Here is a 57,671-nt window from a genome sequence, read left to right as displayed (position 1 = left end):
TGCAAGGGAAGATGGCGGGCCTTGTCTACAAGATTATTCATGGGTTCTCCTTTGCGCCTCTGGCAAAATGTTTCAGGGGGCGCTATCTGACACGGAACGGCGTTCCGATTATCGTCATATACGGAACGATGTTCCGTTTATCAAGTGTCGTGAGCATTTTCATGGCACCAGTCCATGTGCGGGCGTGCGAAGATGCCGGGTTTCCGCTCCGGCGCGGAGCGTTTGATGGAGTTTATTTCTATGGCCAATCAGGACCGTGCCCTCAGGGCAGACGCGATACGCAGCGAAGAGGCGCTTTTGGAGGCGGCGAAGATTGTATTTTCGACAGACGGCGTCGATGCGCCTGCACGTCAGATTGCGACGGCCGCCGGTGTCGGCGTCGGCACGCTGTATCGCCGGTTCCCGAAGCGCTCCGATCTGGTCGCCGCCGTCTTCCGCCGCGAGGTGGATGCCTGCGTGCTTGAAGCAGAGACCTTGCGTGCGCAATATCCCGCTGACGAGGCCCTGGAGCGCTGGCTTAAACGCTATACAGCCTTCATTGCTACCAAGAAGGGACTTGCCGGGGCCCTCCACTCCGGCGATCCGGCCTTTGCTGACCTTCCCGACTATTTTCGGCTCCGCTTCGAGCCGACTTTGGCAGCGCTGCTTGCGGCTGCGTCCGAACAGGGCGCGGTGCGCGGCGATATTGCCGCCTACGATCTTCTGAGGGCCGTCGGCAATCTGTCGTCTGCCGGTGGAGAGGATGGAAATGCCCATGTTGCGCGCATGGTTGACCTTCTGATCGATGGATTGAGACGGCGCGGCTGATCTTCATTCCGGCATTTGCATAAAAAAAGAGCATTTTCCCAAAAATGCACATGGAATCGCCGCAAAGTTAAGGCGGCGGATGCCGCATGCGCACATCCTTAAAAATAGATGATTGAAATCAGCAGCTTGTCTCTGCAAATCCAAACTGGCACGGAGTTTGTATGTCAAAGAGAGGCCGCTGAAGAATGTTCCTTTGGAAGCGGTAAGGAGAACCGGCTTTTCGAAGCCGTGGGCAACAAAGGATGGGAAACCAGATGAAAATTGTGATGGCCATCATAAAGCCGTTCAAGCTGGATGAGGTGCGTGAGGCCCTCACCGCCGTCGGCATTCAGGGCCTGACCGTGACCGAGGTGAAGGGTTACGGACGGCAGAAGGGGCATACCGAGATCTATCGCGGCACGGAATACGCCGTCAGCTTCCTTCCCAAGCTGAAGATCGAAGTGGCAGTTGCCGCCGACGTGGTTGAAAAAGCCGTCGAGGCGATCGCCTCCTCCGCCAAGACCGGTCAGATCGGTGACGGCAAGATCTTTGTCTATTCCATCGAACAGGCCGTGCGCATCCGCACCGGCGAAACCGATTCCGAAGCGCTGTAAGTCAGCAGGGGGTAATCCGTCTATGTCTTCCAAACTCAAACTTTTTGCAGGCATCACTGCGCTGACGGCTGTGTCGTTGGCCGTGCCGGCATTCGCGCAGGACGCGGCCGTGGAAGTGGTTGAAGAAACTGCCGGCATGTCCGCAGCCGCCACCGAAGTGTTCAACACCCTGCTTTTCCTGGTGATGGGCTTCCTGGTCATGTGGATGGCCGCAGGCTTCGCCATGCTGGAAATGGGTCTGGTGCGCAAGAAGAACGCATCGATGCAGGGTCTCAAGAACGTCGCGATCTATGCGATCGGCGGCCTGATGTTCTGGCTCACCGGCTATAACCTGATGTACACCGGCGTCGATGGTGGCTTCCTTGGCTCCTTCGGCCCCTATGTTTTCCCGGGACCGGGCATGGATGACGGCTCTGCCGGCTATTCGGTCGCTTCCGACTGGTTCTTCCAGATGGTGTTCTGCGCCACGACCGCCTCGATCGTGTCGGGTACCGTTGCCGAGCGCATCAAGCTCTGGCCGTTCCTGTTCTTCACCGTCATCCTGACCGGCATCATCTATCCGATCACCGGTTCCTGGCAGTGGGGCGGCGGCTGGCTGTCCGAAATGGGCTTCTCCGACTTCGCCGGCTCGACGCTGGTTCACTCGGTCGGTGGCTGGGCCGCCCTTTCCGGCGCACTCGTGCTCGGCGCACGCCGCGGCAAGTACGGCGCCGATGGCTCGGTTCATCCGATGCCGGGCTCCAACATCCCGCTCGCCGTTCTCGGTACCTTCATCCTCTGGCTCGGCTGGTTCGGCTTCAACGGCGGTTCGCAGCTTGCGCTGGGCTCGATCGCTGATGCCGGCGACGTTTCCAAGATCTTCGTCAACACCAACATGGCTGCCGTTGCCGGTGCGCTCGTCGTGCTCGTCCTGCTGCAGGTCATCTACAAGAAGGTCGACGTTACCATGGTCCTCAACGGTGCGCTGGCCGGTCTGGTCTCGATCACCGCTGAGCCGCTGACGCCTTCCGTCCCGGCAGCGCTGTTCATCGGCGGTATCGGCGGCGTCATCGTCATTGCCGTTGTTCCGCTGCTCGACAGGCTCAAGATCGACGACGTTGTCGGCGCGATCCCGGTTCACCTTGTCTGCGGTATCTGGGGCACCTTCATCGTTCCGCTCACCAATGACGGCACGAGCTTCGTGACACAGATCATCGGTATCGTCGCGATCGGTGTCTTCACCTTCGTCATCTCGCTGGTGCTCTGGCTGATCCTCAAGGCCGTCGTTGGCATCCGGGTTTCGCCGGAAGACGAAGAGGCCGGTCTCGACAAGTCCGAAGTCGGCGTCGAAGCCTATCCGGAATTCATGTAAGCCAGACAGGGCAAGTCTTTGCCCTGCCTTCCCGATCACAAAGAACCCGCCGGCTTCCCGGCGGGTTTTTTTGTCCGGATACGCACGTTGGTTGTGGACGCAGTTCGAATTCAGAGACGAAATCGCGGTTGACTTGCTAGATTTCCGTTTTTATAGATCGGTTGATTAGAGCGTAGATGAGGTTTTTCAAACGAAAGTCTTCAGTTACATAAGTTGAATACCGGCATCGTCATATTTTTTTCTATTAGTACTTCATTACGGAAGTCGGGATCATCTTGAAAACAACGAGACTAACGGCTTTCGGAATTCCGGAACAAACCAGCGGGCATGGCGTTTTCATTTCATGACGCCTGATAGAGTCCATGTAATGTTTGCGTTCGGGGAGGCCGGCATGCAGAATGCGCGTTCTATGAGAATCCAGAAGAGTGCCGGGCTAAAGGGTGGTGCGCAGCCTGAGTTCGCAAACACAAGAAGACTCGGACTACAAGTGAAGAATATCAGACTGTTTCAATGCTCATGCCACCACCCGCTGCGTTTTGGAGCCAAATCCTGCTCCTACTGTTTCAAGCCGGCCCCATTCTACAATCGGATACCCTTCTGGGTGGTTGTCCTGCTGCTGGTCCTGTTTCTGGGGCTTGAGATCTCTGGCTTCGGAATAAACGAAACGCTGCAAGCCATCGAAGGCGCTTCCAAATAGGACTTCGTCAATCGATTGATCTGCTGACGTTGAGGTCAAGGTGGCGGATAGACGATCTGTCTTTGCCGCCGCTGATCTGCCGGGGCGATGCGTATATTTCGGCTTATGTCTGTTCAGTGGCGGTTTCTGCGGGTGCGCAGGCCAGGCGAATGCCATCGAAACTCGCGCAAGAGGTTCTGAGAGCAGGCCGTGAACCGGCTGAGAGATGCAGCGATCTTTTCACGTCAGTCGCCGGCATTCGTCTCGCCGTTATCCGAAATCACGACGTATCATGAAGCAAGAGCGGGCGTGGGGACCGGAATCGGTTCTCTCCGATCGCAGACGAGCCGGAGGGGTTTCATTCAGGAAAACATCCGGTGAGCCCGATCCAAAAGGCCGGGACACGAAGCGCGAGCCAACGGGCGCGACACGTTCATCGCCGCCGAGTGTTAAATGCACCATAAAAAGCACATTTATACGCGCTATGTGATTGTTTTTATTGCATTCGAGTACGACTGAAGCTTTGGTAAACATCATCCGATTCACCGGATGAAAGCATCTGATTCACCAAATTCGGCCCTTCGCAGCTTTCTGGTCGAGCGATCACCGATTTGGCCACTCGCGGGCAACGCGTTTTAGCTCCGAGATAGGGAAAGCTTTTTCATCCAGATTGTCGATGAGGCGCAACAGGTCCTTTCGCTGATAAAACCACGCGCCCATCCAAACAGGATCAGCAATCGGAAGAATTCCCGAATCCGCCATCAGTTTCTTGACCTCGACGTGTGAGATGCCAAGCAGCCTGCCGATAGCCGCTGCCCTAATGTAGCGCTCTTGGAACCTCTGAAGTTCGATGCGTGAAAAACGGAGCTTGCCTTTCCGTTGCCGATACTCAGCTTGATCAACCTCATGCATCCAGGGGCCACCATGCTCTGGAGAAGCCAGCCGGCGCGGCGTAGAGGGCACAACTCCTAGTATAAGTGCCGCTTCGCTCGCTGAAATCGTATGATCCGGGTCGAGCGTCTCTAATACAGCTTTCACCTCAGATGTATTAAAGCGCAGGTGATCAATTCTATTTATGCCTTTTATGATCTTGGTGTCCTTGAGTTCCCCCTTCAATTGAAATTTCAGGATTTTCTCTGTAGATGACCTTCCGCAAGTTACGCCCGACAGCGAGAGATAACCTTCAACTTCGTCATCAATTTTGCCGCAGCTATTGCATATATTCGCGAGGAATTGCTCCAGTTCCTCCTTCACGTAGCCTCCTGCGCGGATCCCATGCTGTCCCTCTGTTACAGGAATGATCGGACTGATAAGTCCCGAATGCGCCAATCTTTCAGCCTGCGTTTCGCTGCTTCCGAGAATAATTTGGACCTGCCGCAAGCTTACTGCCTCCTGAGTTCTCGCGATCACCTTTTCCGCTGCATCTGCCGGGAATGCCCAGCGGTTGAGAGAGGCACCTTTAGCTGTGGCCGGGAGCATGCCGGCTTTGCGCATCAGCATGGAAATCCTGCTTTTCGATATACCGGTTGCGCTCGCAAGCGAGTTGGCAGAGTGCATCCGCCGGACTGGTAATGTCTCTCCGAGCACGACCTCACCTGCTTCAAGGGCGAAGTTTTCCACAATGGCGGTCCTGAGGATACTTCGCAGTGGCTCCATGCCGTCGACCATGTTTCGCTTCTTCAGCCACCTGAAGAGATAGCCGTATGCTGCTTGAGGACCCGCGCGGCCGCTACTGCATCCGGATAGTCGCTTGAACTCGGTCAGAATGGCGTCGGTTCCTGCCGAATAAGTCTTGAAGCCGACGTCCCCAACCCGTGCCCAATCGGAAGCCCCATACTCCTTGATTGGCGCAGTAGGACCGTCCGCCAAAAGAGATCCGAGCATTTCGGATGCCTTGACAACACCGGAGACAGTCTGAGAGCCTAGCCAATCTTCGCGCTTTTCAGTCGCGGAGAACCGCCTAGAGACGTACTGTTGCAGAAGGCCGGGACTTCTGTCGCCGGGCGTCGCAACGTCGCCGGGCTCAATGTCATTTAGCGCGAGCAGCTGCTCGATATCGAAGAGATCAATGCTGTCTACACGGCGGAACTCAACGAGCTGATTTTGGTGCAGCGCACAGCACACAAAGGGTCTCAGCAGCCATTGCCACCGAAACCTTAAAGAGCCCGGGTTCCAGCCTGCCTGTGCATGGTCGTCAGCCAGACACTCAAGACAAACGGTTACCGACCCACGTCGAACAAAAGGACGGTTGAAGGTTTCCCCGCGCAACGTGAAATTGCCATCAGGTTTTGCGACCAAAGTGTTATACCGAATATGCTCGGCTTCAACGCCGGACAATGCCGATAGGGCTTGTACGAAATCTTCCGTTCCGTCGCGGATATCCTTTACCCCAATATCCCAGTAGCCGCGAAATTGCGACAAACTGGCGCCAGTATGAAACTGGCCGGTCCGCGCAAGATAGCCTTGCGCGAGCTCGTCGTCATAAAAGGGAAGTTGCGGTTCCAACAGGGGGAGCGTCATTTCTTGACCCTCCGCTTCCTGCCCGGCGTTTTGGGAGGACTGCTGCCATCATCGATGTCTCCGGACAACTGCGTTAAATCTGAAACGGAACTGGAAGTCACCGAGCTTGGTTGATAGTCGGTCCTGAAAGGGTTTTCTGAGTTGAAATGCAGGAATTGAAGATCGAAGACCGCTTCGAAGTCGGCAAGTTCCAGCGAGGAAGCCCCTTGTTCGAACGCCTGGATTACCGACGTTGCGATCAGGCGCATGCAACGACCATAGCTGCCTCGACATCCGTCATAAATCCGATCATGAAAATAGACGTCACGGGTAATGCTGCGCGCAAGCTTCAGCTTGGCGTTTTCTGCATATTTGCTTACTGCAAGAGCTATCAGGTCAATGGCCTGTTTCCGCGAAAACGGATCCAGCCGAAAGTCAAGAAGCCGGCCGGCCAGCTCTTCATTTTCCGGCATATCATAAATGAAATCCCGCAGTTTTTCCGTGCCGATGACGATCAGGCATACGCCGCCCCCGTCCTGCAACAGGGTCTTCAGGAACAGATTTACCGGCTCGGACTTGCTTCTCAGAAGGTTGTGGACTTCGTCCAGAACCACAATTCTAACGCCTGCTAGCTTAAGACGATGCATTGCCAGATCATTGGCAGCCGCTCGCGTTATTTTCGGGCTGTTGCCTTCAAACCCGGTGGAGCGGCATATATCCATATACGCGCTTTTGACGGTCGCATCGGTTCTCAAACGGCAATAGGCAATTTGCTTGCTGCTACTTATGACATCAATCGCCTCGCCGAAAAGCCGTTCCAGAACCTGCTGCACCAAGAAGGTTTTGCCTTCTCGTCCGGGGGCAGTGACCGCAATGCCCATTGATTCATTTTGAAAGCGCTTCGGCTCCGGCAAAAGTTTACCGGTTTCGTCCCTTTTTAGAACGAAGCCGAGCCTCTCGTAGAAGCTATTGTCCCAAGGGCTCATCATGTAGCGCTGAAGGATCCAGTCGGCAGTTACGGGCGCTTTGCTGGTGTGAAGTTCAGCCATTGTTTTACTCCATTGTTCCAGATTGCCAGTTGGGCTTGGTGCGCCTTCCTGGTTGTTTCCGCGTCGGCTTCCGTTGCGGCTGATCATCCTCAGGCTCCACCGCACTTTCTTGTGTCGCGGGACGAACGGGTGCTCCATAAAGGCCATGTGACTGATCGCTGCTGATCTCGGTGCTGGGAGTGGCGTAGTACCTGAGGGTCTCCTCTTCCCAGCGGGCGACCTCCTCGGCGGTCAGGGCTTTGCGCGCCACTTTTCGACTGGTGGCGATCTTCTCCTCAAGCATCGCATCGATCCTGCTTTGGGCCCTTTGACGGACCTCGTCGTCCGCAGGATTTCTCTTCAGATATTCATGGCGGCGCAGAAGGTCCCATTCGTAGACAGAGATCCCGCGCGCGCGCCGGTCCATAACTTCGAGCGGCATCCACTCATTCGGCCGGATTTCGACCTGTATCTGGCTGATATCTTCTTCCCACCAGCGGATCCTGAAATCGCGATTGGGCTTCCGCAGGTACTCCTTCATGAAATCCTTCGAGGAATAGTCTGCATGCATGACCCGGATGCCGGTTTGCCGAGCTTTCCGCTTTAGTGTCGTGCCGAAAACATGGGTCATGGTTTTCAGGTCGGGGACAGGGCGGCATCCCATCCCGTGAGCCATTTCATGCCGCCACAAATCGTTCGGCGTTAACCCGTCGCGACCAAAGCCGCTGCTGTTATGGTATATGTCGACCACCCAAATTGTGATTACCTGGATCAGGTCATCCAGGGTCAGAATAGCCTCAGCTTCGGCATCGTAATCGCCGCGCTTGACCGTGTCGGAGAAAGCCTTGCCGGGGATTTTGGCGAGCAGCGTTTCGTGCAGAGTGCGGAATACACGCTCCATCAAACCGCGAATGAAGGCCTTTGCCTTGGGTGCGGTCATGTTTTCGATACGCAATGACGCGCACAACATATCGGTGCTACACGCTACGTAGGCACTTCCGGCATCGTGCAGAATCTTTTCTGGACGAAGCAGGTGATCCCAAGCACCTTCAGCCCCGCAGGCAGCCGCAATCTTCGTCTTGTCCATCAAGGACATCATGATGGTGCGTTTGGCGAGATCGGGATCCGCCGTGGCGCGGATCTGTAGCCCCAGAATGCAGCCCGTATAGGCATCAATCATGATAGACACGACCACACGCAGGGGTTTGCTGCCGTCAATGCCGAGTTCCGCGACCTTTTGCTCGCCTAGCCAATATATGAGGAATGCAAACGGAATAATCGCGAAGACATCCGCCGTGTATTCATCGATCATGGTGATCTGGCCGGCGCGTTCGACCTGCATGCCTAAACCAACTGAAAGGCAATTGCTTAGCAGCCAGTCTGGGCCACGACCTCGAAGCATTGCCTCCAGCGGCGCCATTGATGCAACCCATTTACTGACAGTACCGACCGATGGGGGACGTAACTTCTGCAACGCCTCCCACTCTGCCTCGGAAATATCCTCTCCCTCGGCCTCACGCCGAGATAGAGCATCTTCCTGATCTTGCCTTTCTTGCTTGACGGCGTCTGATATGCCGCTGTGAACCGCCGCAATGGGAATTTGCTCAAGCGTAACCAGCTCATCAATCTTCTGCCTGACGATGCGAGCGACAACAGGATGAAGCTTGCACAGTCTGTTTCCCGACAAATAACGATTGTCAGCAAGGCCGGAAAAGCCCTGGCCACGAAGCTTCTTGTCCCATTCGAGCAATGTCTGGGCGGTTGTCGAGTATTGCGGTGTCTTTCGGCGGCGAAACGGATGGCGCCTGCGGCCGTCGACCTTGGCGTTAAGCTCATCGATACGATGCGGCAACCGCGTCAGAATCTCCGCTTCGATCTTGCGAATTTCGCGTCTGGTCTTCGTGATTATGCCCTTCTCATCGCAGATTTCGCGCATGAGCATCACGCTGGCGTACCGCAGGATTAGATCTTGCGCCGGCCGTTCCGCCAGCGATGCCACAAGCTCAGGCTTGAAACTCTGAGAATGGTCGATAAAGACATGGTCGTCCTCATCGATCTCCAGAGACCCATCGAGGAGCCCGCCATACAGTTCGGAATGCGGCAGGATTTTTTTGCCGATAAACTCGATATCAGGACGCGTTCCGCGTAATGTTTCCGGGACGTTCCGCGCTTCCGGGTCAGGGAGAAATTCAACCAGGTAGCCGGTGTTTGCAGCACGGAGAAATTTGATCTTCCTGTGCCCGAACCGTCCGAGCGTGCCGGACTCAAAGCGAAAGACGGTTCCGTTCTGCGGGTCACTCATCTCCGACACCTCCTGTCACTACAGAGGTATCGAGCGTGATCTTTTCCTTCTTGATTTGCTTGAGTTGCCCCGAGTGAAGGCGCCGAACCAACGCTCGAAACCCACGTGGCCCCCGGTCAATCTCACGGACCAGGTCACGCATAGTGCGGGGCGCCGTCATATTCAGGATGACGTCCAGGGCAATTTCGTCGACCTCAGGCTCATCATCCCGGCAGCCTCGCATGAGATCTGCATTGTGAAGGTCGATCGGATCACGAGCATATTCGGTGACGAGATAGAGTTCATCGATGATGCCCCGTCGCTTGGCCTCGGCACAAACCTGGGAAATCTCATATTCGAAATCCGGACGCACCCGGCGGTACGGCTTGTCCGTAAATCCCAGGCGCCGCCCGTCCCTCTTGATCGCCACATGGTCGAGGAAATGGGAATGCGTCTTCCCTTTCCTGTCTTGCCAGACGATCGGGCCGACCTGCTCGAGCACATCAACCGTATCCGGATCCGCGAGCATGAGCAGTCGTGTGCGATATTCCCCCAGACTGCCGCAGCGGGTAATCCGCCCGGGGTCCGCATCGCTGTCATTGATAACCAGTCCAACCACGAAATGTCCGTGAGATGCGGAGGGGATCGGTTTGCATGCGCGTGATGGTCGCGGTTCATTCCATTCGTATGTCGTTGTCATTTTTCAAGCCAAAGCTTCCCTGCTCGAAGGCGCACTTCGAGTGATAAACGTTGACCGGTGGGCGGAAATCGACTAGAAAGATATCGGAAACAATTGGTCGGCCCAGCCGGCTATTTAGATCGGGCCCGGATATTTGCAGTATCCGGGCTTTTTCTATTCTTCCTACATGGCAGCCCCCATTTCCCAAGGGGAAATACCCTCGTTCGTTGCGGAACGAGCGCCCCAAAGGTCTCGGAAAACACTGCCAATGCGCACGACTGCCTGCGAGAGGCAGATGTACGGGACACGGCTGGTCAATCGTCTATTAGGATAGTTTCGGGACATCGTTACCTATAAAGCTAGCACGACCGCCAAGTTGCCTTGACAGTCTGGAACCCTCGCGTTCTGATTGCACGTATCTAGCGAAAGTTGTGGCGGCTTTTCAGGTGGTGCCCAATAACATAATGATGGTGTCCCCCACTAGGACCAACAATGAAACGTCCTAGCTTCGTGGAGCCGTGCAAGCTCCGTGACGGCAACAATCTTACTAAGTGATTGATTTCGAGTCGAATCATTTTTGAATTTTTCGTGTTAGTTACGACCTGAGTTGAGTTTTCGTGGCCAGCCGGCAGGCAGCAAGTCGCAGGAATGTCCTTAAGATCCTGACCGATCTCCGTTTCAGACGGCACCTTGCAATCGCGCCATCAATGCAGCATCGGTTGGTTTTCAAGCCTGTCCGCTCGTTCAAGCATACGGATGACTGACCTGAGGCTCAGCGCCGGTTTTCTGTCGACAGACTTTTCGATGACTTCGGTGATGATCTCGATCGAATTCTCCGACAGTCCACGCCGCCGCCCTTCCTGTCTGGAGAAGGCGGTGAGAGCCGGTGTGCTGAGCTCAGTCAGGTTGATGGTAACGAGCCGGCTCAACAGCGGTTCCGACACTCCGTCGAGGCTGTTTGCCGTCAGGATCCAGCCAATCCAGCGCATGTCGAAACGGAGTTGATAGAAGGGGCACTCCCATCGTCGCGATGTCTCCGGCTCCAGCAAGGGCAGCAGACTATCAGCAATGCTGTGCCGCTCTCCCCGGGTGGATACGGCCGCAGTTGCCTTCTCAATCTCATCAAGGACAATGATTGGGTTGGCGACCAAGTGCCTTATGATTGTCGCCACCGGCTTTCCTGCATGAGCGGAACTCCAACCACGCTGTACGCCGCCGACTGAAAACGAAGACTGTTCCACGGTGGCATCGATCGTGCGCAGCGGCACATCGAGCGCGGCACTGGTCCGGCGCGCCCAGGTACTTTTGCCGATCCCAGGTGGACCGACCAGCAACATCGGGGGAAGCCGGAAACCAGGTTCACCCCGGCGGACTTGCGTTCGCATTGCGTGCCAGACGTGCTCTGTAGCAGGGGCCATCCAAGGCATTTCCGTATGCAGTGCGGATGCTATCTCGTCGGCCTGTGTTTCGGTTTCGATGCGGCGCAATTCAACACCGCCCGAAAGCGTCTCGATCTGCTTTCGGTCATCGGTCTTGAGATGCGAAAATCCGGAAGCTCTGTGGCGGTTCTGTTCAATTCTGTTGACCCGGCGCCTGATGCGCGCGTGATCCTCACGGGTGACTGTATCAGCGGCTCTCTGCCAGTCCTCCTTTGCCTGTTCTTCCGGCGAGAGCTTTGCCTCCCGGAGTTTTCGAAGGTGCTCTTCGAAACGGCGTGTGACCTCGATGGTGTTGAGGGGCTCGAAGAACCGGGCTTCGACAAAGGGTATGCGGGTCATGGGTACTCAAACTGACGGTGCTAGGCGGGACGAATATTGAGGAGCAGTGATGTGGAGGGCGGATATTCGGGGCCAGGGTGTGGCCGCCTTCAATCAGGAGGCGGAGATAGCACCGATATCGATCGCTTTGAAAGTCCCGATTTGTCCACATAAATAATTGAATACGTTGAATTAATGCGAAAAATGAAACGCCATCTTGTTGGCAGCCAAAGGCCCGGGCGGCGTGCATGTGAAACAGCCCTGCGAGTATCCGAAACGGGTTCGAAATTTCTCATCGCATGGCCAGACGTAAGCCCTGAAAGAGCGGCCATCTGAGGTTTTCACATTTCGTTTGGTTGGCCGACCGACCGGGCGACACCGTCGCCGCGATACTGAGAAGCAACGCGAAAATCAGAATGCCATTCGCATCGTCAGCGGCCGTTTGGAACCCACGGCAGCGGTCACGCAAACCAGGTTCTTTGAGCCGTGGTTAACGGCACGTTGACCGTCATTGGTTTCGGTGTGACATGCAGCAGAAATGATCTGCCTGCCTATCCACTCGATCTCACCTATCGCTTTGCAAATGTGAACATCATGACCGTTCTGATCACCGCCGACCTGCATCTCGACCAATGGCTTGGAGAAGGACGTGACCCCTTCGCCGCGCTGCCTGGTGAGATCCTCGGTACATTGGATGCACTGATCATCGCAGGAGATCTGGCGGACAAGCCGAAGATCAGATGGCCAAGATTGCTCCGGTATCTCGCGCGTCATATCGACCCGGCACGTATTCACGTGTTCCCAGGAAACCACGACTATTATCACCACGTCATTGATGGCGATGACCGTCTTGCCGAATTGACAGCTCAGGCTGGCGCCAACTTTGTTCAGAAAGCAGCAATCACGATCGGCAATACGCGGTTCCTGTGTTGCACGCTCTGGACTGACTTCACGCTTCACGGCGCGCCTGCGGCTGCCATGGCGTTCGCCAGAACACGGATGAATGATTACCGCTATATCCGTAAAACACCCCGCTACGGCAAGATCCAGCCATCAGACACGGTGCTCGTTCACGGTGATCATCGGCGCTGGTTGGAAGACCAGTTGGCGACGCCGTTTGCTGGCAAGACGGTGGTGGTCACGCATCATTGCCCACACCCGGAGCTGCTGTCAGAAGCGCCAAGCGATTTTGATCCGATCTACGGATCGGACCTTCGGGAAATGATAACGAAGCACAATCCTGACGCCTGGTTATTCGGGCATACGCACCGGCAGCGCGAAACCGTTGAAGGCGACACGATCATTCGCAATGTTTCGCTTGGTTATCCGTCGGAAGTGGAGGCTGGGCAGGAAGCTGAAGTCTTGATGCGGGGAATGATTGAAGCCTAGATGTAGCTGCAGGTCGCCCTGACACTGTCGCGTGGTTTACTCCTCCGGAAATCGCTGAAACTGAACTTCGCTGGAAACAAGTATGATGTTGATTGAGCATATTTAATTCAATTAACTGAATGCCAGAAGTATTTAGATTTGTTATCCTTCGCTGATGAATCAGAGCTCGCCTAGCCAATCGCCTTCAGTAGTGCCGCTTCCTAATCAACCTCGGGAAGACACGCTTCCTTGTCATTCTATTCCTGAAGACCGCTTTGAAGCGGCGTGCCGAGAATTGGCGCGTTTTGCTTTTCCAGAACTTAAGCGATTTGAGCTAAAAAATGCGAAGGGAGACAAGCAATACGAAGTGGATGTTGAGTGCTTCAATGACAATCAGCAGCCTGAGGTTGTTATACAATGTAAACGGTATAAAGAAATTAGCCCGAGCAAAATCACAGATTGGACAAAGGGTTTCATTGATGAATTATCGGGACACTGGCATGGAAAAGGCGTTAAGCACTATATTTTAGCCATTACTGTAGATGGAAATAGTGACAACATAAACAAAAAAGTAAAGGCGGCATGCGATTTAATTAAAGCTAAGGGCCTTGAATTTTCTATATGGTTTAATGCCGATCTTACCAATTTTTTTCGAAAAGATCCGAGTTTTGTCAGGCATTTTTTCCATGAGGCCTGGGTTGACGCAATTTCTGCTGGCCCCGTTCAGCGTAGTTCAGGCAATCAAATGTCTGGATTGGCAACCGGAGGTGAAAGCGCATCTCTGAGCAAGATCGCCCAGTTGGGCTCTGCAGTTACGGCAGAGGTAGAAGGGCGAATTGATCTGCTTGAAAAGGGCGCTAAGGCTGGTAAGCCAGCTGAACTGAGAGAGTATCTCCAGGACCTTTATGAAGTGAAGGCTAAGTGGGAGCCGTTGGGTGATACAACCAAGTCGCGTATTCTTCGACGCCTGAGCCTGTTCCTCGTAAACGAGGGTGATGCGAAGAAGGCTCGCGATTGTTTCGAACTTGCGAACGAGTTTGGAAAAGCGAAGGATAAGACCGCAGAAGCTCATCTCACTAATATTGAGAGCGGCCTAGATGCAGCAATTAAGTTCCTGAAGGGATGCGATCTGCCCTCCGAGAAGGAAGTTCTATCTAGTTTCTTGATTTTTTCTGATAAACTCAGACATGCCGAGCAGCAGCTAAAGCAGTGCCCAAAATCCGCTGAACGTGAGAGACTTTTCGCATTGCTCTCGTTGAAGAAAGGAGACGGGGAGAAAGCGGCAAAATATGCTAAAGAAGCTGTGGAATTAAGTCCCACTACTTATGGGGCCAAGCTTTCATTGCTCTTGGCGCACATCTCTGCCGCCATGGTGAAGGGACAAAAGGTCGAACTGACACCTGCCCCTAATCCTTTTAATATCTATGTTTTTCGTGAAGATGATGAGGCGATCAGGCATATTGAGCAAGCCGAGGTATGTGCCGACCAAATAATACAGACTACAGAGCCTTCGATAGCAAACCAGGTAAAAGTTTGGAAACTCGTATGTTTGCTTGCCCATCCACTAAAGCGGATCGAGGCGAACTCCTATTTCCAGCGGCAGGCTGACGATCAGAATATAGACGCTCTGCTTATTGCGTGGGCAATATCAGCACCTCTTCGCGTCAACCATAGCAAGCTCAGGAAACTCCTGGAAGATAGGGTTCGGGCAGGCAGTGGTACTTCAACAGACGTTGTAGTTTCTGCATTGCTCGTCAATGACAAGTCTAATGGCGATTCGAAAAAGGCTGCAGCGGTAATTAGGAAGCTCAAAAATAGGTTTGAAACGGAGATTGATTTTCTTAATGAATGGCAAGCAATGTTCGATGGCACGAGCCCGTCTCAAACAATTGCCGATATTGCCGCCGAAAAGTCAGATGATTTCGATGAACTTGTGGAGCAAGCAAACTCAGTTGTAAATTCTAATCCCGATTTTGTTGTCTCAGCTGCTGAAGTTCTTGCACGCAGGAGCGCCTTCCGTCAGCTACATGGCCTGACAGAGGCATTGCTTTCGATCGGCAATGCGAAAAGTATTGAGCTAGCCTCAGTGGGGCTGATCGAGACCGGTGCGCCGGAACAAGCAATAGAAATTGTTGACGGTCATGAAGCTGCTTTTTTCCGAAATCAATTGCCGACGCACATGTTGCGGTTGCGCGCGATCGCTGCCGAGAGGGCGGGCAAAAGAGGGGAAGCCCTAAAGTCGCTAGAACTGCTCGATGAACAAGATCCCACTCTCGAAAGCAAGATAAACCTCATTCGAAGTGCTTATATGCTCAGCGATGAAAAGCGCTTGGTGAGGTATTCGCGTGATTTGTTAAGTCTGGACGACGATGCCGGACAACTCTATGTGCAAGTGGCTGGCGTCGTTGGGCCGCATGACCCTCAGCTCGCCAAGTCGCTACTGCAGCGATATTCGCAAACAAACGAACTTAGGGTTGAGGACGTTCCGTTTCTTATAGAGCTCTCACAACATGTAGAACTGGGAGAAGTTATCTCCGAGGAACGCTATCGTGAAGCGTTCGGCGCTTTTGTCGAAAATGGTAAGGGCATCATTACATTTGAGAACGTTGAGGATCTTCTTTCCTATATTGCTAAGCAAGCAGATCAGAAGCGCCAGTTCAGAAAGGGTTGGCTGAAAGGTGGGATGCCGGTCCACCAAGCATTTGCAGATGACAGCAGAGCAGTCGCGAAGCTGTATTTAGGCAAGATAGAGCACATATATTCCAGCTCCGACGAAAAATATCCACCTCTGATACGCGCACCAGGATTCGACGTCGTTCCGATTGCTAGACCAGACAATGACCGTAGACCGGAAATTTTGCTCGACGTAACTGCGTTGTTGTACGCGATTAGGTTCGACCTTCTCGATCATATCGAGCAAGCATTCTCGATCTCAATAGCTCATCTAACGCTTGCTGTTTTGGAGAATATGGAGCGTGAACTGAGTGTTGCCGCCCGCCAGATTTCTTCATCAGATATTGCTTTGTTCGACGATTTCAAAAGACAGAATATAGCCTATGTGGTCATCGCTGATGAGCAGCAAGTCGCAGATATGAAGCAGGTGGAGCGTCAGTTCGAGGTTCCTCCCGATTCGGACGCGATGATTGCGATTTTGCGACAAGTGCAGATAGAGGGTGCCCTGACACTTGGAGAATTCAGAAGCCTCCTGGATGATCTCTTCATTTCGGAACTACCAGCGACGTCCCAGATAGATACACCTCAAAATTTGCTCGTGGGAAGTGGTTTGCTCCTAACCTTAGTTCGCCACCGAGCTATTGATGCCTTTAGTCAGCATACAAGATTGTTTGTTCGAAAGAGTGAATTTGAACACCTGGACAAAACGATAGAAAGAACGCGGGACGAGCAGTTCGTTTATGAGCAAGTGCGCGCTTTAAGAAGCCATGTTTTAGGGCGCGTGCGTGAAAACACGTACCGTACTATCGAGAATTTGGATCCAAGCAAACAGACGGAAAGCGGAAATATCCCCGTAACACTTGAATCTGTTCGCACAGCCTTGAAGGCGCTGGACGAGCAGCCGAACTTGTTAGTCTGGATTGAAGATCGGTTTGTTTCGAGGCATCAGTTACCCCGGATAGTGACCCTTGATCATGTTATTCAGTATCTGTTTGAGGCCGGAATTATCGACGCTCAACAGCTGAGCACCATAGAGAGAACAAGAGCTGAAAGTGGCCACGGTTTTTTGAAGTTTGATGCGGACACAGTTTTCTCTGAGCTCAAGATGCTGGTCCAGGGGCAAGAAGCTTTTCGCGAAAACACTTCGATTCGACGGCAACGTTCGTTCTTCTCGAACCAAATCGAACTTCTGACGTTTTTGGACTGGGGTGAACACAGAACGATAGACGGTCACTTTATCGGCGATCCCCGCCACGCGCTTGATGCTCTTTATTTTGTAACCGACCTGTTTTCGCAGATTTGGTGCAGTCGGGATATCGATATCAACGATAAACGGAAACTGAGTCACTGGGTGTGGGCGAACTGCAGGGTTGAGTTAGCCAATCGGAATCATAGTGAAGACGCGCAAGAAAGATACGAGACGAACCTTTCTTTGCTTCTATTGCACAATCTAACCTGGCCCTTCACTGAAAAACTCCAATCAGAAGGAGCGGAATGGGAGCACTATAAGGACTATCTGGATTGGTATTGCGATAATATTTTGATGCCACGCTTAGCGTTCGATCAACGTTTACGGCGTCGATTTGTTGCAAGCATAGCGAACTTGTTGTCTGCCCGGATCAGTACGTCAGATGATAATAATAGCGATATTGCCCCTGAAATTGTGAGTAGGTTCTATTGTAAGGAGGTATACGCATTTCTTCAGATGATTGATGTTGATTTGCGTCTTGAAATATTAAATTTTGATGATTTCGCGAAAAAAATCTATGTGTCAATTGATAACTCGATATCAACCTCGGTGGGCCGTTATATGGCGACATCTGTATGTGAGAGTATCGAAAAAGCTCTTTTAGAGAAAACAGAAAGAGGTGAATTAGAGGCTGACATAACGACGGCCGAAGGTGAAACACATAGTTTGATCGTTCAGGACATAGAGAGAGAAATACCGACTGTTAGTATTAAAAGGAATAGTGATCTAATTTATCTGCAAGATATAGCAGTGGCGATTTCATTACCAAATCGTGAAGCGCGAAAACGCGCTGCCTTTTCGATTAAAGATAGCCTCCACACTACGCGCGAAGTTGCTGAGAGTATCTGCAAGGCAATTTCCGAAGCGAATGAAGTGTCAAAGCGCCTTCACGCGTTGAAAGTTGCACATTTGCTCGATTTCTCATTCGCTGAGGAGCGGCTGAAAGAAACTTTGGTTGATAGGGAAGATGTCTCAATTGAGCTTTTTTCGTTGCCTGCAGTTGCAGCTCTGGAGAACTATCTGCGGATTGATTTGACTGGGGAGCAGCCGCTGGAGGTGGTGCTTAAGGGCGGGTTCGACGTATTGAGTCGTGACATGGGCATGGAGACGGCTAGAGAGAGATTCTCTGCTTGTCCTCTCGATGTGACTTTTTTCGGTTCGGTTGAGCCAAAATTTCCTGTTCGGGCGGATACCATGTTCCAGCTAGCCAACGTGGTGCGAGACGCGGATTTGGACAGCATCGAGAGCGATAAGAATCTCGTGCAGATTTTTGAATTTGTCTGTGAGTCTGTGAAAGATCAGTCGGACTTTTTCGCAGCTCTTGTACGAAGAGGAGCGAAATATGCCGCGGTTACAAGTGATTGGCAGCAAGTTTCAGCTCCCGCGCGGATAACACTTCTGTGGATTTGGGCGGAGCGAATATGCGCAGCTTTTGCGTTTGCTGGGATCGACGTTAAGCGACTAAAAGTTTGGCTCGATAGGCAGCGTGTCCCAGGCTTTTTCATGCCTTTAGTGTGCGCCAAATCAGATAGAGACGTCGATCTGCGGTGGGGAAGCGAATTGAGTGCTGATGAAGTTCGTCATTTTATTTTTGGCGATATTCGGCATGGCATCTCACGGATAACTGACGATGGGCTGCGGCGGACGGTTGGTGAACTTGTGGGTATGCATGTTGAGGGTGCCTGGTACCCTAATTCATCTTTGCTTCTGGCAAGCGGTGATTCCGCAGAAGGTCTTAGGCGATTGCCGACAGTTGAAGAAGTTATTGAAACTGATTGTTGCGCAGAGCGGGATCGACTTCGAGATCTTAACAAAAAAGTATTCATCGAGAAGATAATGGATTTTCTGAATTCAGATGCCGATCTCAGCGAATATTGTGTTTTCTTGTTAATGTGTCGTGCCTCTGATTTTTCTGAAGAGCAGCAGAAACTCGTAACAACTCACGTATCGTCGTTGCTTTTGGCAAAAATCAATAAGATGGATGCGCGGGAGTGTACTGGATTTTTCAAATTGCTTGGAGAGCTATGTGGGAGCATCAATCGAGAAGACATTCTAGAGGAAACCATCAGTTCAACGATCAAGAGCCATCTTAGCCAATTGCCAGTTCCCAGATTGCCGTATTCGGTAAATGCAGATGGAAATACGAGTGAAAAGCTCTTCGCTAATATACAAGAAGCTTTTTTTGCATATTGCCGTGCGAGGGAGGGTGCCCCTTCGGAATTGGTTAATCAGTTCTTTAACATGATGACCAAGACCTCCCGAATTTGGCCCGATGCGCAGGGGTCATTCATATGTGTTGCGTCCTATTGTTTCGAGCAATTACCGCTCTCTGTCGCGGCTTCGGCGTGGGCATCATTTGAGCGCCTGCGAGGGGGAGCCAGCCTTCATTGAGGGGCGTTTCGGGGCGCGCCGCAGAAGGGGTATTAATAGATCGAGCCTTAGCCCCTGATACGATAGTGTTGTTATTTTACTGGTCTCATTAGGCTAGACGAATACGCGTGGTGACCGTGGGAGGAGGGGTCCCAATTTGTGCGACATTTTCAGCGGATTCGACGAGGGACGCACGGTGATGCAGGTCACCTGGCGGCTAAAGTGGTCATTTGCAGCCGTCTGCGGCCCGTTAGACAAGTTCTGCGAAATACGAGGGGCTTGAGGCTTTGGAGAAACAGTTTGAATGTCGCAAAGCATTGGCGAGCATGCTTAGATCCATTGCGGATTGGCTCAGTTCACATTCGGTGGTTACCGGGGAAGAATCTAGGTTCGTTGACCTCGCCCCTACCGATGAAGCGGATGAAGCAGGTGTTTATTCCGCAGCGTTGACTGAGGCGACCAATAATCCTCGCGTGATGAACATTGCGCTCACCGGACCCTACGGCTCGGGTAAGAGCAGTATTATCAAGTCGTTCCTAAAGCGCTATAAGCGGCCAGCCCTCCAAATTTCGCTGGCGGCATTCATGCCCGGGGATGGCTCCGTGAGCACAGCGGCCGCCCCGCAGGAGATCGAGCGCAGCATCCTCCAGCAGATGCTCTACGGCGCCGACGCTAACAGCCTGCCGCTGTCCCGGTTCAAGCGGATCCAGTCGCCAGGCCGCCGGTCCGGTTTCGTCTCGCTTGTTATCGTAATCGGTGTCGCTGCTCTTTTGCACCTAATTCAAAATCGCGACGCGGTCATGTCGGGTGCCTTCTTCAAGCCATTCGACGCCACGAATTGGTACAATCTGGTCGCCTTCGGAATCGGGTGGCTGTTCCTCTGGCGAGTCATTCATCAAATCTATGTCGCGAGCTTCGGCATTTCGCTGAAGAGCATATCGCTGAAGGACATCGAGATCACGCCAAAGGCGGCGACAGAAGAGTCGATACTCAATCGCCATCTGGATGAAATCATCTATTTCTTCCAGTCGACCAAGTATGATCTTGTCGTGATCGAGGATATAGACAGGTTTAACAACGCCGACATCTTCGTTACGCTGCGCGAAATCAACAGTCTTGTGAACGCCAATGTAGGCGTGAGGCGCCCTATCCGATTCCTGTACGCCTTGCGCGATGATATGTTCGTGAACACGGACAGAACTAAGTTTTTTGAATTCATAATACCCGTCATTCCGATCATCAACAGTTCCAACTCGATCGACAAGGTGCTGGAGCAGGGCAAGCGCCTCTCACTAGAGAAACGGCTGAAGCCCCAGTTCCTGCGTGAGGTTTCGCGCTATCTGGATGATCTTAGACTCATTCAGAATATCTTCAACGAATACGCGATTTACGTCGCCAATCTCGAACCGGCAGGCGAGACAAATCTCGATGCGAACAAATTGCTGGCTATCCTGATTTACAAGAACGTTTTCCCCAGTGACTTCGAAAATCTTCATCGCGGGAAGGGTAACCTTGCCGACGTTCTTAACGCTCACGACCGGTTTTTGGCGGCGAGCGAAGTCGAGTGCGATACAGAGATATCTCGCCTTGAAGAACTCATTCGTATCGGCGAAAAACAGTTGCCGAATGATCTGGATGAGCTACGCAGAAGCTATGCAATGGCCCTGATAGAAATGATTCCTGATAACCACTCGAGTATTTCGTTGGATCGCAGCAATTTTATTCATCTAAATATGCTTTCTAAGAGCGAACAGCTGGACGATTTTATCGAAGCCAACAAAATGTGGGCGCGTAATACATACGGTAACTTGACGCAAATTCCAGTGTCCGGGCTTCAAGCGAAGGTGAATCCAAACAAGACTTTCTTGGATCGGAAAGACGAAGTGGAGAAAAAAGCGGCCACTTTCAGAGATGCTACCTTCAAGCGCATTCGCGATCTCCGTGGCAAACTCGCCACTCTGCGAATGACGAAATTCAACGAGGTGTTTCACGAGAACCTGGAGGAAATGGACAACCTTTTCGCCGGCTTCGGCGACAGGGCGGATTTGGCTCGCTTCCTGGTTCTGGAAGGGCACCTGGATGACACTTACTACCAGTACACGTCGCTCTTCCATTCTGGTCGCCTGTCTCCGAACGACAACAAGTTCCTTATCCATATCCGCAGCTTCAGAAATCCTGAGCCCAATTTTCAGATAGACAACCCGCGAGAGGTCATAGCCGCTATGCGCGACGAAGACTTCAGTCGGAACTATGTCTTAAACATCAAGATCGTAGACGGCTTACTCGCTGACCCGTCGTCATATGCGAAGCAGATATCCAGACTGCAGAACTACATCGCCTCCGATTTCGAAGGCTGCGAGCAATTCTTTTCAGCTTATTATACCCATGGCGCTGAGGCCGCGAAATTGATAGCTGGGCTCACTCGAACCTGGCCGAGTTTCGTCACCACCGCGCTCGCAAGTTCTGCGAACTTGACACATGTAGCGCGTATCATCGGTCACTCGACAGACGCCGAACTGAAGAACCTAACCAGCAAGCATCCAGCATTAACCGCTTTCGCTGCGCAGAACCTGGCCGCAATCCTCGAGCAAGGGGTCGACATCCCTCCTGAACGCCTGACAATGCTCGAAATGGAGACAGTCGACCTTTCTGCCGTTGAAGCATACCCGGGGATCGTGCGGGCCCTGTTCGACGGTGGGTTCTACGAAATCTCGATCAACAACATAAACTTCATCCTCCGGACTTTCCTCCAAATCGAAGACGAAGGCGGGCCGGCTGAACAGAACTACACGTTAATCTTGGAATCGGGCAGCGAACCACTGTTGAAGAAGATTGATGGTCAGTTCGACGAATACCTTGAGAACGTCCTTCTCCAACTGCCTGAAAATCGACGCGAGAGCGTCGAGGCAATGCGTCGCGTCGTTACCCGGGAGGATCTCGAATTCGAGCCGCTGGTGAGTTTCTTGGAGCAGCAGTCAACCTCGCTACCGAGTCTGGATGACGTTCCCGACAAGCTTCACGTTACGCTTTTTGAGATCGGCAAGATCGACCCCACTTGGGAGAACTGCCTAGCCTTCCAGAGGAGCGAAAGCTACAGCGTAGATGCGCTGACCGATTTTCTCACCGGCGACGCGACGATCGCTGCGCTTCGTGGACACCCGATGCCGGACGAACCAGAGGCTCGCTCGATTCGCGTGTTCGTCTTCGAGAACGATGCCCTGAGCGATGACGCCTATGCCGCTTACGTGCAGTCGCTGCAATACAAGTCCGAGGTCTTCCCGAAGTCTGTTGGCGCAGGGAAGATGAAAACTCTGGTTAACCGAGAACTGGTGGTCTTTTCCGCCGAGAATTTGTCCCGACTAGCAGACAGCCCCGCTCTGGGTGTAGCCTTCGTTAAGAACAACATAGACGAATTTCTAGAGGTGCAGGACGAATGCGACCTGGACGATGATTTCATGCAGAAGCTGCTGGAGGCCGACATCGGCGACGGGAACCGGCTCAGAATTCTGGCAACGATGGACATCGGCATCTTCACGAGCTTACGCGTCCGAGCTGCGCTCGTCGGCGAAATACTGGTTCGCACGGGAACCAATATCGACAACCTAGACGCCGATGCCGTACGTGCTGTGATATTGGGCTCCCGCCCCGCCGCAACTCAAATCTCGCTGCTGAACCGGTTCCACATGATGTTCGACGTCGAGCAAGTGCATGACATCCTGCAGTCAATGCCCTCACCGCTTCCTGAGATCAAACCGGGTTGGGGGGCGCCGAGACTTGCGAACACACAGGTAAACGTCGATTTCGTAACATGGTTGAAGTCACGGAAGATCATATCGTCTTGGAGCAAGGTCAAGGGCGTCTTCGGCGACGGTATTCGGATCTATCTGTTCAGGAAGTAGGCTGCAGACAAACAGGCCTGCGGGGCCTCACGTCGTGGAGTTCCTACACTCAGCTGCCGCGCAGCGAGTAACGCATTCCGGCGGAGTAGCTGGCGCACTGGAATCATTCCTCGGGTTCTCCAAAAAACGGCGGAAAAACGGTTCCCAAGCAACCTTCCCTACAATTGCAATCCTCGGCGTATGCTACCGTTCGGTGAATCCGATGCTTCGCATCGGAACCAAAACCCGCCTTTTTGTGACTTTTATGGGTGCATTTACACCGAGGCAAAGAAAGCTTTTCTTACGGTTCCAGTTCGCTGTCCCAGTAGAGATAGTCAAGCCAGCTTTCGTGCAGGTAGTTCGGCGGAAACTGGCGGCCGTTGTTGTGCAGGTCCTGAACGGTCGGCTGGAACGGCAGCTGGTGGGGGATCATCCCCGCCTGTTTCGGCAGGCGTGACCCTTTCCTGAGATTGCAGGGCGAACAGGCGGCGACCACGTTTTCCCAGGTCGTCTCGCCGCCGCGGCAACGCGGGATGACATGATCGAAGGTCAGATCATCGCGACTTCCGCAATACTGGCACTGGAAGCGATCGCGCAGGAACACATTGAAGCGTGTGAAAGCCGGGTGCCTGGAAGGCTTGATATAGGTCTTGAGGCAGACGACGCTTGGCAGGCGCATCGAAAAGCTGGGCGAGGAAACCGCCTGATCATACTCGGCGATGATATTGACCCGGTCGAGAAAGACCGCCTTGATCGCGTCCTGCCAGGACCAGAGCGACAAGGGATAATAACTCAATGGCCTGTAGTCGGCATTCAGAACGAGGGCCGGCAAAGCTTGAGGCGAGACTGCAATCGTCAAGTTGCTCTCCTGATCGATTCGGCATCTATCCTTTGTATATTAGGCTCGTTGTTACAGCATTGTGAAGCCTGATAAATCATCCGCATTTGCGGGCCGGAAAATCTCCGGCAGCGGCCTATCCGACCGGCAGGACATCCCGTTTCGTGATCCGCGCATAATGCGCCCAGAGGACCCTGGCGGCGACGGACCGGTAAGGCTTCCACGCCTGCGCAAGCGCGCGGAGCGCATCGATCTCGGGTCGCGTGCTGTGGCCCAGGGCATCTGCGGCGGCAATCCTGAGTGCCAGATCGCCCGCCGGAAATATGTCGATATGGCCGGCGCAGAACATCAGATAGACCTCCGCCGTCCAGGCGCCGATCCCGCGATGGTGCATCAGGCGCTTCATCGCCTCGTCGGCCGGCATGATGCCGATGGCCGCAAGGTCCAGCGTGCCGTCTGCAATGGCATTCGCAACGCCCTTGAGCGTCGCCTGCTTGGCGCGGGTGAGGCCGATCCCGGCCAGCGCCTCGGGCGAGAGGCGGAGATAGGTTTCAGCCGTCAGGGGGGATGCGGCTGCGGACAAGCGCCCAAAGATCGCAGCTGCTGCCTGCTTGGAAATCATCTGCCCGGTCACGATCTCTGCAAGGCCCGCAAAGCCTGCCGGCATGAGGCGAAGCGGTATTTCCGGGCATTGGGCCGCGATTGCGCCAAGACGCGGGGATTGTGCGGCAAGGGCGCCGAGCGCTATTTGAAGATCATCAGCATTGCCAATCCGCTGCATCCGACTTACCCCTTCGGTGTGAAACTCCGGATGTCTCTTTGCATGGAACCAGCTCAGGATCGACCCGTTTTCCGCTTCGCGCCAAGCCCGAACGGCTATCTTCATCTCGGCCATGCCTTTTCCGCGTTCGAAAATCAGGCAAGGGCGGAGGCCGTGGGCGGCAGGCTGCTGCTCCGGATCGAGGATATCGACCAGACCCGCGCCACGCCGGAACTCGAAGCGGCGCTGATTGCGGACCTGGCCTGGCTCGGCCTTCGTTTCGAAACCCCGTATTTCCGCCAGTCTGAGCATTTCGGAGACTACCAGGCGGTGCTTGAACGGCTGATGGCGATGGGCGTCGTCTATCCGGCCTTTCTCACGCGCGGCGACGTGCGCCGTCACGTCGAAGACTATGAAAGGTCGGGCAGGCTTTGGCCGCGCGATCCGGATGGCGCGCCGCTCTATCCCGCAACCGATCGGGAGCGGAGCGGTGACGAGCGCGCGGCGCTTCTGGCGTCAGGCAGACGGCATGCATTCCGCCTCGATATGGCGGCAGCGCTCGCGCTTGTAGAGGAACCGTTGTTCTGGCGCGAAGACACGGATGGCGGCATGGTTGATGTCGAGGCCGATCCTGCTGCGTGGGGCGATGTGGTGCTGTCGCGCTCGGATGCGCCGTCAAGCTATCATCTCTCGGTCGTCACCGATGATGCGGCGCAGAACGTCACCCATGTGGTGCGCGGGCGCGATCTCTATCACGCAACCGCCATCCACCGCCTGTTGCAGACGCTTCTCGGCCTCAAGGCGCCGGTCTATCGCCATCATCGGCTGATCCTTGGCGCGGATGGCCGAAAGCTGTCGAAGTCCAACGGCGACACGGCCCTCAGGCAATTGCGCGCCGACGGCTCTTCAGTGGCTGATATTCTCGTCCTTCTGGGGATCTGAATGTTTGGCGCGGCGTGACCGCCGCCGGCTCCAGGGCGCGTGCTTGATGACCTTGTATTTGAGAAGGGCCGCATTCACCTCTGCCCCCAGCAGCAGGATGACGCCGATCGAATAGAGAAACACGAGCAGGATCATCGGTGTGGCAAGCCCGGCATAGGTGGCGCTGTATTGCGCAAAGGTGCCGAGATAATAGGCGAAGGCCGAGGCGAAGATCGACCAGAACACGAGTGTCAGCAGGATGCCCGGCAGCACGTCGACGAGACGGCGCCTTCCGGCGGCCAGAAACAGATGGCAGATGATCAGGCCGAACATCAGGAGCAGGAACGTACCAACCAGCCGCGCGCTTGAAAGCGTGGTGAGCCCTGTTTCCAGCCACGGAAACCAGCGTTCGGCAAAATGCAGCGCGATCGGAACCAGCACGAACATGATGCTGAGAAAGGCAAAGATGATCGAGGCCAGCAGCACGAAGCCGAGGCTCTTGATCCGCAGCCACCACCAGGTCCTGGTTTCCTCAACGCGGTAGGCGCGGTTGAGCGACAGCCGCACGGCTTCGACGCCGTTCGAGGCAAAATAGGCGGCCGCCAGAACCGAAACCGTCAACAGCCCGCCGCGCGGCACGGTAAGCACCTGCCGGATCTGGTTTGCAACCGGTTCTGCAATCTCCTTCGGCCAGGCGCCGACGATGGTGTTGATGGCAATGTCGGCAAACCGGTCCGCGCCCAGAAAGCCCGCAAGCGTGGTGCCGAAGATCAGGAAGGGAAACAGCGCAAGCAGCGTCGACAGCGCGACATGGCTTGCCATGGCCCAGCCGTCGTCCTCGCTGAAATGATAGATCGCATCATAGGCCACCTTGAACGTCGTCCGGATCGGCTTCTTCATTCTTGCTCCAACAGGCGTTTCGCGGGCGTGCTGCGATCCTTATATAGTAAGAACACCGCATTCGTGTACCGGAGTATTCAATTGGCCGAGCAATCCACGATTATCGTTACAGGCTGTTCCAGCGGCATCGGCGCATACTGTGCCCGTCAGCTGAAAAAGGAAGGCTGGCGGGTGTTCGCGACCGCCCGCACGCCGGAAGATATCGCGGTCCTCGAAGCCGATGGGCTGGAGGCCTTCCATCTCGACTATACCGATGAGGCCTCGATTGCCGCGCTTGTCGAAGACGTTGCCGCACGAACCGGCGGGCGCATCGATGCGCTTTTCAACAATGGCGCATACGGCCAGCCGGGCGCGGTAGAGGATGTCGCAACCGATGTGCTGCGCGCCCAGTTCGAGGCCAATGTCTTCGGCTGGCACGCGCTGACGCTGAAGGTCCTGCCCTTCATGCGGGCGCAGGGGCATGGGCGGATCGTGCAGTGCTCCTCGATCCTCGGACTCTTGCCCTATCGTTATCGCGGGCCTTACTCCGCCTCGAAATATGCGCTCGAGGCGCTGTCGCTGACATTGCGCATGGAGCTCGATGGCACCGGCATCTTCGTCAGCCTGATCGAGCCCGGCCCGATCGCCTCGCGGTTCACCGCCAATGCGCTGAAACATATCCACGCCAATATCGACCTTGAAGGCTCGCACCACGCGGCCGAATACAGAAAGCAGCTTGCCCGGCTCAGCGGTTCCGGGCCGGAAAACAAGAGCCGTCTGGAACCCGACGCGGTGCATGCCGTTTTGAAGAAGGCGCTTTCGGCAAAACGCCCGCGCCCGCATTATCCCGTCACCACGCCGGCCAAGCAGGGCATGTTGCTGAAGCGGGTGATGCCCTCCGACTGGTTTTACCGGCTGATGGGGCGGTTGAGTTGAGGAAGGCGTAAAATCATGGGCAAGATCATCGTCGAGCAGGGCGATATCACCACCTACGATGTCGATGCGATCGTCAACGCCGCCAATGCTTCGCTGCTGGGTGGCGGCGGGGTCGATGGCGCGATCCACCGTGCGGCGGGGCCAGGGCTTGTTGAGGAATGCCGGATGCTCGGCGGCTGCCGTACCGGCGAGGCGAAGATCACCGGCGGTCATGACCTCAAGGCGCGTTATGTGATCCATACGGTCGGCCCGGTCTGGCATGGCGGTGATGACGGCGAGGCGGAGAAGCTCGAACTCTGCTATAACAACGCGCTTCAGCTGGCTGCGGCCCATGATTGCCGGACGATTGCCTTTCCGTCGATTTCCACTGGTGTCTATGGCTTTCCGGCGGACAAGGCGGCGCGGATTGCGATCACGACCGTGCGCCATCTGCTGCCGGGCCTGCCCGCGATCGACAGCGTCTACATGGTGGCCTTTTCCAGGGATGCGGAAGCGCTTCTGAACCATGCGCTGAAGGAAGGCTGATCGCTCGCTTGCAAGAGCGGCCGTTTTGTCGTCTGATGGCGCGGCATTCGAGGAGGATCAATGTCGACCGTTTTCGTTTTCGCCACCGTCATCGTCATGCTGCTGGTGGTGTTCTTTCTGGCCCGTGGCCTTATCAACATGATGCTGGGCGGAAGCCCGCAGCATTCCAACAAGATGATGCAGGCCCGCGTCGCCTTTCAGGCGCTCGCCATCATCCTGATCATGATCACGCTCTGGCTGATGCAGAGCGGGCAGTAGGCACGACGGCCCCCAACCCGAAGCCCCCCTTTCATCCCTGATTGAAGGCTGGTATCCGGCTGAGGCTTGATACGTCGAAATGAAGAGGATTGTGGCAACAGCCATGGTGAAACTGAACAAGATCTACACCCGTACCGGCGATGACGGCACGACCGGCCTTGCGAGCGGACCGCGCCGCAAGAAGGGCGATGTCAGGATGGCGGCGATCGGCGATGTCGACGAGACCAATGCCACGATCGGCCTCGCCCGCCTTCAGGAGGCCGGCGCGTATGACGCATCGCTTGCCCGCATCCAGAACGATCTGTTCGATCTTGGCGCCGATCTTGCCACACCCGATACCGGCGAGGCCCTGTCCTACGAGCCGCTGCGGATCGTGGAGGGGCAGGTGGCGTGGATCGAGGGCGAGATCGATCGTCTCAACGCCGACCTGTCCCCGCTCACATCCTTCATCCTTCCGGGCGGAAGCGCGCTTTCCGCGCATCTGCACCTGGCGCGCACGGTGTGCAGGCGGGCGGAGCGGGCGATGACGCGCCTTGCCGAAGCAGAGGTCGTGTCGACGGCCGCCCTCCACTATATCAATCGTCTGTCGGACTATCTGTTCGTTGCCGCGCGCCACGCCAACGGCAAGGGTGATGGCGATGTGCTTTGGGTGCCCGGCAAGAACCGCTGATGACGCGGGCCGGCGGGTAGCAAAAGAAACGGTCCATGTCGCCGATTGGCAAGCGATCCCGTTACGGGTCGCGCATGGTCGGTTAACGGTGCCGGAAGAGGTTCCGGCGGGAAACGTTGGGAAACAGGTCCGGCAAGGTCCTGAGCTTGGAGTTTGAACATGAAGATTCTGGTCCCGGTGAAACGGGTTGTCGATTACAACGTCAAGATCCGCGTGAAGCCCGATGGCTCGGGCGTCGAGCTTGCAAACGTCAAGATGTCGATGAACCCCTTTGATGAAATCGCGGTCGAAGAGGCGCTCAGGCTGAAGGAAGCCGGAAAGGCGAGTGAGGTCGTCGCCGTCTCGATCGGCCCCGCAAAGGCCGAGGAAACGCTGCGCACGGCGCTCGCCATGGGCGCCGACCGGGCGATCCTGATTGCCACCGACGAGACCGTCGAGCCGCTGGCCGTTGCCAAGCTTTTGAAGAAGGTCGCCGACGAGGAGGCTCCTGAGATCGTGATTCTCGGCAAGCAGGCGATCGATGACGACAGCAACCAGACCGGCCAGATGCTGGCGGCGCTTCTTGGATGGAGCCAGGCGACCTTTGCATCGAAGCTTGAACTGGGCGAGGGCGAGGCGAAGGTCACCCGCGAAATCGACGGCGGTCTGCAGACCATTTCGGTCAAGCTCCCCGCGATCGTGACCACCGACCTGCGTCTCAACGAGCCCCGTTACGCATCGCTGCCCAACATCATGAAGGCCAAGAAGAAGCCTCTCGACAAGAAGACGCCTGCCGACTACGGCGTCGATTGCGCCCGCCGTCTGGAAGTGCTGAAGACCGAGGAGCCCGCATCCCGCAAGGCCGGCATCAAGGTCGCCACCGCCGCCGAGCTGGTGGACAAGCTGAAAAACGAAGCCGGCGTACTGTAAGGGGAGCAACCGATATGACCATTCTTCTTCTCGCCGAACATGACGGCAGCACCGTTTCCGACCAGACCGCGAAGGCCGCAACGGCGGCTGCCGCGATCGGCGGCGACATTCACATTCTCGTCGCGGGCAAGGGCGCATCCGCCGCAGCCGAAGGCGCGGCGAAGATTGCCGGGGTTTCCAAGGTTCTGCTCGCGGAAAGCGATGCCCTGGCCGAAAGCCTGGCAGAGCCTCTCTCTGCCACCATCATCGACCTTGCGTCCGGCTATGACGTGATCATGGCGGCGGCGACTGCGATCGGCAAGAACGTGATGCCGCGCGTTGCAGCGCTTCTCGACGTCATGCAGATCTCGGAAATCATCGAGGTGGTTGCGCCTGACACGTTCAAGCGCCCGACCTATGCCGGCAACGCCATCGAGACGGTGAAATCGCATGACGCCACGAAGGTGATAACGGTCCGTACGGCGAGCTTCTCCGCTGCCGAAATGACGGGCGCGGCTGCGGTGGAAACGGTTTCTGCCGCTGCCGATCCGGGCCTTTCGAGCTTCGTCGAGAATGCCATTTCAAGTTCCGAACGTCCCGAGCTCACCTCCGCCAAGGTGATCATCTCTGGCGGTCGGGCGCTCGGTTCGGCTGAAAAATTCCAGGAAGTCATCCTCCCTGTCGCCGACAAGCTTGGCGCCGCCGTCGGCGCGTCGCGTGCGGCGGTCGATGCGGGCTTTGCGCCCAATGACTGGCAGGTCGGCCAGACCGGCAAGGTGGTTGCGCCCGATCTCTACATCGCCTGCGGCATTTCCGGCGCGATCCAGCATCTGGCGGGCATGAAGGACAGCAAGGTGATCGTCGCGATCAACAAGGATGAGGAAGCCCCGATCTTCCAGGTCGCGGATTACGGTCTGGTGGGCGACCTGTTCGAGGTGCTGCCGGAGCTTCAGAAGGCGCTCTGAGGCGCAAACCGCATTCCGCCCCGGCTTTCGGGCCGGGGCTTGCTGACGGGGTCCGCCCGTTGCCCGAGCGAGGAGGACGCCATGCCGCAGACCATGCTGACCATCGATACACGGGGCCAGGGGCTCTATGAATTTACCCAGGAGGCCGACCGTTTCGTGCGCAGCGAGGCCATGCATGAGGGGTTGCTGACCATCTTCGTGCGCCACACCTCCTGCTCGCTGCTGATTCAGGAAAATGCCGATCCCGATGTCAAACGGGACCTGAAGGCCTATTTCGCCCGGATCGCGCCGCCTTCCGACGATCCGTCGATGCATTATCTCGTCCATCGGCTCGAAGGCCCGGATGATATGCCTGCCCATATCAAGTCTGCGCTGACCCAGGTCTCCGTCTCGGTCCCCGTCTATGACGGACGGATGGCGCTTGGCACCTGGCAGGGGCTTTACCTGTTCGAACACCGCGACCGGCCCCACCGGCGCGAAATCGTGCTGCATCTGTCGTCGTGAAAGTAAGAAGCCGTCCCGGATGACGTGGAACGGGCCGGCTTTTTGGCTCGCCTTACCACACCCTCGGCGTCATCCTCGGGCTTGACCCGAGGATCCAGGCAGGTTTGTGTGGAGTCGAAAAATCACTTATAAATCAATTTCTTGAACCGTATCGATGCTCGGTCTAGATCCGAGCCTGTGGGCGGGTGAGCGTCAACGAAGCGCTCTCAAGCTGCCGTGCTATCAGATAAAACGGACCGTCCCGCGAGATGCGGAACGGCCCGATTGACTTGGTTGGCCGGTGATTCGATCGAAGCGACGTGATGCCAGTCCTTCGGTCCCCGAAACCGCTCAACCCCCGACCAGATCGCCGCCATTCGGGTGCAGCACCTGGCCTGTGATGTAGGAGGAATCCTCGCAGGCGAGGAACAGCAGGCTCGGCGCCACCTCGTTCGGCTGGCCGGGGCGGCCAAGCGGAGCGTCCTTGCCGAATTCGGCGACCTTGTCCTTCGGGAAGGACGCAGGGATCAGCGGCGTCCAGATCGGGCCGGGGGCGACGCCGTTCACGCGGATGTTCTTTGACGCAAGATTGCCGGAAAGCGCCCGGATCAGCGCCAGAAGCGCGCCCTTGGTCGAAGAGTAATCGAGAAGCAGCGGCTGGCCCCGGAAGGCCGTGACCGAGGTCACGATGATCACCGATGCACCGGATTTGAGGTGCGGGCGGGCATATTTGAGCAGATGAAACGCGCCGAAGATATTGGTCTTGAAGGTGCGCTCGAGCTGCTCCTCCGGAATATCGGCGATATCTTCCTGCACATGCTGCTCGGCGGCGTTGTTGACGACGATGTCGATTTTGCCGAATTTTTCGATCGTGCTGGCGACCAGCTTTTCCGAGGTCGACGGATCTCCGATGTCGCCGGCGAAAAGAAACGCCTTACCGCCTTCCTCTTCCACCGCCTTCAGCGTGGCCCTTGCGTCTTCCGACTCGGTTTCATCCTTGTAGTGGATCGCGATGCTGGCGCCCTCGCGGGCATAGAGCACGGCGGTTGCCCGCCCGATGCCTGAATCGCCGCCGGTGATGATGGCGACCTTCTCCTTCAGCCGGCCGGAGCCGGGGTAGCGGGGCATATATTCCGGAAGCGGGTGCATCTCCGCTTCCAGACCGGGCTGTTGATCCTGAACCTGTGCGACGGGTGCTTGATTGTCGGCCATGAGCTTGTTTCTTCCTTGTGTAACTTCCGCGCGGGAACCGCGCCTGTCTGTATGCTAAAGGGTCAAGGCCGGCCGGATGTTCCAGCCGATCCTCTCATGCTTTCGGATCACGGCAGCGAGACGAGCGCGCGCCCGAGCGCCCGAGGACAGCTTTCAAGCCTTCGATGCGCTGTTTTCCAGCATATTCTGCCGTATTATGTTAGCTTGAACTGATGAACCTCATGGGGGAGGGGCTTCGGCATGGACCCTCCGTGACAGCGTGACTTTCTGAAGAGAGAAGATTGGAACTGAAATGAGATACGCCTTTGCCGCAATTGCACTTCTGGCCGCAGCGCCCGCAGCTGCCAGCGATCCCGTACTTGACGAAGCCGTCGAGTTTACAGCTCAGATTTTCCAGATCGACACAGGCGTTCCGGGGCTGGTCATAGCGGCCGTGCGCAATGGCGAAAGCGCGGTCTTCGGCTTCGGGGAGGTCGCGAAGGGAAGCGGCGAGGAGCCGGACGGCGATACGGTGATCGGGGTCGGATCCTTGACCAAGAGCTTCACCGGACTTGCGCTCGCGGCGCTTGCGGAGGAAGGGACCGTTTCGCTGACAGAACCGGTCGGTCCGCATGCAGGCGTTGTCCCCGCACTTCCCGAAAAGGACGGCCAACAGATCCGGCTGATCGATCTCGCCACCCAGGCAAGCGGTCTGCCGCGCGAACTGGTCGATGTCGAGGGCGTCGAGAAATACAGCGATCAATCGTTTGCAGCCAATCTTTCCGAAAATTCCCTCCTGTTTGCGCCGGGCAGCGGCATTGCCTACTCAAATGTCGGCTTCGACGTGCTCGCAATGGCTCTTTCCAATATTGCAGGTGAGGCCTATCCGGACCTGCTCAAGGCCAAGGTCCTCGACCGGATCGGGCTGACCGCGACAAGCTATGATCGCCCAGCAGGCGAAAACGTCATGGTCGGCTACGATTGGAACGGCAACGAGATGGATCCCGGCGAACCCATCGCAAACCGCAGCGGGGCATCGGGCCTTTACACCACGGCCAATGATATGGTGCGGTATCTTCAGTGGAACCTCGATCGCTTCAGCACGGATGACGCGGAATTGCGCGCCATCAGCCATGCGGCCTGGCTGATGCGCGATGGTCTCCAACCGGTTCTGGGCATGGATGAATCCGGCCACATGGATGCAATGGGGCTTGGCTGGGTGATCATGATGCCGGAAGGCGACCGTCCGCTCATCATCCAGAAGGCCGGCGGTACCGATGGCGTGTTCTCCTATACCGCCTTTGCGCCTTCACGCGGCGTCGGCATCTTCATCGCCATCAATCAGTTCAATTTCGCAGCCGGCGCGGAAATGGCGCAGGTCGTCAACAAACTCATCGGCACGCTCGCACCACGCTGATGCAAGTCCGCCCGGGAAAGCGGACGCCGCATTCCCGGGTTCCGGCGCCCCTCAGCTTGAAGCCTGGTGGGCGTCCTTTTTGACCGGGAAAAGATGCGCTCTTTCCGGATCGAAGACGAGCGTGATCTCGCTTCCGGTCTGAAGCGGGCGATCCTCGGCAAGGGCTGCAACGATGCGGCCGCCGCGGGTCAGCTCGACATTGATAACGGTCTCGGTGCCGAGACGCTCCACAAGCGTGACCGTGCCGTGCAGCCCGCCGGCCGTGCCACTTTCCACGACATCGAGATATTGCGGCCGCAGACCCAGCCGCGCGGTCTTATGGCCGGCAAAATCGAAGCGGCTTTTCTGCAGCGTGACTGCATCGAGCGCCTCCGACTTCACGGTGATGCCCCGGCCGGTGTTTTCCACGATATCGACATCCATGAAATTCATCGATGGCGAGCCGATGAATCCTGCGACGAACAGGTTGGCAGGCTCGTGGTAGAGCTCCATCGGCGTTCCGACCTGCTGGACCACGCCGTCCTTCAAGACAACGATCCGGTCGGCAAGCGTCATCGCTTCCACCTGGTCGTGGGTCACGTAGATCATGGTGGCATCGAGCTGGTTGTGAAGCTTGCCGATCTCCATGCGCATGTCCATCCGGAGCGCCGCATCGAGATTGGAGAGCGGCTCGTCGAACAGGAACACGGCCGGATTGCGAACGATGGCGCGGCCGATCGCGACGCGCTGACGCTGGCCGCCGGAAAGCTGCGACGGGCGGCGGTCGAGAAGGTGCTCCATCTGCAGGATTTTCGCTGCTCGCTGGACGGCCTCCTCCTTTTCCTTCTTCGGCACGCCCGCGATCGTCAGCCCGAAGGCGACGTTTTCGCGCACCGACATATGCGGGAAGATCGCATAGGTCTGGAACACCATGGCGATGCCGCGTTCCTTCGGTTGCAGGTCGTTGACCTTGCGGCCGCCGATTTCCAGCGTGCCGTCGGTGATATCCTCAAGCCCCGCGATCATCCGGAGAAGCGTGGACTTTCCGCATCCGGAGGGCCCGACAAAGACCACGAACTCGCCATCCTTGATATCGAGATCGACGCCCTTGATGACCTCGACCTTGCCATAGGACTTGCGGACCGATTTGAGTGACAGACCTGCCATGTTTTTCTCCTTCAGCCCTTTACGCCGGTTGACGCGATCGATGCGATGAATGCGCGTTGAAGCACCAGATAGAACACCAGCACCGGCAAGGTGATCAGCGAAAGATAGGCCATGACCTCGCCCCACGGCACGTTGAGCTGGAAGAAGTATCCAAGCCCGACCATGATCGGCCGGTGGGCTTCATCCTGCACCACGATCAGCGGCCAGAGATATTGTTCATTGTACATCTTCAGCGCCTTCAGGATGGCGGCGGTGGCGATCACGGGGCCGGAAAGCGGCATCACCACCCGGCGGTAGATCTGCCACCAGCTCGCCCCTTCCGCACGCGCCGCCTCGATCAGCTCGCGCGGGAGATCCTTGAAATACTGGACGAACAGGAAGATCGTCAGCGCATCGGCGATCCAGGGAATGATCTGCACCCGGTAGGTGTTGAGCCAGCCCAGCGAAAACCCGTCGAGGCTGATCCAGGGCAGGCGTGAGACAAAGAGCAGCAGCGGAATGGCGATGGTCTCGAACGGGATGATCAGCGTGGCAAGCAGGATCGACAGCACCACCCCATTGCCGCGCCACCGGACGAAGGTGAAGGAGAACGCCCCGAGCGAGCATAAAAACAGCGAGGCCAGCACCGTGATCGTGGTGATCATCACCGAATTGAAGACGAACAGGCCGATCGGCGCGCGGCGGAAGGCGCCCGCATAGTTTTCGAGGCTGATGTCGCCGACGGGCAGGAAGGCACGAAGCGAGGAGGTGTCGTTCAGAAGCTGGCTGTCCGGCTTCAGCGAGGACATCACCATGAACAGGAGCGGCAGCAGGAAGACAAGCGCCACCAGCACCAGGACGAGATAGCGCACGGCAAGTCTCAGGCCGTGATTGTCGTTTGAGATCGCGGCCATGGCTCAGTTCCTCTCCCGCGTGAAATAGCGCTGGGCAAGCGAGATCACCAGAACCAGCACGAACAGCACGACCGAGATGGTCGAGCCGCCGGAAATATCCTGCCGGCCGTAGCCGCGCTCAACCGCCTGGAACACCAGCGTCTGCGTCGAATCGAGGGGCCCGCCCTTGGTCATCACGTCGATCTGGGCGAAGACGGCAAAGGCCTGCATGGTGATCACCACCAGAACTAGCACGGCGGTATTGCGAAGCCCCGGCCAGGTGACATAGCGGAAGGTCTGCCATTTGGATGAGCCTTCGATGGCTGCTGCCTCGTAGAGCGTGGGCGGGATCGTCTGCAGACCCGCAAGCCAGATCACCATATGAAAGCCGACCGCCTGCCAGATCGACATGGCGATAATCGAGCCGAGCGCGGTGTGGGTGTTTCCGAGCCAGTCCACCGGCTGGAAAATGCCGAAGGTCATGCCCGACAGAAGCGCGTTCAAAAGACCGTCATTGCCGTCATAGATGAACCGCCAGAGCAGCGAGACCACCACGATCGACACCACCACCGGCATGAAGAACACGGCGCGGAACACGTTGACGCCCCGTAATCGCTGGTTGATCAAAAGCGCCAGACCCAGTGCCAGCCCCGCCTGAACGGGCGCCGTGATCGCCACGAAGATCAGGGTGTTGACCAGCGCCTTCATGAACACGACATCGCGCGCCACCACCACATAGGCGGTGTTGCCGGCATGGACCCGGAACCATTCGCGCATGCCGAAATATTGCGGATAGTCGTCGGAGCGGGTGAGGGAGCGGACGCGGGGATATTCGAGATTGCCATCCTTGTCGCGGGCGAGCTGTCCGTCGTCACCCACTTCGGGTTCGAGCCTGATGACGTTGATGCCGAGCAGGTCGCGGTAGTTCTCAGCGCCGACATAGCGCGTCGGGTTCGGCGAGATCAGCCGCTGGTCGGTGAGTGAAAAGGCGATCGCGAGGAAAAACGGAAGGATGATGAAGAGGCCGATCAGCAGGGTCGAGGGTGCCGCGAAAGCCCACCCCGCTCCATTGTTTTCCGTCAGTTTCCGGCTCATCTGTCTGTCCTCGTATTGAGGGGTTGGTGGCAGGCCTGAACATTGGCCATGATCCAATCTCCCCCCTTGAGGGGGAGATGCCCGGCAGGGCAGAGAGGGGTGAAGCCTGTCCGAGAGCACGGCGTCAGCGGCTTATGCTCTGTACCCCTCTCTGTCGCTTTCGCGACATCTCCCCCTCAAGGGGGGAGATTGGGGGTGCCTCACGCTTATGCTCGCTCCAAACAAAACAAAGGGGCCGGCCGAAGCCAGCCCCTTGTACCCTCAACCACCGTGGCCATAGCCCTGGTTGCGATCGATATCGGTGTCGATCTCGTCCACCGCCGCATCCAGCGTATCGGCGACATCCGCGCCATTGGCGATGTCGGCGATCGCCTTCTGGAACACGCTGGTCTCGACGACGTAGCCCGGCGTCACGGGGCGCAGCGAGCCTTGTGCATCCGAAAGCCCGTAGAACACGGCAAGCGGGGCGCCCTCTTTGTAGAAGTCCGACATGTCGGCGGCAGCCTGGGTGGCGGGCACGAGGCCGATGCCGTTGGAGAAGTCCGCCAGATACTGGTCCTGGATCGCGAATTCGATAAAGGCGGCAGCGCCATCCGGGTGCTCGGAGGATTCCGAGATGCCAAGCTGCCAACTGGCAGCGCCGATCTTCGAGCCTTCGCCGAAATCGGGCGCTGGCAGGAAGACCACATCATCGAAGGCGTCGAGCTTGGTGCGGGCCGTCCAGTTGCCGTTCCAGTCGATCGCATATTCGCCGTTGATGAAGCCGTTCTGGTGGTCCGCCGGATCCTGCGAAGGTCCCGGTGCGAGACCGCGCTCGAACAGCGACTGCCACCATTCGCCAAAGGCGATCGCCGCCTCGCCGTTCAGCACGCCCTCTGCGGTCTGGTAATCCGCGCGGTCGACAAGATCGCCGCCAAAGGATTGCAGGAAGGGCAGGAAGGCATAGGTGTACCACTCGCCGGCATCCGCCATGCCGAGGTTCAGCGGATATTCGAAATCGCCGCTATCCTTCAGCTTGACGAGAATATCGTCGAATTCTTCGGCGGTCCATGGCTCTTCCAGCGTCGGCTTACGGATGTCGTATTTGTCCAGATAGGACTGGCGCGTCATCATCGCGAGTGCCGCGTCCCATAGGCCGACGGAATAGATCTGGCCGTCCCATTCGCCGATTGCGCCGGGCAGGAAGCCGTCGAGCTTGGCCTTGTCGATCGGCAGGGGCTGCATGTAGCCGGACCAGGCCCAGTTCGGCATGATCGGGCCGTCGACGTCGATGATGTCCGGCAGGTTGCCGGCAAGCGCCGCCGCCGTCACGGAATCATTGTAGGAGTTCTCCGGGAAGCTCTCGAGCACCACTTCCCATTCGTCCTGGCTGTCGTTGAAATCGGAAACGATGTTCTTGAGGATATTCGATTCCGTTTCGTTGCCGGCGCCGTGGTACCACATGGTGAGTTCGGTGGCGGCATAGCCCGTTGCGGGCAGGGCCGTGGTCGCCATCAGCGTGGCCAGGATGAACGCTGTCTTGTGCATGTTATCTCCTCCGATAAGTCGCCATCAGGCAGGAGTGCCTGAAAGATGCGGTGGCGGGGCCACCGCTGTGAAGCTTCTGGGAGGCAAGGCCGCATCGACGCGGCGTTCATGAGCGGCAAAACCGAAACGCACGAGGCCCATGATAAAGAGGTGGCGGGGGCTTCCGTTGCACAGGCGAACGATAGAGCGTTCCGCGCATCCGGTGAGTTCCGACACCCTCCCCGTGCCGAAACAAAGCCTTCCCGCCGGTGTCCCTCGAACGAGGGGCACATATAATGGTGGAAAATCTCTTAACACGAAAATAGACCGCGGCTCAACCGTCGGGCGCAGAGATTTCGGCAAATGGTTTCAGGTTGCTTGAACCGCGCCTTACGCAAACTTGATGCCGGCATGGCCTTGCTTCAAGGCACGAGAGCAGGTGACGCGGGGTCGCATCGCGGAAGATGCTGGATCGTTAGTGCCCGGAACGCGACAGAGCGGCCTTGCCCTTCTGGAAGACAATGCCGCTCCATGACGTTCGACGCGGTGGCGAGAAGGGCCTTTCGACCTATTTGAAGCCCATCACCCGGTGCGGGATATAGGGGGCTTCAAGCCGCGCAATCTCGTCATCGCTGAGCTCCAGCGTCAGCGCCCCGAGAGCGTCGTCGAGATGATGCGGCTTGGAGGCGCCGATGATCGGCGCGGAAACCGGCTTCTTCGCCAGAACCCAGGCAAGCGCAATCTGCGCCATCGGCACGCCGCGCTCCTTGGCAATCGCTTCGACGGCTTCCACCACCTTGCGGTCGGCATGCTCGGTTTCGGCGAAGAGCGTCTTTCCGAAGGCATCGGTCTCGGTGCGGTTGGTCTCGGTGTCGAAGGGCCGCGTCAGCCGCCCGCGCGCCATCGGGCTCCAGGGAATGACGCCGACGCCTTCGGCTTCGCAGAGCGGCAGCATTTCGCGCTCTTCCTCGCGGTAAAGCAGGTTGACGTAGTTCTGCATCGTGACGAACCGCGCCCAGCCATTCGCCTTCTGGGTGGCGAGCATGGTGGCAAACTGCCAGGCATGCATGGAGGAGGCGCCGATATAGCGCGCCTTGCCGGCCTTCACCACATCGTTGAGCGCTTCCAGCGTTTCTTCGATCGGAACGTCGTAATCAAAGCGGTGGATCTGGTAGAGGTCGACATAATCGGTGCCGAGCCGGCGCAGCGAGTTGTCGATTTCCTGCATGATCGCCTTGCGCGAGAGGCCCGCGCCGTTCGGCCCGTCATGCATGCGGCCATGGACCTTCGTGGCAAGCACGATTTCCTCGCGCCGGGCAAAGTCCTTGAGCGCCCGTCCGACGATCTCTTCCGACGTTCCGGCGGAATAGACGTTGGCCGTGTCGAAGAAGTTGATGCCGTCCTCGATCGCCTTGCGGATGAAGGGTCGGCTTGTTTCTTCCGTGAGCGACCATGGGTGCGGCCCCTTGTCGGGCTCGCCATAGGTCATGCAGCCGAGGCAGAGGCGGGAGACGTCGAGGCCGGTGCGGCCAAGCTTGATATAGTCCATGGGATCGAACTCCTGTTTCCTTCAGGGCTTTGTGCCGCCGGCCCGGAAGGCCGGCGGTGAAAGGGCGGGAATCAGGCGGCCTTGGCGAAGGCCTTCTTGCCCTCTTCGTCGAGTGCGGCGAATTCATCGTCCGAAAGCGCGATCGAGGCAGCGGAGAGGTTCTCCTCCAGATGCTTGACCTTGGAAGTTCCGGGGATCGGCATCATCACCGGGCTGCGCTTCAGAACCCAGGCAAGCGCGATCTGGCTTGGCGCGGCGTCGTGCTTCTTGGCAATCTCGTCCAGAAGCGAACCGGAGCTTGCAAGTTCGCCGGCTGCGAGCGGATGCCACGGAATGAAGCCGATACCGTTTTCAGCACAATAGTCCAGAACATCCTCGCTGGTGCGATCGACCAGATTATAGCGGTTCTGGACGGTCGCGACCTTGAAGACCTTGCTTGCCGCCTGGATCTCGTCAACCGAAACCTCCGAGAGGCCGGCATGGGCAATCAGCCCTTCATCGAGAAATTCGCGGATCGCGCCGAACTGCTCGTCCTGCGGGACCTTGGAATCGATGCGGTGAAGCTGCCAGAGGTCCAGCTGTTCGACGCCGAGATTGCGCAGGCTCTTATGCACCTGCTGACGCAGATATTCCGGCCGACCGACCGGCAGCCAGACATCGGGTCCAACGCGGGTGAGCCCACCCTTGGTGGCGATCTTGACGTCGCCATAGGGATGAAGCGCTTCCTTGATCAACCATTCGGAGACATCCGGGCCGTAGCTGTCGGCAGTGTCGATGAAGTCGACACCCAGTTCCGGCAGGCGCTTCAACGTTTCGAGCGCGCCGTCACGGTCGGCGGGTTCGCCCCAGATGCCCTTGCCGGTAATCCGCATCGCGCCAAAACCAAGCCGGTTGACGGTGAGTGTGCCACCGATCGAAAACGTGCCGGCCTTATCGGCGATCTTGTCAGCCATGATAATCTCCTGAATAAAAATCGTGAAATGCGACACCGCTGAAACGCGCGTGCGCGGGAAATGCCTTCCATTACGGAAGTGGGGTATGAGCGCCAAGATTTCAACCCGCGGCGCGGCTGCGGAAAGGCGGCTGTGCCTGCGCCGCAGGCGAGACGCGGCGAGGGCGTTAGCGCTCATCCCCGAAATATTGCTGGGCGAGCGCACGCACGATCCCATCCTCCTGCAGCGACAGCAGCCGGACTGTGATCGGGTAGATCAGCGTGTCCTGACCATAGGGAAGCGCGAAGCCGAACTTGTCGGGCGCGAAGATCCTGCCCACCACATCAAGACCCAGGTCCGGGTGCTGCGCCTTGTAATATTCGAGAACCGGCGCGTCGCCGACGATGGCATCAATATCCGCTGCCCTCAGCGCTTCAACAGCCTGATCCATGTCGGTATAGGTTGCGAAGGCAACGCCGTTGCGGCGCATCCGGGTTTCCGCCGTCGAGCCGCGGAACACGCCGACGGTGCGGCCGGGCAGATCCTCCGGGCCGGTGATGTTGCCGGTGATCGCGATACTCGTCATCACGCTGGTGACCGATGAGGTTATGTAGGCGACGATGGCAATGCCAATGACCAGCCAGAAGGCCGAGAAGATCTTGCCGTACCAGCCAAAGAGCTTCGACCGGCTGGGAAGGCTCCCGCGTGTTGCCACCAGCATCACGGCATAAAAGCTTTCCGCGATGCCGTCGGGCCAGCGCCGCGTGAAGGTCTTGTCGAAACGCCGGTCGAACAGGGTCAGGCCGACGGTTGCAATCAGGATGAAGACCAGGAGCCAGGCGTAATAGCGCAGATAGCCGGCCTCAGCGAGCCCGTTCCAGATATTGGCGAGCGAGGAGGAGCTTCGGTCATCGACCATGATCCTGAGCCCGGAATCAAACCAGGGCTGGGTGAAGTCGACCCGCTCCGCACGCTCTTCGGTAATCGAAATCGCCCCGATCGCCACGTCGAGTTCGCGCGCGGCCGTTGCTGCCAGCATGTCAGCCACCGTCTCGAATTCCACCATGGTCGGCGCGACGTTGAAACCTGCCTCGATCTCGCGCCAGAGATCGACGGCCATGCCGCCGAGATTGCCTTCGCTGTCCTTGGTGACGAAGGGCGGCAGGATGCGGTAGCCGACGGTTACCGTGCGCGGCGCGACGTCCTGTTGCTGTGCGCTGACGGGGCTTGAAAGGGCGCCGCCAAAACCCAGAATGAGAAGCGCAAGCAGGAAGCCATGGACGAGGGCGATCGGTCTTTTGCGTGTTCTGGGCATGACGTCCTTTCGATTCAACCGCGATAGATCAGCAGAAGGAAGGCTATGAACAGCAGAAAGTGCACGGCGCCCTGCAACAGATTGGTGCGGCCGCTGGCAAAGGTGACGATGCTGACGGCCAGCATCAGCACCAGCATCATGGCGTCGAGGGGAGCAAGGCCAAGTTGCAGGTCGAGGCCCAGCGCACTCGACACGACAAGCATGATCGGAACGGTCAGTCCGATCGTGGCGAGCACGGAACCGAGAAAGATGTTCACCGATGACTGCAGCCGCTTGTCGAGGGCTGCCCGCACCCCGCCAATGCCTTCGGGCGTGGTGACCATGATGGCCATCAGCACGCCGCCGATCATGCCCGGCGCACCCATGGTCTCGATGATGTAGTCGACGGGTCTTGCGAGCTGTTCGACAAGATAGACGACGGGCAGAATGTAGGCGAACAGAAGCGCCACATGGAGCCAGATCGAGCCTATCGGCTTGTGATGGTCTTCAGGTGCAGCGTCGTCTTCCTCGGGCTGGGCAAAATAGCCGCGGTGGCGGCCCATCTGCATCATCAGGAAGATGATATAGAGGCCTGCCGCCATCGTGCCGACCATCACCTTCTGCAGCGTGCTGAGCGTCGGTCCCTCGGTTGCGAGGCTTACATTCGGAAGCAGAAGGCTGAAGGCGGCAAGCGGAATGATCACTCCGAGATAGGCGTTTGCCCCTTGCAGGTTGAAGCTCAGTTCGCGGTGGCGCAGCGCGCCGAGCAAAAGCGAAATCCCCAGCATGCCGCCCATGATGATCATCACCACCGACATCAGCGTATCGCGCACCAGCGCCGGGTTGTTCGCGCCGTTCAGCATCACGGCGGTGATGCTCATTACCTCGATGCCGGTGATCGAAAGGGTCAGCACCAGGGTGCCGAAGGGCTCTCCCAGGCGTTCCGAAATCTTCTCGGCATGGCGCACAACGCCAATCGCCGCTGCGAGGATCACCACGAACAGCCAGACGAGCACGAACCCAAGTTTCAGCGGGTTGTCCATGCCGTGAAACAGGCTGTCTTCGAACAGCATCGCCGCGATGCTGGAGAGGATTGCGACCCCGAGCACCCGTTCACGCTTTGCAAGTGATGCAAGGGACCGGCGCGTCTCAACCGAGCCGTGTTCGATGGTCAAGGGCGTGTCTCCTCTGTCGGCCGACCCGGGACTCGTCCTTCCGCTTGCCATGTTCTCGCCACAATATCAACCGCGTTGCCGCGGGCGATCAGTATTCCTTTTCGTAGAAAATGCCGCCGGTTGTCTCTCCGGATGTGGATGCGGAGCCCTTGACGATGAAGTTCCGGCCGATGTCGATGTTGATGCTGGCTCTGGTGCCGGTGTCGCGGCTCTGCTCGATCTCGAGATAGGTATTGTTGTTGAGATACTTGCCGACACTCACGGAGGCATTGCCCTCAGAGTCGGTCGAAAGATCAAGATTGTCGACGCCAAGCACCTGCCGGATCGAGCCGAACAGCGACTGATCGGTGCCGCCGGTCAACTGGATGACGGCATCGGCCAACTGGGCGATCTGCAGCGCGGAAAGCTGCGAGGAAGACTGGTTGAACAGCAGCTGCGCAAGGATCTCATCATCCGGCAAGGGCGGCGAGGAGGAAAGCTGCACCTGCGGATCGTTGGCGATGCCCTGAAGCGCAATAGTGACGTCGGTGCCGCCCGCGCTCGTATCCGCTCTGAGGTCGATCATCGGGATCAGCGCGCCGCCAAAGGTGATGCGTCCCTGCGTGAAGGTCAGCCTGCGGCCGAGGATCGAAAGCCGGCCGCGCACCAGATCGAAACCGCCGCTCACGATCGGGTCCTGGGTGGTGCCGGTGATGCGCACCGTGCCGCCGAGTTCGGCGTCAACGCCACGGCCGCGCACGAAGATCGCGTTCGGGGCTTCGATGGTGAGGTCGAGCGCAAGCGTCGTCTGCGCGCCGCTCGCCTGCTGAGGCGCGAGGATTTCGGCCTGACGGAGCACGGCCTTCGAAGCATCCTCATGCACGATATCGATCTGCGAGATCGACGCCGGCAGACGGTCGGGAATGACGATTGCTGTGCGCGCAAGCGTGAGCTTTCCGGCCAGCAGCGGCCGGGAGAGCAACGGCCCATCGACCGTCAGCGTGCCGTTCGCCGTGGTCGTCAGCATCTGACCGTCATTGATGACGGCATTGTCGGCGACAATCGTGAGTGAGGCCGGATATCCGCCGCTGAGACCGATCGTGCCGTTGATTGTCACTGTGCCGCCCGCGGCAAGCCTGCCGGTCAGGCCGTTGACGACCAGCTGATTGCCGGAGAGCGTCACCCCGCCGTCGATATTGTTGAGCGAGATGTTACGGCGGATATCGGTCAGCGAGTCGATGGCGACGCTGACATCGCCCGAATAGGACGGGCTCGTGATCGTGCCGCCGATCGTGGCGTCGACATTGGCGCTGCCGGTGATGGCGAAGCCGGAATTTGCCGCGATCGCCGAGGCGACCTGCATCGGCAGCTTGCCCTTGACGTTGAGGTTGAGCGGCCTGTTGCCCGTCAGGCCGACGGATCCGGTGATGCGCGCATTGATGCCTTGCGGGTTGATGATCGTGGTGTCGGTCGTGACCTGATTGCCGTCATAGCGCCCGCTCGTGGTGAGCGTGAACGGCTGTCCGCCAAGTGAGTTGGCCTGTTGCAGATTGGCGTTGTCCCAGCGCAGATTGTAATCGGCCTGAGGCCGCGCGATCGTGCCGTTGGCGGTCACCGTGCCGGAAATCGTGCCGCTTGCACCGACACTGGGCATGAACTGGTTGGCGATCGCCGCAGAAACGCCGTTGATGTTCGCGGTGATGTTCAGTCTTTCGCCAACCGTTCCGCTGGCGGTCACCGTGCCGCCGCCGACGCCCAGCCGCAGATTGTCGATCCTGGTCGTGCCATTGGCGATCGAAATCCTGGCCGGAGCAAGCAGGCGCAGGTTCAGTGCCATCGGCGAACCCTCAAGCTGGTTCAGCGTGATGGCAAGCGTGTCGCCGCGGCTGACATCGGCCTTCAGCGCAACCGGCTGGCCATCGTGACGGGCGGTCACGTCGAAGCTTGTTCTCGTGCCTTCGTTGCGCGCTGCAACGGTGATGTCGGTCAGCGTCTGGCCTGAAACGGTCACAGAGCCCAGCGTGATCTTGCCGCTCGCCTTCAGCGCGGAGATATCCGAGACAGTCATGTCGGCATCGAGATTGTTCGCGGTAATGCCGTTGACGATGAGGCGGTCGCCACGAGCGTCGATCGACAGGCCGATGCGGTCATTGGCATTGTCGAGTTCGATACGACCCGAGACCGCGCCTTCGGCCTTCTGTCCGGCAAGCCCTGCAAGAAGCTTCAGGTCCGGGAAATCGAAGCTGATGCCGCCCGCCGGCTGGAACGCCTTGTTGAGCACGAGGTCGCCGGAGAAGGTGTTGGCGCCCACCGTTCCGTCAATGCCGGAGATTTCCGTCTGGCCGTCCTTGGAGGTCACGTTTGCGGACACCGAAAGCGGTGCATCGGCATAGGTGCCGGTGGCCGAAAGCGTTCCCGACGGCGCCGACATGTCGGCCGTGCCGGAGAGCTTCGCGACGAAATCCTTCAGGGGCTCTCCGGAAATCTGCAGGCTGTCCGCCGAAATCTTTGCATCGATGTCGGGCTTGGCGATTTCGCCGGTGATCTTGGCATCCACCACGGCCGAGCCGCTGACCTGCGGCGACAGGCGCTGGAGTTCGCTCAGGGTTGCCTTGAGCGTTGCGTTGATATTGCCGCCGGTGAGGCTGACTTCGCCTCCGGCATTGATCAGTCCATTCTCGACCTCAAGGTTCTTCAGCACGACATCGCCCGACGCCGTCGTCAGGAAGAAATCGCTTTCGATGCGCGTCATGTCCTTGATCATGCCCGAGACCGCGTCGGGCAGGGCATCGGCGAGCACAAACAGCTTTGCGTGGCCCGTTGCCTCGCTGGTCTCGAGATTGTAGTCCACATTGGCCGTGGCGCCGACCGCGCCGCTTTCCAGAGCGACATTGTCAAGCTGCACCGTCTTCGGTGAAAGCGTGACCCGGCTCTTCAACGACAGCGGCGCCTCGATCATCCGATCAAGGCTCTCGTCGCGGAAGGCGAGACTCTCGACGGAGAGGCCGAGGTTGAGCGCACCGGTGCGCGTCAGCAGATTGAATCCGGTTCCGTTTGCTGCCAGCGAAACACCGCTTGCGGAAAGCTGCGGCAGTGACAGCTGCGAGAGCGTTACCGTCGCGGAAAGATCGGCATTCTTGGCGGGGCCGTGCAGAGAGAAAGCAGCGTTTTCGAGCGAGATCGACAATGCGTCATCATCGATCGGCCAGGAAAACGGGACCGATCCGCCGTTGACGCCGTCGACATTGATGTCGAGATCGTTTTCCCCGGTCTTGTCATAGGTGCCGGAGGCGGTCAGCACGAAGCTTCCGGTCGAGATCAGGCCCTTGCCGATCTTGATGCGGCCGTTGGGAGAAAGCGTCGCCGAGACGTCGATATCGGTCTTGCCTTCGACCAGCGACTGGAACTCCGACGGCGTGAGCGGCGAAAATTCGCCCTCACCGGTAATCGTGACCGTGCGGTCCGATTCCGCGTTCAACTGATGGCGGACATCGATCTCGCCAAGCGTTTTGCCGGAAAGGCTTGCGGCAACATGGCCCTTCCAGTCCGAAAGCGGGCCGTCGCCGTCAACGGTGATGTTGAGTGCGGGGGCGCCCGGAAGCTTCAAGAGCGTGGCGACGATGCCGCCTTCAGGCTCATTGACCTCCGCCTTGATATCGAGAACGTTCTGATCGGGTGCGTATTCGACATCGGCGCGGACATAGGTGCCGGCGCGGGTGCGGTGTTCGATGTCGATCGCGCCGGAGATCCGGTCGGTCACGGCGCGCGCATGGCCGCTTGCCGAAAGCGGGTAGTCCTCGCCCGCCACCGCCTCCGCAATGTCGATTTCGGCAAAGTCGAATTTCTCGATATCGATGCCGATCGGGAGCGAGAAGCCTCCCTGGCTTTCCTTTTTCGGGGCGGGCTTGCCGGGAATGGGAAGACGGGCAAGGGCAATCTTGTCAGCGGTCAGGCTTTCGGCGGTAAACCGGCCGCGCAACAGTGCCATCGGCGACCAGTCGAGCACAATATTGTCAATCGCGGCATAGGGTCCCTTGATGTCCGAGACGGAGATGCTTTCGATGGTGAAGTGGCCGGTCAGCGGTGCGCTGACCCTGCCGACATGGACGGCGAAATCCGGCGAGGCGATCCGCTTCGTGACCTGTCGAACGGCGAAATTGGCGCCGGAATCGGTGTAGCCGACCAGGATGACGGCCGTCAGGATGACGAGCAGAAGCAGGGCAAAAAGCCCTGCGATGATCTTCACCAGTCGTCTCAAAAACACTATCGCCATTTGGCTCCTCGGGCGCGACAAGCTCTTTTGAAACTAGAGTGATTTGCGCGTATTTCCAATCATGCCATCAAAGGCATGAATGCATCGTCAATTGCAAGAAGCCGCCTAGAAGGTCTGTCCGATACCGGCATAGATGCCGTAATTGTCACCGCCGGGATAGCGGTCGAGCGGCACGGCCACATCAAGACGGATCGGGCCGAACCCGGTCAGATACCGCACGCCGATGCCGGCGCCGGCGCGGATGTCGCTGAAATCTGGGAAATAGTCGACCGACACGTCGGCGGCATCGATGAACGGAACGACCTGGATGTTCTTGGTGACGCCGATCCGCGCTTCAACCGTTGCCCCGACATAGGACCGGCCGCCGGTTTCCTCTCCATTGGCAAGGCGCGGCGAGATCGACTTGTAGGCATAGCCGCGCACGCTGCCGCCGCCGCCGGCATAGAAGCGGTCGGTTGCGGGAATGTCCTGAAGATCGCTGCCGCCGACGATCGTGCCTGCGCCGATCCGGCCGGCAAGCGTGAAGCGTTCCTCCTCGCCGAAGGTGAGATAGGTCGAGCCGACGGCCTCGAACGCGGCGAAGCTTTCAGAGTTCAGGAAGTCGTAGGACGGTTCCGCATTGGTGAGGATGTAGACACCCTTGGTCGCGTTCAGCGGATCGTTTCTGGTATCGCGGTCGAAGCCGAGCGGCAGCGACAGGTTCAGGTAATCCTCGGTGCCGAACGCATCCTGGATATTGGAGTAGTCGAGCGCGATGCCGAGGGAAACCGTGTTGTGCTCGCTCTGCTCGAACGTATAGCCGAGGCTTCCGGTCACCGATTTGGCATTGTACGGATCCGGGTTTTCGGTCGCCGTGATGATGCTTGCGGTAAACATGCCCGAAGGCGCGATCAGGCCGGGCTTGGTGAAGGTGATCCCGCCCGACACATCGAGCGAATTCAAATCGTAGCCATCCGAAGCGCCGATGCGTGAAACGCCGGCATCAAGCCGCAGACCCTCGGCCTCGCCGAACAGGTTGCGATGGCCCCAATAGCCCTGCAACCCAAGCCCGTCGATCGACGAGACGTTTGCGCCAAAGCCGAAATAGCGGAACTTGCCGTCGCGTACCGTGATCGTGGTTGGCAACTGGCCGTTCGCGTCGAGCTCGTCGCCGGTGGTTATGGTGACGGCATCGAAGGTCTTGAGTGCCCGCAGCCGGTTGGCCGCTGCCGTCAGTTGCTCGGGAGAATATTGCTGGCCGGGCCGCAGGCGCGAATAGCGTTCGATGAATTCGTGCTTGACGGCTTCAGAGCCCGAGACGGTAATGTTTCCAAGATCGGCAACCGGCCCGTCGGCGGCCGTGATCTCGACATCGACCGTGGAATTGGCGTGATTTGCGATCACTTCGCGCCGGGTGATCGTTGCGAAGGGATGACCCTGATCCTTGAGCTCGGCTGCAATGGTGCGCGCGGCGGTCAGGATGGTTGTCGAATAGGCGGGCTTGCCGGTCTGAAGTTCGATCCGTCTCGGATCGAAGCTTGCGGGTGCGCCTTCGAGCTTGATGTTGGCGAAGGTGAACATCGGCCCGGCATTGATCGTCACGGTGACCGGAACCGGGTCCTCGCGTCCGAAATCCGGCAGCCCGATGATGTTTTCGATGGACTGGCCGTTGACGTCGATATTCACCACGCCGCCGTAATAGGCCTTTTCGTAGAGCGACCCGACGAGGATCTGCAGATCATCGCGCGCCTTGACCAGCACGCCGAGATCGCCTTCGACCGGAATATTCTCATCGCCAAGAAGCGCCGAGCGATTGCGCAGGAAGCCGTCAAGGCTGCTGTCTCCGCCATTGACGTTGAATTTTACGACATAGCGGACAGGATCCTGGATCGAGGAGGTGTCGACCTCGCGCTGGCCCCACAGGTGAATTCCGAAAAGGCTGAAAGCGTTCGCGTCTTCGCTCACCGCGAAAAACGCAGCGGCAATCGCCAGCTGCAGATGCAGCGCACTGGCTATTCCGAAACTCTTCCGTTTTGAACGGCTCAACATTTACCACTCGACCAGATCGCGAAAATTCATCTACGCGATAAGTTATTAACAGCTTCGCGAACGCATAGCCTCAGATATACGAAAACCCGGCAACAGCGTTAACCGTTTATTACGGCTGCTGTATGTCGGGTCTCGATTCGCCACAGACATTGCGCCTTATCGGCGCGCCGGGCAGAGGGCTCGCTGCCCCTTGAGGCAGCGGGCCTATGTCTTACCGCGGGCAGGTGTCGGTATATTCGCGACCATAGCGGTCACGGTAGTAGCACTTGCCGGGCTGGTTTTCCACTGCGCGGCCGATAAGCGCGCCAGCACCTGCGCCGACAGCGCCGCCAACGAGCGCGCCGCCGAGACCGCCGCCGTCAATTGCGGTACCAACGAGAGCGCCGGTGCCAGCGCCGATGGCGGCACCTTCCTGAGTGGGCGTGCAGGCCGTCGCTGCAAGCGAAGAAACGCCGATCAGAATTCCTGCAAAAAGTTTTTTCATGATTCCCTCATCACATTTGCGCCTTGGTCCCGCGCCGACAGACCGATCCATTGTGTCCCGGATCTGATCGTTGCCGTCCCTCAGTTGCAGCACATTGCCGCTCTTTCAAAACATACCCGATTACCGATCCAGCGAAAAGCGAAAAGCTTTATGCCCAGCCATCACGGTCTAGGTTGAGATTAAATGGATAGCCTGCCGTTTGGTTCCACCAATGGCTCATTTTACAATCTGTGCGGCAAATTGACCCTGATCAAGTTTCAATCGCGCGGTTGCGTGTAGGCAAAGTTTGGAATAATTCAAACTATGGCCTGAAGCCGCAGGGTAGGAATTCGCCGCCGATGCGGGTTGACGTCGAGCAATCTACGTCAAATTCTGACGATAAAGACAACATGGCCGGTGGTGGAGCATCTGGGTAATGGATTTCGAGGCATTCTTCAAAAACGAGCTGGCGGAACTGCATCAAGAGGGCCGCTACCGCGTGTTTGCTGAACTGAAGCGCCACCGCGGAGAATTTCCGCGGGCTTCCCGTTTCAAGGATGGCGCCGCCTCCGACGTGACGGTCTGGTGCTCGAACGACTATCTCGGCATGGGGCAGTGTCCCACCGTGATCGCCGCCATGCAGGAGGCGATCGAAATCTGCGGGGCAGGGGCCGGCGGCACCCGCAATATTTCCGGCACCAATTATTACCACGTCCAGCTGGAGCAGGAACTTGCCGATCTTCACGGCAAGGAAGATGCGCTGATCTTCACCTCGGGCTACGTGTCCAACTGGGCGACGCTTGGAACGCTCGGCGAGAAGATCCCCGGCCTGATCATCTTTTCGGATGCGCTCAATCACGCCTCGATGATCGAGGGCATCCGCCACGGCAAGTCCGCGCGCGTGATCTTCCGCCACAATGATCTCAACGACCTCGAAGCCAAGCTGAAGGCCGCAGACCCGGATGCGCCGAAGATGATCGCCTTCGAATCGGTCTATTCGATGGATGGCGACATCGCGCCGATCAGGGAAATCTGCGATCTGGCCGACAAATACGGCGCCATGACCTATCTCGACGAGGTTCACGCGGTTGGCATGTACGGTCCGCGCGGCGGCGGCGTTGCCGAACGCGAGGGTCTGATGGACCGCATCACCGTGATCGAGGGCACGCTCGGCAAGGCGTTCGGCGTGATGGGCGGCTACATTACCGGCTCCAAGGCGCTTGTCGATTTCATCCGGTCGTTCTCGTCCGGCTTCATCTTCACGACCGCGCTGCCGCCTGCGCTCGCCGCCGGTGCCGTTGCCTCGATCCGCCACCTCAAGGTCAGCCAGATCGAACGCATCCGCCATCGCGAACGCGTCGAAACCCTGCGCCGCAAGCTCGACCGCCAGGGCATTCCGCACATGCCGAACCCGAGCCACATCGTGCCGGTGATGGTGGGGGATGCCGCCAAGTGCAAATGGATCTCGGACATTCTGCTCGATGATTTCGGCGTTTATGTCCAGCCGATCAACTATCCGACCGTGCCTCGCAAGACCGAGCGCCTGCGCTTTACGCCGACGCCGCTGCACAGCGATGCGGACATCGATCATCTGGTCTCGGCGCTGCATTCGCTTTGGTCGCAGTGTGCGCTGGCGCGCGCCGTCGCCTAAGCGACGCTGCCGGAATTTCGGTTGACATCACCTCCGGCTTTCCGGATCAAGCAGACAATGCTGCTTTTGGTCCGGAGGGCTTTTCATGGAAATTTCGCAACGCATTGACGCGGTGATCGACCGCGCAATCGATGATGCGCGCATCGTCGGAACGGTGGTCCTGGTCTGGCGCGAAGGCACGCCGGTATACGAGCGGGCCGCAGGCCATGCCGATCGCGAGGCGGGCAAGCCCACGGCGCTCGATACGATTTTCCGCTATGCCTCCGTGACCAAACCCTTCGTTGCCGCCGCTGCGCTGGCGATGATCGATGCCGGCAAGTTCTCGCTCGATGACCATGTCGGCGACCTGCTGCCCTGGTTCCATCCGCCCGGTCCCGATGGGCGGCAAGCACAAATCACCATACGCCAGCTTCTCACGCACACGGCCGGCCTCAATTACAGGCCTGGCGCCGGCATTCTCCCTGCGCATGAAGCCATGACCGTCGGCATTGAAGACAGCGACCTGTCGCTGGAAGAGAACTTCTCCCGTCACAATGCCGTTCCGCTGGACTACAAGCCCGGCACGGCGTGGGAATACTCGATCGCGATCGATATTCTGGGCGCAGTCCTTGCCGAGGTGGAGGGCGCTTCCGTCGAAGAAACGCTGAAACGCTATCTCCTTGCGCCGCTCGGCATACGCGACACCACGTTTCATGTGGCCGACGCCGAGCGGCTGGCAGTGCCCTATTTCAATGCCGACCCGATCCCTCAGCCCATGGGAGAGCCGCAGCGTGTGGCCTTTGAACCTGACCGCGTCTACACGTTCTCGCCCGCGCGCATATTCAACCGCCGTGCCTTTCAGGGCGGCGGCGGCGGTATGGCCGGAACCGCCGGTGATGTGATGAGGCTTCTGGAAATGGTGCGCCGAGGCGGCGAAGGGATCTTGAAACCGGAAACTGCAAGGGCGGCGCTCACCAACCAGATCGGCGATTTGAGCGTACGGCCGGGCGTCAGGTTCGGCTTTCTCGGAGCCGTCACGGAAAATGCGGTGCTCGACAATTCGCCGCTTCCCGATGGCGCGGTGTCGTGGGGTGGCGTTTACGGCAATCGCTGGTGCCTTGATCCGAAAACCGGCACGGTCGCCGTCGCCATGACCAATACGGCGCCGGAAGGCTGCGACGGCGCCTTTCCGTCTGACATCTTGCGAGCCGTGTTCGAGGCCTGATCCGCGAGAGCCCTCGGAGCGTAGTTCTCTCACAAAGGGAGAGATAAATGCCGGCAGCCAGTATGAACAGCCTTGCCGAAGGCTATCGCGCGCTCGTCATCGGTGCCTCAGGCGGCATCGGCCAGGCCTTCTGCACGGCGCTTGCAGATGATCCGCGCTGTGCCGGGCTGGAGCGTCTATCGCGACAATCGGATGGGTTCGAGATCACGAGCGAGCCTTCGATCATGGAGGCTGCGAAACGGTTCGAAGGCGTGGCTTTCGACCTCATCCTGTGCGCGACCGGGGCGCTGCATATCGATGGCGCTGGACCCGAGAAGACCATCAGGGCGCTGGATGGCGAGGCGATGGCGCGGCAATTTGCCGTCAATGCCGCGGGGCCGGCGCTGGTGATGAAGCATTTTCTGCCTCTCGTCGCGCGCGATCGCCGCGCGATCTTTGCCTGTCTTTCGGCGCGTGTCGGCTCGATCGGCGACAATCACATCGGGGGCTGGATGTCCTATCGGGCAGCGAAGGCGGCCTTGAACCAGATCATCCGCACAACCTCGATCGAGGCAAGGCGCAAGCTGCCCGGCCTGTCTCTGGTGGCGCTCCACCCGGGCACGGTCGCCACGGCGCTTTCCGAGCCCTTCGCAGCCGGCAATCGTCGTGTTGAAGCGGGCGCGGCCGCCAAAAACATGCTTGGTGCGCTCGACGGACTGGAAAAGGGCGAAACCGGTCTGTTTCTTGCCTATGACGGCAGTCGCATCGAATGGTAATACCTATGCGTTGACAAGCTCGGCCGCCCTTCGGCGCGCCTCGCCATCGGCGGCGTAGATGTCATCTATGCTGGTCGCTGTCTTTAGGTCGTCGAGGGCGTCCATCACCGCTTCGGTGATATCCGCCATTTCCAGAAAGCCGCAGCGACCTTCGATGAAGGCCTCGAGCGCCACTTCCTTGGCGCCGTTCAGCACCGCGCCCTGCAGCCCGCCGCGTTCCATGGCGCGCCGCGCAAGCTTCAGCGCCGGAAAGCGGGTTTCGTCGGGCGCTTCGAAATCAAGCCGCGCGAGCTTGGCGAAGTCAAGCCTTTCCACCGCAAGCGGACGGCGCTCCGGATAGGCAAGCGCATAGCCGATGGCGGTGCGCATGTCCGGCGCGCCGAGCTGGGCGAGGATCGAGCCATCCGCATAGCCGACCATCGAATGGATGATCGACTGCGGATGCACCACGACTTCCACCTGATCGGGCGTCAGCCGGAACAGATGCTGCGCCTCGATCATCTCGAGCGCCTTGTTGAACATCGAGGCGCTGTCGATCGAAATCTTGAGGCCCATCGACCAGTTGGGGTGCGCGCGCGCGGTCGCGGCATCGACATGGCGCATTTCTTCCAACGTCTTGGTGCGGAACGGGCCCCCCGATGCCGTGATGATGACGCGGTCGAGCGCCCGGCGCTGGTGCTCCTCGAACACCTGGAAGATGGCGGAATGCTCGCTGTCGACGGGGATCAGCGTGCCGCCGCCGCGTTGAACGGCATCCATGAACAAAGGGCCGGCCGAGACCAGGCATTCCTTGTTGGCAAGGGCGATATCAGCGCCGGCAGCCGCCGCCTTCAGCGTCGGCGCAAGGCCGGCCGTGCCGACGATTGCCGCCATCACGATGTCGTTTTGCATCGAGGCGGCTTCATCGAGCCCGCTTGCGCCGGCGGCCGCCGTGATGCCGGTGCCGGCAAGCGCGTCCTTGAGGTCGCCATAGCGGCTCTCATCCGCCGTGACCGCCATCGCCGCCCTGTGATCGATCGCCTGACGGGCGAGTTTTTCGACATTGGCATGGCCGGTGAGCGCGGTGATCTCGAAGGCGCTGCTGCCGCCGAGCTGGCCGATGACGTCCAGTGTGTTGATGCCGATGGAGCCGGTCGCGCCGAATACGGCGATGCGTCGCGTCATGTTGCTGACCTGTTGATCGTTTGCGTCTGGCTCTAGAACATTTCGCGGCCAGGGGGAACACCCGCATCGGCAAGGCACTGGAAAAACCTGACCCGAGGCTTTATCACAGAACCGGGACCGCGCGATCGCCGCGAAACCGCAATCGAGGGAGTGCAATATGCCCGCAACAATCAAGCGCGTCGGCGTGATCGGGGCCGGTGCCATGGGCTGCGGCGTTGCCCATGTATGCGCCATCGCCGGCTATGACGTCCATCTGATCGACAGCGGGCAGCAGCAGATAGAGCGCGGCCTTGCCACGATCAACGGCAATCTGGCGCGCCAGGTCAGTTCTGGCAAGCTGTCCGACGAGGATCGCAAGAAGGCGCTGAAGCTGATCACGGCGTCCACCGACCTGCAGGACCTCGCCTCAGCCGACATGGTGATCGAGGCGATCACCGAGGACGAGAGCGCCAAGCGCGCGCTCTACGCCAAGATCTGCCCGATCCTGAAGCCCGAGACGCTGCTTGCCTCCAACACCTCCTCATTCTCGATCACCCGGCTTGCCGCATCGACCGACCGGCCGGAGCGGTTCATGGGCGTGCATTTCATGAACCCGGTTCCGGTGATGGAGCTGGTGGAGCTGGTGCGCGGCATTGCGACCGAGGAGGTGACCTTCGAGACCGCCAAGGACTTCGTCCGCTCGCTCGGCAAGACGCCGACGGTGTCGGAAGATTTTCCGGCCTTCATCGTCAACCGAATCCTGATGCCGATGATCAACGAGGCGATCTATGTGCTTTACGAGGGCGTCGGCACGGTCGACCACATCGACACCGCCATGACGCTCGGCGCCCGCCATCCGATGGGCCCGCTTGAGCTTGCCGATTTCATCGGCCTCGATACGTGTCTTTCGGTGATGCAGATGCTGCATGAGGGCCTTGCCGACAACAAGTACCGGCCTTGCCCGCTTCTGGTGAAATATGTCGATGCCGGCTGGCTTGGCCGCAAGTCCGGCCGCGGCTTCTACGACTATCGCGGCGACGAACCGGTGCCGACTCGATAGACAGTCAGCGGCAACAGGTCTCCGTGCCGCCCGACAGTTCCTCGAGGATGGGACAGTCCGGCCGATGGTCGCCGTGGCAATGGTCGGCAAGATGCTGAAGCGTGGCCTTGAGGCCTGCAAGCCGGGCGAGCTTTTCATCGATCTCGGCGATCTTGGCCGTTGCCAGCGCCTTGACCTCGGCACTCTCGCGGGCGTTGTCATCGTAAAGCGAGAGCAGCAGCCGGCATTCCTCGACCGAAAAGCCGAGATCGCGCGAGCGATGGATGAAGTTCAGCCGGTGCACCAGATTGTCGGAATAATCGCGATAGCCGTTATCGGCCCGGTCCGCGATGACGAGGCCGATTTCTTCGTAGTAGCGAATGGTCTTTGGCGGCAGACCAGAGCGCTTGGCGGCTTCACCGATGTTCATGGGTTTGCTCCAAATGGACATTCGGAAAATAGTTATCGTTCCGCTCGAATTCAATTCGATCGCCTTGCTGAATTATGGTGCAAGTGTACTGACAAGATCGCATGTCTGCGAAATTTTGGATTGTCACCTGATTGAATTGATGTGTTGGTAGTAATGCAATATTTATTTCTATAATAATACTGATGAACTTAAATTTATAAAAATTCATTGAATTTCCTTTTTAATTAATAATCATTGGCAACTCCTTTTTTGGTTTGCCGGTTAATGCAATAAAATTCAAATCGCCGAACATATATAGATATAGTCATATTATTAGTCAAGTACAAATTGTAATGTTTTATTTATTCATAGTAATTTTAAGTAAGAATACTTGAGTAAAATTCAGGCAAGCGCGGTGCGCAGCATCGCCGCCAGGTCCTCGTCGCCATTGCCGCTTTCGAGACATGCCTTGTAATTGGCAAGTGCCGCATCGATCGCCGGGGTGTCGACATCGAAGCTGTCGGCGACGCTGGCAAAGAGCGTGGCGTCCTTCACCGCGCCACGCACCGGAAAGCCGACGCTTCTGTCTTCGCCGCGAATGCGGGGTGCGCGGGTCTTGAGCGCGGGCGTGCCGCCGGGGCTGGTCATCAGGATGTCGAGCATCTTGTCGAGGCTGAGGCCGGCGCGCTTGCCGGTCAGAAGCGCTTCGCGCAGCACTTCCCAATAGCCGCAGAGCACCATGTTGTTGACGATCTTGGCCGCCGCGCCCGTGCCCAGATGGCCGGCATGATGGATGCGGTCGGAGAGCGTCTCGGCGACGGGAAGGAAGCGTTCGAAGTCGATATCGGCGCCGCCGATGTAAAGGCCCGCCTTGCCGTCGATCACCAGTTCCGGCCCGCCGGAGATCGGCGCGTCGATCGCGCTGCCGCCCTTGGCCTTGATGCCGCCGGAAAAGCGCTTCAGCAGCGTGGGGCTGACAGTCGAGGTCTCGACGACGAGCTTGCCCGGAAGCGAGGTGGTCAGCAGCGCCTCGAGCACGGCTTCCACCGCCGCGTCATCGATCAGCGAGGTGATGATGATGTCGGCCTTGTGGGCAAGCGCGGCCGGGGTGAGCGCAACCTCGGCATGGGTTTCGGAGGCTAGTTCCATGGCGACGCCCTTGCGCGACCACACCACAAGCGGAAAGCCGAAGGCCGAAAGCCTGCGTGCCATCGCCGT

The 57,671-nt window shown here is 58.0% G+C and carries 44 protein-coding genes (2 of these 44 cut by a window edge); 19 read left to right on the top strand and 25 right to left on the bottom strand.

The window, feature by feature from the left end; translation table 11 throughout:
* Nucleotides 1-41: the 5' portion of an alpha/beta hydrolase family protein gene (locus HPQ62_RS08485; RefSeq protein ID WP_174802112.1), read on the bottom strand. It extends 928 nt beyond the left edge of the window; the window shows 41 of its 969 coding nt (coding positions 1-41); its start codon is at nt 39-41; the stop codon falls past the left edge of the window.
* A 184-nt stretch (nt 42-225) separates the two neighbouring features.
* Between HPQ62_RS08485 and HPQ62_RS08480 the strand changes: the two genes are divergently transcribed.
* The 3 genes from HPQ62_RS08480 (at nt 226) to amt (ending at nt 2,751) form a co-directional block, all read left to right on the top strand.
* Entirely contained in the window at nt 226-807 is a 582-nt protein-coding gene (locus HPQ62_RS08480; protein ID WP_174802111.1) for a TetR/AcrR family transcriptional regulator, read from the top strand.
* Between the two features lie 242 nt (nt 808-1,049).
* Nucleotides 1,050-1,400 (top strand): P-II family nitrogen regulator, encoded by a 351-nt coding sequence (locus HPQ62_RS08475; protein ID WP_018064835.1) that lies wholly within the window; start codon nt 1,050-1,052, stop codon nt 1,398-1,400.
* A 22-nt stretch (nt 1,401-1,422) separates the two neighbouring features.
* Entirely contained in the window at nt 1,423-2,751 is a 1,329-nt protein-coding gene (amt, locus tag HPQ62_RS08470; RefSeq protein WP_174802110.1) for an ammonium transporter, read from the top strand.
* A 514-nt stretch (nt 2,752-3,265) separates the two neighbouring features.
* On the opposite strand, the gene HPQ62_RS08465 is transcribed toward amt, so the two are convergent.
* The 6 genes from HPQ62_RS08465 to HPQ62_RS08440 form a co-directional block, all read right to left on the bottom strand.
* Nucleotides 3,266-3,604, bottom strand: coding sequence for a hypothetical protein (locus HPQ62_RS08465; protein WP_174802109.1), 339 nt, complete (start codon nt 3,602-3,604; stop codon nt 3,266-3,268).
* Nucleotides 3,605-4,030: 426 nt separating this feature from the next.
* Nucleotides 4,031-5,947 carry a TniQ family protein gene (locus HPQ62_RS08460; RefSeq protein WP_174802108.1) on the bottom strand — a complete coding sequence of 639 codons (1,917 nt, stop codon included), beginning with the start codon at nt 5,945-5,947 and terminating at the stop codon, nt 4,031-4,033.
* A complete protein-coding gene (locus HPQ62_RS08455; RefSeq protein ID WP_174802107.1) occupies nt 5,944-6,975 on the bottom strand; it encodes an ATP-binding protein in 1,032 nt (343 codons plus the stop codon). The genes HPQ62_RS08460 and HPQ62_RS08455 overlap by 4 nt, the downstream gene beginning before the upstream one ends.
* Before the next feature lie 4 nt (nt 6,976-6,979).
* Nucleotides 6,980-9,256: a hypothetical protein gene (locus HPQ62_RS08450; protein WP_174802106.1), complete on the bottom strand. Its 2,277-nt coding sequence runs from the start codon at nt 9,254-9,256 to the stop codon at nt 6,980-6,982.
* Nucleotides 9,249-9,854 carry a hypothetical protein gene (locus HPQ62_RS08445; RefSeq protein ID WP_174802105.1) on the bottom strand — a complete coding sequence of 202 codons (606 nt, stop codon included), beginning with the start codon at nt 9,852-9,854 and terminating at the stop codon, nt 9,249-9,251. The genes HPQ62_RS08450 and HPQ62_RS08445 overlap by 8 nt, the downstream gene beginning before the upstream one ends.
* 764 nt (nt 9,855-10,618) lie before the next feature.
* A complete protein-coding gene (locus HPQ62_RS08440) occupies nt 10,619-11,692 on the bottom strand; it encodes an AAA family ATPase (protein WP_174802104.1) in 1,074 nt (357 codons plus the stop codon).
* A gap of 480 nt (nt 11,693-12,172) precedes the next feature.
* On the opposite strand from HPQ62_RS08440, the gene HPQ62_RS08435 reads away from it, so the two are divergent.
* The 3 genes from HPQ62_RS08435 to HPQ62_RS08425 all read left to right on the top strand — a co-directional run bounded on the left by HPQ62_RS08435 (nt 12,173) and on the right by HPQ62_RS08425 (nt 23,230).
* Nucleotides 12,173-13,060 carry a metallophosphoesterase gene (locus HPQ62_RS08435; protein ID WP_244629613.1) on the top strand — a complete coding sequence of 296 codons (888 nt, stop codon included), beginning with the start codon at nt 12,173-12,175 and terminating at the stop codon, nt 13,058-13,060.
* A 154-nt stretch (nt 13,061-13,214) separates the two neighbouring features.
* Nucleotides 13,215-19,352, top strand: coding sequence for a tetratricopeptide repeat protein (locus tag HPQ62_RS08430; RefSeq protein WP_174802103.1), 6,138 nt, complete (start codon nt 13,215-13,217; stop codon nt 19,350-19,352).
* 305 nt (nt 19,353-19,657) lie between these two features.
* Nucleotides 19,658-23,230, top strand: coding sequence for a YobI family P-loop NTPase (locus tag HPQ62_RS08425; protein ID WP_483308173.1), 3,573 nt, complete (start codon nt 19,658-19,660; stop codon nt 23,228-23,230).
* 280 nt (nt 23,231-23,510) lie between these two features.
* Here the strand turns inward: HPQ62_RS08425 and HPQ62_RS08420 are convergent, their stop codons facing one another.
* Both HPQ62_RS08420 and HPQ62_RS08415 read right to left on the bottom strand, forming a co-directional pair.
* Complete coding sequence (locus HPQ62_RS08420; protein WP_174802102.1) at nt 23,511-24,068, bottom strand: HNH endonuclease; 558 nt, start codon at nt 24,066-24,068, stop codon at nt 23,511-23,513.
* A gap of 115 nt (nt 24,069-24,183) precedes the next feature.
* Entirely contained in the window at nt 24,184-24,828 is a 645-nt protein-coding gene (locus HPQ62_RS08415) for a DNA-3-methyladenine glycosylase family protein (RefSeq protein WP_174802101.1), read from the bottom strand.
* 42 nt (nt 24,829-24,870) lie between these two features.
* Between HPQ62_RS08415 and gluQRS the strand changes: the two genes are divergently transcribed.
* The gene (gene gluQRS, locus HPQ62_RS08410) at nt 24,871-25,749 is read left to right on the top strand and encodes a tRNA glutamyl-Q(34) synthetase GluQRS (protein ID WP_174802100.1); all 879 of its coding nucleotides are present in this window, start codon (nt 24,871-24,873) and stop codon (nt 25,747-25,749) included.
* Here the strand turns inward: gluQRS and HPQ62_RS08405 are convergent.
* Entirely contained in the window at nt 25,714-26,628 is a 915-nt protein-coding gene (locus tag HPQ62_RS08405; RefSeq protein ID WP_174802099.1) for a YihY/virulence factor BrkB family protein, read from the bottom strand. The genes gluQRS and HPQ62_RS08405 overlap by 36 nt on opposite strands.
* A gap of 81 nt (nt 26,629-26,709) precedes the next feature.
* Here HPQ62_RS08405 and HPQ62_RS08400 point away from each other — a divergent pair, with 81 nt between their 5' ends.
* From HPQ62_RS08400 to HPQ62_RS08370, 7 genes are all read left to right on the top strand, one after another.
* Entirely contained in the window at nt 26,710-27,543 is an 834-nt protein-coding gene (locus HPQ62_RS08400) for an SDR family oxidoreductase (RefSeq protein ID WP_174802098.1), read from the top strand.
* Nucleotides 27,544-27,558: 15 nt separating this feature from the next.
* Nucleotides 27,559-28,068: an O-acetyl-ADP-ribose deacetylase gene (locus HPQ62_RS08395; RefSeq protein WP_174802097.1), complete on the top strand. Its 510-nt coding sequence runs from the start codon at nt 27,559-27,561 to the stop codon at nt 28,066-28,068.
* Between the two features lie 60 nt (nt 28,069-28,128).
* On the top strand, nt 28,129-28,326 hold the full coding sequence (locus HPQ62_RS08390; RefSeq protein WP_174802096.1) for a twin transmembrane helix small protein: 198 nt from the start codon (nt 28,129-28,131) through the stop codon (nt 28,324-28,326).
* A gap of 103 nt (nt 28,327-28,429) precedes the next feature.
* A complete protein-coding gene (locus HPQ62_RS08385; RefSeq protein WP_174802095.1) occupies nt 28,430-28,996 on the top strand; it encodes a cob(I)yrinic acid a,c-diamide adenosyltransferase in 567 nt (188 codons plus the stop codon).
* Nucleotides 28,997-29,155: 159 nt separating this feature from the next.
* A complete protein-coding gene (locus HPQ62_RS08380; RefSeq protein WP_174802094.1) occupies nt 29,156-29,905 on the top strand; it encodes an electron transfer flavoprotein subunit beta/FixA family protein in 750 nt (249 codons plus the stop codon).
* 14 nt (nt 29,906-29,919) lie between these two features.
* Entirely contained in the window at nt 29,920-30,849 is a 930-nt protein-coding gene (locus tag HPQ62_RS08375) for an electron transfer flavoprotein subunit alpha/FixB family protein (RefSeq protein ID WP_174802093.1), read from the top strand.
* Nucleotides 30,850-30,930: 81 nt separating this feature from the next.
* Nucleotides 30,931-31,353, top strand: coding sequence for a secondary thiamine-phosphate synthase enzyme YjbQ (locus HPQ62_RS08370; protein WP_174802092.1), 423 nt, complete (start codon nt 30,931-30,933; stop codon nt 31,351-31,353).
* Nucleotides 31,354-31,683: 330 nt separating this feature from the next.
* On the opposite strand, the gene HPQ62_RS08365 is transcribed toward HPQ62_RS08370, so the two are convergent.
* Entirely contained in the window at nt 31,684-32,544 is an 861-nt protein-coding gene (locus HPQ62_RS08365; protein WP_244629611.1) for an SDR family oxidoreductase, read from the bottom strand.
* A 292-nt stretch (nt 32,545-32,836) separates the two neighbouring features.
* Here HPQ62_RS08365 and ampH point away from each other — a divergent pair, with 292 nt between their 5' ends.
* Nucleotides 32,837-33,940, top strand: coding sequence for a D-alanyl-D-alanine-carboxypeptidase/endopeptidase AmpH (gene ampH / locus HPQ62_RS08360; protein WP_174802091.1), 1,104 nt, complete (start codon nt 32,837-32,839; stop codon nt 33,938-33,940).
* Nucleotides 33,941-33,991: 51 nt separating this feature from the next.
* Here the strand turns inward: ampH and HPQ62_RS08355 are convergent, their stop codons facing one another.
* From HPQ62_RS08355 to HPQ62_RS08305, 11 genes are all read right to left on the bottom strand, one after another.
* Nucleotides 33,992-35,086 (bottom strand): ABC transporter ATP-binding protein, encoded by a 1,095-nt coding sequence (locus HPQ62_RS08355; protein ID WP_174802090.1) that lies wholly within the window; start codon nt 35,084-35,086, stop codon nt 33,992-33,994.
* Nucleotides 35,087-35,097: 11 nt separating this feature from the next.
* A complete protein-coding gene (locus HPQ62_RS08350; protein ID WP_174802089.1) occupies nt 35,098-35,979 on the bottom strand; it encodes a carbohydrate ABC transporter permease in 882 nt (293 codons plus the stop codon).
* 3 nt (nt 35,980-35,982) lie between these two features.
* Complete coding sequence (locus HPQ62_RS08345) at nt 35,983-37,053, bottom strand: carbohydrate ABC transporter permease (protein WP_174802088.1); 1,071 nt, start codon at nt 37,051-37,053, stop codon at nt 35,983-35,985.
* A 261-nt stretch (nt 37,054-37,314) separates the two neighbouring features.
* A complete protein-coding gene (locus HPQ62_RS08340; protein WP_174802087.1) occupies nt 37,315-38,580 on the bottom strand; it encodes an ABC transporter substrate-binding protein in 1,266 nt (421 codons plus the stop codon).
* A gap of 547 nt (nt 38,581-39,127) precedes the next feature.
* Nucleotides 39,128-40,108: an aldo/keto reductase gene (locus HPQ62_RS08335; RefSeq protein WP_174802086.1), complete on the bottom strand. Its 981-nt coding sequence runs from the start codon at nt 40,106-40,108 to the stop codon at nt 39,128-39,130.
* Between the two features lie 71 nt (nt 40,109-40,179).
* Nucleotides 40,180-41,061 carry an aldo/keto reductase gene (locus HPQ62_RS08330; RefSeq protein WP_174802085.1) on the bottom strand — a complete coding sequence of 294 codons (882 nt, stop codon included), beginning with the start codon at nt 41,059-41,061 and terminating at the stop codon, nt 40,180-40,182.
* A 166-nt stretch (nt 41,062-41,227) separates the two neighbouring features.
* Complete coding sequence (locus tag HPQ62_RS08325; RefSeq protein ID WP_174802084.1) at nt 41,228-42,355, bottom strand: transporter substrate-binding domain-containing protein; 1,128 nt, start codon at nt 42,353-42,355, stop codon at nt 41,228-41,230.
* A 14-nt stretch (nt 42,356-42,369) separates the two neighbouring features.
* Nucleotides 42,370-43,407: a calcium:cation antiporter gene (locus HPQ62_RS08320; protein WP_244629628.1), complete on the bottom strand. Its 1,038-nt coding sequence runs from the start codon at nt 43,405-43,407 to the stop codon at nt 42,370-42,372.
* Between the two features lie 190 nt (nt 43,408-43,597).
* Nucleotides 43,598-47,761 (bottom strand): translocation/assembly module TamB domain-containing protein, encoded by a 4,164-nt coding sequence (locus HPQ62_RS08315; RefSeq protein ID WP_174802082.1) that lies wholly within the window; start codon nt 47,759-47,761, stop codon nt 43,598-43,600.
* A 105-nt stretch (nt 47,762-47,866) separates the two neighbouring features.
* A complete protein-coding gene (locus HPQ62_RS08310) occupies nt 47,867-49,789 on the bottom strand; it encodes an autotransporter assembly complex protein TamA (RefSeq protein WP_174802081.1) in 1,923 nt (640 codons plus the stop codon).
* A 211-nt stretch (nt 49,790-50,000) separates the two neighbouring features.
* Nucleotides 50,001-50,273: a glycine zipper domain-containing protein gene (locus HPQ62_RS08305; protein WP_174802080.1), complete on the bottom strand. Its 273-nt coding sequence runs from the start codon at nt 50,271-50,273 to the stop codon at nt 50,001-50,003.
* 415 nt (nt 50,274-50,688) lie between these two features.
* Here HPQ62_RS08305 and hemA point away from each other — a divergent pair, with 415 nt between their 5' ends.
* From hemA to HPQ62_RS08290, 3 genes are all read left to right on the top strand, one after another.
* Complete coding sequence (gene hemA, locus HPQ62_RS08300) at nt 50,689-51,903, top strand: 5-aminolevulinate synthase (protein ID WP_174802079.1); 1,215 nt, start codon at nt 50,689-50,691, stop codon at nt 51,901-51,903.
* An 85-nt stretch (nt 51,904-51,988) separates the two neighbouring features.
* Complete coding sequence (locus HPQ62_RS08295; RefSeq protein WP_174802078.1) at nt 51,989-53,107, top strand: serine hydrolase domain-containing protein; 1,119 nt, start codon at nt 51,989-51,991, stop codon at nt 53,105-53,107.
* 47 nt (nt 53,108-53,154) lie between these two features.
* Nucleotides 53,155-53,862, top strand: coding sequence for an SDR family NAD(P)-dependent oxidoreductase (locus HPQ62_RS08290; protein WP_244629610.1), 708 nt, complete (start codon nt 53,155-53,157; stop codon nt 53,860-53,862).
* Between the two features lie 3 nt (nt 53,863-53,865).
* On the opposite strand, the gene dxr is transcribed toward HPQ62_RS08290, so the two are convergent.
* A complete protein-coding gene (gene dxr / locus HPQ62_RS08285; protein WP_174802077.1) occupies nt 53,866-55,026 on the bottom strand; it encodes a 1-deoxy-D-xylulose-5-phosphate reductoisomerase in 1,161 nt (386 codons plus the stop codon).
* A gap of 157 nt (nt 55,027-55,183) precedes the next feature.
* Between dxr and HPQ62_RS08280 the strand changes: the two genes are divergently transcribed.
* Nucleotides 55,184-56,065: a 3-hydroxybutyryl-CoA dehydrogenase gene (locus HPQ62_RS08280; RefSeq protein ID WP_174802076.1), complete on the top strand. Its 882-nt coding sequence runs from the start codon at nt 55,184-55,186 to the stop codon at nt 56,063-56,065.
* 4 nt (nt 56,066-56,069) lie between these two features.
* Here the strand turns inward: HPQ62_RS08280 and cueR are convergent, their stop codons facing one another.
* Nucleotides 56,070-56,474 (bottom strand): Cu(I)-responsive transcriptional regulator, encoded by a 405-nt coding sequence (gene cueR / locus HPQ62_RS08275; RefSeq protein WP_174802075.1) that lies wholly within the window; start codon nt 56,472-56,474, stop codon nt 56,070-56,072.
* Nucleotides 56,475-56,855: 381 nt separating this feature from the next.
* Nucleotides 56,856-57,671, bottom strand: the 3' portion of a protein-coding gene (locus HPQ62_RS08270) for an NAD(P)-dependent oxidoreductase (protein ID WP_174802074.1). 51 nt of this gene lie beyond the right edge of the window; 816 of the gene's 867 nt are visible here — the last part of the coding sequence; its start codon lies beyond the right edge, outside the window — the gene reads right to left on this strand; the stop codon is at nt 56,856-56,858.

It is taken from the genome of Martelella limonii (assembly GCF_013344475.1).
Taxonomy (GTDB): domain Bacteria; phylum Pseudomonadota; class Alphaproteobacteria; order Rhizobiales; family Rhizobiaceae; genus Martelella; species Martelella limonii.
The sequence above is the reverse complement of the archived record's forward strand: the minus strand, read 5'-3'. Positions and strand labels throughout refer to the sequence as shown.

Bases quoted from the DNA above. Each gene is read 5' to 3' on its own strand.
- HPQ62_RS08460 (WP_174802108.1), bottom strand. From the start codon at position 5,947: ATGACGCTCCCCCTGTTGGAACCGCAACTTCCCTTTTATGACGACGAG.
- HPQ62_RS08465 (WP_174802109.1), bottom strand. From the start codon at position 3,604: ATGGCATTCGCCTGGCCTGCGCACCCGCAGAAACCGCCACTGAACAGA.
- HPQ62_RS08280 (WP_174802076.1), top strand. From the start codon at position 55,184: ATGCCCGCAACAATCAAGCGCGTCGGCGTGATCGGGGCCGGTGCCATG.
- HPQ62_RS08440 (WP_174802104.1), bottom strand. From the start codon at position 11,692: ATGACCCGCATACCCTTTGTCGAAGCCCGGTTCTTCGAGCCCCTCAAC.
- HPQ62_RS08475 (WP_018064835.1), top strand. From the start codon at position 1,050: ATGGGAAACCAGATGAAAATTGTGATGGCCATCATAAAGCCGTTCAAG.
- HPQ62_RS08415 (WP_174802101.1), bottom strand. From the start codon at position 24,828: ATGCAGCGGATTGGCAATGCTGATGATCTTCAAATAGCGCTCGGCGCC.
- HPQ62_RS08325 (WP_174802084.1), bottom strand. From the start codon at position 42,355: ATGCCCAGAACACGCAAAAGACCGATCGCCCTCGTCCATGGCTTCCTG.
- HPQ62_RS08345 (WP_174802088.1), bottom strand. From the start codon at position 37,053: ATGAGCCGGAAACTGACGGAAAACAATGGAGCGGGGTGGGCTTTCGCG.
- HPQ62_RS08290 (WP_244629610.1), top strand. From the start codon at position 53,155: ATGCCGGCAGCCAGTATGAACAGCCTTGCCGAAGGCTATCGCGCGCTC.
- HPQ62_RS08335 (WP_174802086.1), bottom strand. From the start codon at position 40,108: ATGGACTATATCAAGCTTGGCCGCACCGGCCTCGACGTCTCCCGCCTC.
- HPQ62_RS08305 (WP_174802080.1), bottom strand. From the start codon at position 50,273: ATGAAAAAACTTTTTGCAGGAATTCTGATCGGCGTTTCTTCGCTTGCA.
- HPQ62_RS08425 (WP_483308173.1), top strand. From the start codon at position 19,658: ATGCTTAGATCCATTGCGGATTGGCTCAGTTCACATTCGGTGGTTACC.
- gluQRS (WP_174802100.1), top strand. From the start codon at position 24,871: ATGGAACCAGCTCAGGATCGACCCGTTTTCCGCTTCGCGCCAAGCCCG.
- HPQ62_RS08405 (WP_174802099.1), bottom strand. From the start codon at position 26,628: ATGAAGAAGCCGATCCGGACGACGTTCAAGGTGGCCTATGATGCGATC.
- HPQ62_RS08375 (WP_174802093.1), top strand. From the start codon at position 29,920: ATGACCATTCTTCTTCTCGCCGAACATGACGGCAGCACCGTTTCCGAC.
- HPQ62_RS08450 (WP_174802106.1), bottom strand. From the start codon at position 9,256: ATGAGTGACCCGCAGAACGGAACCGTCTTTCGCTTTGAGTCCGGCACG.
- HPQ62_RS08370 (WP_174802092.1), top strand. From the start codon at position 30,931: ATGCCGCAGACCATGCTGACCATCGATACACGGGGCCAGGGGCTCTAT.
- HPQ62_RS08350 (WP_174802089.1), bottom strand. From the start codon at position 35,979: ATGGCCGCGATCTCAAACGACAATCACGGCCTGAGACTTGCCGTGCGC.
- amt (WP_174802110.1), top strand. From the start codon at position 1,423: ATGTCTTCCAAACTCAAACTTTTTGCAGGCATCACTGCGCTGACGGCT.
- HPQ62_RS08380 (WP_174802094.1), top strand. From the start codon at position 29,156: ATGAAGATTCTGGTCCCGGTGAAACGGGTTGTCGATTACAACGTCAAG.
- HPQ62_RS08340 (WP_174802087.1), bottom strand. From the start codon at position 38,580: ATGCACAAGACAGCGTTCATCCTGGCCACGCTGATGGCGACCACGGCC.
- HPQ62_RS08310 (WP_174802081.1), bottom strand. From the start codon at position 49,789: ATGTTGAGCCGTTCAAAACGGAAGAGTTTCGGAATAGCCAGTGCGCTG.
- HPQ62_RS08295 (WP_174802078.1), top strand. From the start codon at position 51,989: ATGGAAATTTCGCAACGCATTGACGCGGTGATCGACCGCGCAATCGAT.
- HPQ62_RS08430 (WP_174802103.1), top strand. From the start codon at position 13,215: ATGAATCAGAGCTCGCCTAGCCAATCGCCTTCAGTAGTGCCGCTTCCT.
- HPQ62_RS08355 (WP_174802090.1), bottom strand. From the start codon at position 35,086: ATGGCAGGTCTGTCACTCAAATCGGTCCGCAAGTCCTATGGCAAGGTC.
- HPQ62_RS08385 (WP_174802095.1), top strand. From the start codon at position 28,430: ATGGTGAAACTGAACAAGATCTACACCCGTACCGGCGATGACGGCACG.
- HPQ62_RS08480 (WP_174802111.1), top strand. From the start codon at position 226: ATGGAGTTTATTTCTATGGCCAATCAGGACCGTGCCCTCAGGGCAGAC.
- HPQ62_RS08365 (WP_244629611.1), bottom strand. From the start codon at position 32,544: ATGGCCGACAATCAAGCACCCGTCGCACAGGTTCAGGATCAACAGCCC.
- hemA (WP_174802079.1), top strand. From the start codon at position 50,689: ATGGATTTCGAGGCATTCTTCAAAAACGAGCTGGCGGAACTGCATCAA.
- HPQ62_RS08315 (WP_174802082.1), bottom strand. From the start codon at position 47,761: ATGGCGATAGTGTTTTTGAGACGACTGGTGAAGATCATCGCAGGGCTT.
- ampH (WP_174802091.1), top strand. From the start codon at position 32,837: ATGAGATACGCCTTTGCCGCAATTGCACTTCTGGCCGCAGCGCCCGCA.
- HPQ62_RS08455 (WP_174802107.1), bottom strand. From the start codon at position 6,975: ATGGCTGAACTTCACACCAGCAAAGCGCCCGTAACTGCCGACTGGATC.
- HPQ62_RS08395 (WP_174802097.1), top strand. From the start codon at position 27,559: ATGGGCAAGATCATCGTCGAGCAGGGCGATATCACCACCTACGATGTC.
- HPQ62_RS08330 (WP_174802085.1), bottom strand. From the start codon at position 41,061: ATGGCTGACAAGATCGCCGATAAGGCCGGCACGTTTTCGATCGGTGGC.
- dxr (WP_174802077.1), bottom strand. From the start codon at position 55,026: ATGACGCGACGCATCGCCGTATTCGGCGCGACCGGCTCCATCGGCATC.
- HPQ62_RS08390 (WP_174802096.1), top strand. From the start codon at position 28,129: ATGTCGACCGTTTTCGTTTTCGCCACCGTCATCGTCATGCTGCTGGTG.
- cueR (WP_174802075.1), bottom strand. From the start codon at position 56,474: ATGAACATCGGTGAAGCCGCCAAGCGCTCTGGTCTGCCGCCAAAGACC.
- HPQ62_RS08320 (WP_244629628.1), bottom strand. From the start codon at position 43,407: ATGCTGTTCGAAGACAGCCTGTTTCACGGCATGGACAACCCGCTGAAA.